Origin of the sequence: Streptomyces sp. cmx-18-6 (genome assembly GCF_046548915.1) — a bacterium.
Taxonomy (GTDB): Bacteria; Actinomycetota; Actinomycetes; order Streptomycetales; family Streptomycetaceae; genus Streptomyces.
The window spans coordinates 112,146-166,962 of sequence record NZ_JAEBEP010000014.1 but is presented as its reverse complement, the minus strand read 5'-3'; the positions used below and the strand labels follow the sequence as shown (position 1 = coordinate 166,962).

Below are 54,817 nucleotides of genomic sequence, written 5' to 3'. Positions count from 1 at the left end.
GTACGGCACGGCTCGGGCGATCGGGTCCTCCGCGACCAGCGCGGTCTGCATGGCGTCCACCAGAGCGCCGTCGAACGTGGTCTCCAGCGCCTTGTCCGCGTGCACGTCCTCGCGCCTCACGTTGGGGCCCAGGATCCGGTCCAGGTCCGCGAGGAACTCCTCCTCGTACCCCGGCAGGTAGCGGCCGTCGACGTGGGCGGTCGCCTGGCCGGGGATGACGTTGACCTTGTAGCCGGCGCCGAGCTGCGTGGGGTTGGCGGTGTTCTGGAGGGATGCGCCGATGAGCTTGGCGATGCCGCCGAGCTTGGCGAGCGTCGCGTCCATGTTCTCCGGGTCCAGCTCGGTGCCCAGCGCGTCGGAGAGCTCGTCCAGGAAGTGCCGCAGCGTCTTGGTGACCCGTACCGGGAACTTGTGCCGGCCCAGCCGCCCGACCGCCTCGGACAGCTCGGTGATGGCGTTGTCCTTGTGGATCATCGAACCGTGCCCGGCGGTGCCGTCCACGGTGAGCTTCATCCAGTGCATGCCCTTCTGGGCCGTCTCCACCAGATACAGCCGCAGGTTCTCGTTCACGGTGAAGGAGAAGCCGCCGACCTCGCTGATCGCCTCGGTGACGCCCTCGAAGAGCCCCGGGTGGTTGTCGACGAGGTAGCGCGCCCCGTACGTCCCGCCCGCCTCCTCGTCCGCGAGGAAGGCCAGCACGATGTCGCGCGGGGGCTTGCGGCCCGAACGCATCCGCTCCCGTACGACCGCGAGGGTCATCGCGTCCATGTCCTTCATGTCGACCGCGCCCCGGCCCCAGACGCAGCCGTCCGCGATCTCCCCGGAGAAGGGGTCGTGCGTCCAGTCCGCCGCGTTGGCCGGGACCACGTCGGTGTGCCCGTGGATGAGCAGGGCCGGCCGCGAGGGGTCCTCGCCCTCGATCCGGGCGACGGTGGAGGCGCGGCCCTTGTGCGACTCGAAGATCTGCGGCTCCAGACCGACCTCCGCGAGCTTCTCCGCCACGTACTCGGCCGCGAGCCGCTCACCGGGTCCCGAGTGGTCGCCGTAGTTGCTGGTGTCGATGCGGATCAGGTCGCGACAGAGGTCCACGACCTCCCTCTCGGCGTTGCCGCCGCCGACGCCCTTGCCCGTGCTGCTCTCGCTCACGCTGCTTCCTTCCACTGTCGCTGTGGTGCTCCCCTTCATCCTCCCGCGCCCACGGCGTACGCCCAAGGCCGTGCACCCCCCGTCACGCACCGTTCACAGCCATCGGGGCGTGATCGAGCACCCTCGAATGTTTGCTATGGTTTTCCACGTCGGAACGGGCACGGGTCCGTGAGACAGACACCTTGTCCGGGTGGCGGAATGGCAGACGCGCTAGCTTGAGGTGCTAGTGCCCTTTATCGGGCGTGGGGGTTCAAGTCCCCCCTCGGACACCAGCGGGAGCCCCACTTCGGTGGGGCTCTTTTGCGTCACCGGGTATGGCTGAGAGGGGCGAGGATGAGGGGTCGCAGGAAGGCGTCCGCCGCGCCCCTTCCCCAGCGGGACGGCGTCGACGCCGTGCGGGTGCGGTTGCCGGAGGATCCGGACGGGGTCTGGGCGAGCGTCGGGGAGCATCTGGTCGCGCGGTTCGGCGGGGCGATCGGGGCGGCGCGGGTCGTCGCCATGCTGGACGCGGGGCGGTTCGTGGGGGCTGACGGGGGCGTCGTGCGGGGCGATGAGCCGTACGCCGCCGGGCGTCGCCTCTGGTTCCACCGGGACTTCGCGCCCGAGGAGCCGGTGCCCTTCCCGGTCCGGGTCGTGTACCGGGACGCGCACCTCGTGGTCGCGGACAAGCCGCACTTCCTCGCCACCACGCCCCGGGGGCGGCACATCACCGAGACCGCGGTGGCCCGGCTGCGGCGGGAGCTGGGGGCGCCCGCGCTCCAGCCCGCGCACCGGCTGGACCGGCTGACGGCGGGGCTCGTGCTCTTCGTGGTGCGGGCCGAGGAGCGGGGCGCTTACCAGACGCTGTTCCGGGACCGGCTGGTGCGCAAGGAGTACGAGGCGGTGGCCCCGTACGACCCGGAGCTGGTCCTCCCCACGACCGTACGCAGCCGGATCGTGAAGGAGCGCGGGGTGCTCGCCGCCCGGGAGGAGGCGGGTGAGGCGAACAGTGAGAGCCGGGTGGAGCTGGTGGAGCGGCGGGGCGGGCTGGGCCTCTACCGGCTGGTGCCCGTGACCGGGCGTACGCATCAGCTGCGGGTGCATATGAACGCGCTGGGGGCGCCGATCGTGCACGATCCGCTGTATCCGGTGGTGGAGCCGGAGGGGGCGGTGGAGGACTGGGCGAGGCCGTTGCAACTGCTGGCGCGGCGGCTGGAGTTCACCGATCCGGTCAGCGGGGAGCCGCGCCGCTTCGTCAGCGGGCTGCGGCTCTCCGCCTGGCCGGAGGGGTGACGCGGGCGGTCCTCAGTGGCCGCGCTTGATCCAGTCGTCGAGCTGCGGGGCTTCCGCGCCGATCGTGGTGGGGTCGCCGTGGCCCGTGCGGACGGTGGTGTCGCCCGGCAGGGTGAGCAGCCGGTCCCGGATCGAGTCGATGATCGTCGGGAAGTGGGAGAAGGACCGGCCGGTGGCGCCGGGGCCGCCCTGGAAGAGCGTGTCCCCGGTGAAGACCGTGGCCAGCTCGGGGGCGTAGAGGCAGATGCCGCCGGGGGCGTGGCCCGGGGTGTGGAGGACCTTGAGGGTGATGCCGGCGATCTCCAGTTCCTGGCCGTCGGCTAGGGGGCCGTCGGGGGTCCGTTCCGGGTGCGTCCAGAGCCACAGCGGGAGGTCGTGCGGGTGCAGCAGGATCGGCGCGCCGGTGGCCTCCGCGAGGGCGGGGGCGGCGTCGATGTGGTCGTTGTGCGCGTGGGTGCAGACGATGGCGCGCAGCGTACGGCCGCCGAGGGCGGCCTCGATGGCGGCGGCGTCGTGGGCGGCGTCGATGACGATCGCCTCGGTGTCGTCGCCGACGATCCAGACGTTGTTGTCGACGTCCCACTCGCCGCCGTCGAGGGCGAAGGTGCCGGAGGTGACCAGGTGGTCGATGCGAGCGGTCATCAGAAGACCACCACCGAGCGGAGGACGTCGCCGTCGTGCATGCGGGCGAACGCCTGCTCGACGTCGCCCAGGCCGATGGTCTCGGTGACGAAGGCGGCGAGGTCCAGGCGGCCCTGCTGGTGGAGGTCGACGAGCATCGGGAAGTCGCGGGAGGGCAGGCAGTCGCCGTACCAGGAGGACTTGAGCGAGCCGCCGCGGCCGAACACGTCCAGGAGCGGCAGTTCGAGCTTCATGTCCGGGGTGGGGACGCCGACCAGGACGACCGTTCCGGCCAGGTCGCGGGCGTAGAACGCCTGTTGGTACGTCTCCGGGCGGCCGACCGCCTCGATGACGACGTCGGCCCCGTTGCCTCCGGTGAGGGCGCGGATCGCCTCGACCGGGTCGGTGGAGCGGGAGTTGACGGTGTGGGTGGCGCCCATCGTCTTCGCCGTCTCCAGCTTGCGGTCGTCGATGTCGACCGCGATGATCTTCGCCGCTCCGGCCAGCCGGGCCCCGGCGATCGCCGCGTCCCCGACGCCGCCGCAGCCGATGACGGCGACCGAGTCGCCCCGGCCCACCTGGCCGGTGTTGATGGCCGCGCCGATGCCCGCCATGACCCCGCAGCCCAGCAGTCCGGCGACGGCCGGGGAGACCTCGGGGTCGACCTTGGTGCACTGGCCGGAGGCGACGAGGGTCTTCTCCGCGAACGCGCCGATGCCGAGGGCGGGCGACAGCTCCGTGCCGTCGAGCAGCGTCATCTTCTGCTCGGCGTTGTGGGTGTCGAAGCAGTACCAGGGGCGGCCGCGCAGACAGGCGCGACACTGGCCGCACACCGCACGCCAGTTGAGGATGACGAAGTCGCCGGGGGCCACGTCCGTGACGCCCTCGCCCACCGACTCCACGACGCCCGCCGCCTCGTGGCCGAGGAGGAAGGGGAACTCGTCGTTGATTCCGCCCTGTTTGTAGTGCAGGTCGGTGTGGCAGACGCCGCACGCCTGGATCTTCACGACGGCCTCTCCGGGGCCCGGGTCCGGGATCACGATGGTCTCGACCCGCACCGGTTCGTTCTTCCCCGGGGCGATCACCCCTTGCACCTGCTGCGTCATACCGTGCTCTCCCTGCTCCTGGGCTCTGCCGAAGATCGATCGCGAACAACCGTACGCCGCGTGGGCGGGTCCTGGCGCTGCGCCGCGAGGAGGAGACGTAACCCCTACGGGGCGAGCACGTCCAGCTCGTGCAGGGCGCCCACCGCGATCTCCTTGGTGAGGCGCTCGGCGGCCTGCGGGTCGCCCTCGCGGACCGCCTCCGCGAGCCGTACGTGCAGGGTGACGGCGGCCGGGTCGGGGTCCTCGAACATCACCTGGTGGTGGGTGCGGCCCGCGAGCACCTCGGCGACGACGTCCCCGAGGCGGGCGAACATCTCGTTGCCGGAGGCGTTGAGGACGATCCGGTGGAAGGCGATGTCGTGTTCGAGGTAGCCCTCCAGCTGCTGGCCGCGCGAGGTGGCGACCATGCCGAGGGCGCGTTCGGTGAGTTCGGCGCACTGCTCGGCGGTGGCGTGCCGGGCGGCGAGGGAGGCGGCGACCGGTTCGATCGCGGAGCGCAGCACGGTGAGGGAGCGCAGCTGGCGCGGGCGGTCGGCGCCGGCGAGGCGCCAGCGGATGACCTGGGGGTCGTAGACGTTCCAGGTCTCGGTGGGGCGGACGGTCACCCCGACCCGGCGGCGGGACTCGACCAGGTGCATCGATTCCAGGACCCGGACCACTTCGCGGACGACCGTGCGGGAGACGTCGAAGCGCTGGGCGAGCTCGTCGGTGCGTAGGACGCTGCCGGGCGGGCACTGGCCGGAGGAGATCTCCAGACCCAGGGTGTCCAGCACATGTGTATGCAGCCCCTGGCTCTGTGTGGTCATGGGGCCAGCCTACGGGGAGCAGGCCCACGGGCCGGGTCTCGGGATTAAAAAGTACGACGTTTGCGTCACAGACTCTTGAATAAGTCGTACCTAATGGGTTTCAGTAGCGCGACGGACCGATGTCGAAGAAGACAGCGAGGCACTCCATGAGCACCCCCCACGTCGTCGTGGTGATGGGCGTAGCGGGAACCGGCAAGACCACGATCGGTCCCCTGCTCGCCGCCGAACTCGGCGTTCCGTACGCCGAGGGCGACGACTTCCATCCGCCGGCGAACGTCGAGAAGATGTCGGCCGGCACCCCCCTGGACGACGACGACCGGTGGCCGTGGCTGGACGCCATCGGCGCGTGGGCGCGCGGGCGGGCGGGGCTCGGCGGAGTCGTCTCCAGCTCGGCCCTCAAGCGCTCCTACCGCGACCGGCTGCGGTCCGGCGCTCCCGACGCCGTCTTTCTGCATCTGACCGGCGACCGGGAGCTGATCGAGGAGCGGATGGCGGAGCGCAAGGGCCACTTCATGCCCCCCGCGCTGCTCGACTCCCAGTTCGCCACGTTGCAGCCGCTCCAGGCCGACGAGGCCGGGGTGAGCGTCGACGTGTCCGGCGCCCCCGAGGAAATCACCCAGCGAGCCGTCGCCGCGCTGCGCCGGCTCGACAGCTGAAGGATCATCACCGTGACCGGTCTCAACGTCGAGATGCTGGCAGCGGACGCCGCCGAACCGATCACTTCGGCGGGCAACGCGCAGTTGGGCATCGCCGTCCTGGCGGGCATCGCCGTCATCGTCCTCCTCATCACCCAGCTCAAGATGCACGCGTTCCTGGCGCTGACCATCGGTTCGCTGGCGCTCGGCTCCTTCGCGGGCGCGGCCCCGGCCGACACGATCGCCAGCTTCACCGCGGGCCTCGGCTCCACCGTCGCGAGCGTGGGCGTGCTCATCGCGCTCGGCGCGATCCTGGGCAAGCTGCTCGCCGACTCGGGCGGGGCCGACCAGATCGTCGACACCATCCTGGCGAGGGCGAGCGGGCGGGCCATGCCGTGGGCGATGGTCCTGATCGCCTCGATCATCGGCCTGCCGCTGTTCTTCGAGGTCGGGATCGTGCTGATGATCCCGGTGGTGCTGCTCGTCGCCAAGCGCGGCAACTACTCCCTGATGCGGATCGGCATCCCCGCGCTGGCCGGGCTCTCCGTGATGCACGGGCTCATCCCGCCGCACCCCGGCCCGCTCGTCGCGATCGACGCCCTGGACGCCAACCTCGGCGTGACGCTGGCCCTCGGTGTGCTGGTCGCCATCCCGACCGTGATCATCGCCGGCCCGGTCTTCGCCCGCTACGCCGCGCGCTGGGTGGACATCGAGCCGCCGGAGAAGATGATCCCGCAGCGCCCGTCCGAGGACCTGGAGCGCCGCCCCAGCTTCGCCGCCACCCTGGTGACGATCCTGCTGCCGGTCGTGCTGATGCTGGTCAAGGCGCTCGTCGAGATCGTCGTCGACGACCCCGAGAACGGCGTCCAGCGGGTGACGGACGTGATCGGCTCGCCGCTGATCGCCCTGCTCGCGGCCGTCCTGCTCGGCATGTTCACCCTCGGCAAGGCCGCCGGGTTCACCAGGGGCCGGCTCGCCACGACTGTGGAGAAGTCCCTCGTGCCGATCGCCGGAATCCTGCTGATCGTCGGCGCGGGCGGCGGCTTCAAGCAGACGCTGATCGACGCCGGGGTCGGCCAGATGATCCTGGACTTCTCCGAGAACTGGTCGATCCCCGCCCTGCTGCTCGGCTGGCTCATCGCCGTCGCGATCCGCCTCGCCACCGGCTCGGCCACGGTCGCCACCATCTCCGCCGCCGGTCTGGTCGCCCCGCTCGCCGCCGACATGTCGACCGCGCACGCCGCGCTGCTGGTCCTCGCGGTCGGCGCCGGTTCGCTCTTCTTCAGCCATGTGAACGACGCCGGGTTCTGGCTGGTGAAGGAGTACTTCGGGATGGACGTCGGCCAGACGGTGAAGACCTGGTCGGTGATGGAGACGATCATCTCGGTGGTGGCGATGGCCTTCATCATGCTGCTGTCGCTGTTGCTGTAGACGGGCGTCTCCCCACCTCATCCCGTACGGCTGCGGATGAGCGCGCCCGCCCCCGTTGCGCGAAGGCACGAAACCCGGGCGGGCGCACCCTGCCGACCGGGCCGCTCCGGTGTCTCGCGCGGCCGACGCCGGCACGCAGCTGCCCCGAGCGTGCTCGAAACGTGGGCGCGGTGCTCCGGAACGGGACGTTCTTCGTTCCGGAGCTACGGTGGTTCCAGCCGTGCGACCCCACCCGTTTCGAGGGCCGCCCCCAGCCGGGTCTGCCCGTGGCCACGCAGGTCGACGGCGATCGGACGACCAGAAGCCGGCACGCGACCGCCGTCTCCCCGCGGGAGGTCGGCGCGTGCTCAGCGGCGGGCCGACGCGCTCTGTGACGCCTTCTCCAGCTGGAACGCCTCGTTTCCGAGGCCGATCCGGGCGTGCACCTCGGGCTTGGCCTTGCGCAGCACCGCTCCGTACACCAGACCGCCGACGAGGGTGAGGACGATCACGCCGGGCAGCAGCCAGTTGAGGACCGAGCCGGGGCCTGAGCCCACCAGGACGGCGAAGTCGCGGACGGTGAAGACGGCGATCGACAGGAGCGCGATCCCCGCGAGGCCCGAGGCGGCCAGCCGCCAGACCTGGGCACGGCCCGCGCCGCGCTTGACGAAGAACGCGATGACGGCGAAGGAGGCGGCGGCCATCAGCAGGATGACGCCCAGCGCGCCGACGTTGCCCATCCAGGTGAACAGGCGCAGGACGGGGACGGTGGGGTCGCCGATGTGGTTGCCGTCGGTGAGGGCGAAGGCCAGCACGATCACGACGGAGACCACGGACTGGAGGAGCGAGCCGGTGCCGGGGGCCCCGCTGGCCCGGTTGGTGCGGCCGAAGCGGGCGGGCAGCAGCCCCTCGCGGCCCATCGCGAACGCGTAGCGGGCGACCACGTTGTGGAAGCTGAGCAGCGCCGCGAACATGCCGGTGACGAACAGGATGTGCAGGACGTCGGTGAAGGTGGAGCCGAGCCGCTCCTCGGTGAGGCCGAACAGCATGCCGGGGCCCTCCTTGAGGGAGGTGTCGGCGATGAAGCCGGGTCCGGCGGCCACCGTCAGGGCCCAGGAGCTGATGGCGAGGAACAGCGCCGCGTAGCCCACGGCCAGGAACATCACCCGGGAGACCACGATCTGCGGGCGGCTGGTCTCCTCGGCGTACACGGGGGCCTGCTCGAAGCCGACGAACGCGGCGATGCAGAAGCAGAGCGCGGTGGAGAGCCCGGCCCCGGTCAGCGTCTCCGGGTTGAAGGCGTGCAGCGAGAGCCCCTCGGGGCCGGGCTTGCTGACGGCGGCGATGTCGAAGATCACGACGAGGACGCACTCGATGACCAGCAGGACGCCGAGCACCTTGGCGTTCAGGTCGATCTTCAGCCAGCCGAGGACGCCGACGACGACCACCGAGATCAGCGCCGGTATCCACCACTGCACGTCGATGCCGAGGTACGTGGAGAAGATGACGGAGACCTCGAAGCCGAGGATCCCGTAGATGCCGACCTGCATCGCGCTGTACGCCACCAGCGCCACGAGCGAGGCGCCCGCGCCGGCGGTCGGGCCGAGGCCCCGGGCGATGTACGCGTAGAAGGCGCCGGCGTTGTGGACGTGCCGGCTCATCTCCGCGTAACCGACGCTGAACAGCATCAGGACCGCGCCGAGGATGACGTACAGCAGCGGCTGGCCGACGATGCCCATCACGCCGAAGACCGTGGGCATCACCCCGGCGACCACCATCAGGGGGGCGCTGGCGGCGAGCACGGAGAGCAGCAGGCCGGGGGTGCCGAGGCGGTTCGCCCGCAGGGCGTTCTCCTCGCCCTTGTACGTGTTGATCCCGCCGGCGTCGCCGGTCAGCCTGGTGGTACCGGTCTGCCGGGTCCTGCCTGAAAATGAACTGCCCGTCGACATGGCGGGGGTGGTCCCTTCTTCGGTCTTCGGCTTCGGTCTTCTTGTTGTCTGTTGTCTGTTGTCTGTTTTCTGGTGGAAGCCTGGTCACGGGGCGCCGAGTGCGTGGTGGCGGGCGGCCGTGAACGCGGCGTACGGGTCGCGGCCGGAGTACGACCAGGGGGCGGCCGTGGCGTGCGGGCCGATGCGGTGGAAGAGGGCGGCGGCCTCGGCGGTCCGGCCCTCGCAGACCTTGGCGTGGGCCAGGAAGTTGAGGTCGACGCGGTGGCGCGGGTGGTCCTCGTGCTCCCATTCCAGCCACCAGTCGAACGCGGCCTTCATGACCTGCCGGGCCCGCCGTCCCGACCAGTGCCCGGACGCCACCGGGTCGCCCGGCTCGCTGCCCGCGGTGACGAGTACGCGGTAGCGCTCGGCGTGGGCGATGACCGGGAGCACCGCGAGCGGGGAGTCGGCGGGGGCCTGTTCGGCGGCCCAGGCGGCGAAGTCGTACACCTCGTGGAGCGGGTCCTGGCCGCTGGCGGGGCGGCTCTCGGCCAGTTGCGCGGTCATCACGTGGTGGGCGTGGTGGTGCTCGGGGTGGCGGGAGCGGACTTCCTCGAAGAGCCTGCCGGTCTCGTCGCCGCCGTCGTCCCGGCCCCGGTCCAGGAGGAGCAGCGCGAGCCAGGGGGTGGGGTCGTCGGGGGTGAGCCGGGCGGCGGCGAGGCAGGCGTGCCGGGCGCGGGCCGCTTCGTCGGGACCCGCCTTGGGGCGCAGCGCGCGGATCACGCCGGCGCAGGCCAGGAGGGCGGCGGCGTCCGCGCTCTCGGGTTCGGCGAGCAGCCAGTCGCGGGCCCAGTCGGCGGCGGACGGCACCTCGGCGAGGGCCAGGAGGCGGTGTCCCCGGCGGTCCCAGTCCCGCCCGGTGGCCACCAGCAGCGTACGGGCTCCGCCCCACCTTCCCTGGGTGAACTGACCTCGCGCGTCGATGAGTTCGCCGTCGTCCAGGGCCGGGTCGAAGGTGTGCTCCGAGCGACCGCCCCGGCGGCGGGAGCGGCCCAGGGGCGGCGGTGGCGGGGACATGCCGCGGGCTTCCTTCGATGCGGTGTGCGAGCGGATGATCGCGCACAGCAAAGCGGTAGGCCACACTCCGCGTCAAGGGTGGTCTACTCCAACTGCTCTCCCTTTCCGGATAGTTGGCCGGAATCCATCGCCCTGATCAGGGCGTTTCCGCAGCGTGCGGGTGGGGCGGGCGGGTGCGGAGTGACGCCTGACACACTGACGCCATGGAGCCTCGCGAACCCCTGAAACCCTTCCTTCTCGCCTTCCCCGGCCCGTTGCGCGACCGGCTGGTGGCGGCGGTCCTGTCCGGCGAGAAGGTGTCCACTTCCGGACTGCTGGCCGAATACGAACTGGAGCAGGAGGAGCTGCCGCCGGTGGGCGAACGGTCCGCGCTCATCGACTCGCAGGGGCGGGAGGTGGCGGTGGTCGAGGTGACCGGCGTACGGGTGCTGCCGCTGGGAGAGGTGGATCTGCGGCACGCCCTGGACGAGGGCGAGGGGTATCGGTCGGTGGCCGAATGGCGTGCGGGGCACGAGCGGTTCTGGCACGGGGCGGAGATGCGGGAGGCGTTGGGGGATCCGTCGTTCACGGTGGATGACGGGACGCTGATCGTGGCCGAGCGGTTTCGGGTGGTGGAGCGGAGGGATCCGGGCGGGGTCTTCGGGTGAGGTCCGGGGCGGGCGGGCCTTCGGCCGGGTGAGCCCCGGGGCGCTGCCCCGGACCCCGCTCCTCAATCGCCGGAGGGGCTTGATCTGTGCCCCGGTCCGCGATGTGCCGGAGGAGCTTGGAGTTCGTGCCCCGGTCCGCGATGTGCGGGAGGGGCTTGGAGTTCGTGCCCAGGTCCGCTGCGTACGGGAGGGGCCTATGAGGACACTGCCCGCGCCGCCGCCCGGCCCGCCGCTCGGCCCGAGAAGATGCAGCCGCCCAGGAACGTGCCCTCCAGGGAGCGGTAGCCGTGGACTCCGCCGCCGCCGAAGCCCGCCGCCTCGCCCGCCGCGTACAGGCCGGGGAGCGGGGCGCCGTCCGAGGTGAGGACCTGGGAGGAGAGGTCCGTCTCCAGGCCGCCCAGGGACTTGCGGGTCAGGATGTTCAGGCGTACGGCGATGAGCGGGCCCGCCGCCGGGTCCAGGACGCGGTGCGGTTTCACGGTGCGGATGAGGCGGTCGCCCAGGTAGGCGCGGGCCCCGTGGATCGCGGTGACCTGGAGGTCCTTGGTGAAGGGGTTGGCGATCTCGCGGTCGCGGGCGGTGATCTCGCGGCGCAGGTCCTCCGCGTCGATCAGGCCGTCGCCGCTGACCGCGTTCATCCCCCGGACCAGGGCGTCGAGGTCCTTCTCCACCACGAAGTCCACGCCGTGGTCCATGAACGCCTTCACCGGAACGGGCACGTCCACGCGGGCCCGGCCGATCACGTCGCGGACCGACTTGCCGGTCAGGTCCGGATTCTGCTCGGAGCCGGAGAGGGCGAACTCCTTGCCGATGATCCGCTGGTTGAGCACGAACCAGGTGTAGCCGTGGCCCGACTTCATGATGTGTTCGAGGGTGCCGAGCGTGTCGAAGCCGGGGAACAGCGGGACCGGCAGCCGCTTGCCCCGGGCGTCGAGCCAGAGGGAGGAGGGGCCGGGGAGGATGCGGATGCCGTGCTTCGACCAGATCGGGTTCCAGTTCTCGATGCCCTCGGTGTAGTGCCACATCCGGTCGCGGTTGATGTGGTGGCCCCCCGCCTCCTCCGCGATGCCCAGCATCAGGCCGTCCACGTGGGCGGGGACCCCGGAGAGCATCTTGTCGGGCGGGGTGCCGAGCCGCTCGGGCCACTGGGAGCGGACCAGGTCGTGGTTGCCGCCGATGCCTCCGGAGGTGACGATGACCGCCTGGGCCCGCAGCTCGAAGGCTCCCGTCGCCTCCCGGCTGCTGGCGGTGCCGCGCTCGGCCCCGCTCGGCTCCAGGATCTCGCCGGTGACCGTGTCGAGCGCCCCGGCCGTGCGGGCGAGACCGGTGACGCGGTGGCGGAACCTCAGCTGGACGAGCCCCTTGGCGACGCCCGCGCGCACCCGGCGCTCGAAGGGGGCGACGACGCCGGGGCCGGTGCCCCAGGTGATGTGGAAGCGGGGTACGGAGTTGCCGTGGCCCCTCGCGTCGTAGCCGCCGCGCTCCGCCCAGCCGACGACGGGGAAGATCCGCAGCCCCTGCTGGTGCAGCCAGGAGCGCTTCTCCCCGGCCGCGAAGTCGACGTACGCCTCGGCCCACTTCTTCGGCCAGTGGTCCTCCTTGCGGTCGAACCCGGCGGTGCCGCACCAGTCCTGGAGCGCCAGTTCCCGGCTGTCCTTGATCCGCAGCCGGCGCTGCTCGGGCGAGTCGACGAGGAAGAGGCCGCCGAAGGACCAGTGCGCCTGCCCGCCGATGGACTGCTCGGGCTCCTGGTCGAGGACGATCACGGAACGGCCGGCGTCGACCAGCTCGGCGGTGGCCACGAGTCCGGCGAGGCCCGCCCCGATCACGATGACATCAGCGTCGTACGCCATGGGTTCCGTCCTGTCGGGGAGCCTCTGCCGGGTGACAAGTTACCCGTGCGTCAGATCTTGGGTACCGGTCGCGCTGACGTCAACCGTCCGGGTGCTGTTGGATGAAACGCATGACGCCCTCTGACGAGATCCTGGACATCGTCGACGAGCGGGACGAGGTCATCGGGCAGGCCCCGCGCGGCGAGGCGACCGCCCGGGGCCTGCGCCACCGCTGCGTCTTCATCGAGGCGCGCGACGCCCGGGGGCGGGTCTTCGTGCACCGCCGTACGCCGACCAAGCTGGTCTTCCCCTCGCACTACGACATGTTCGTCGGCGGCGTCGTGGGCGCGGGCGAGACCTACGACGAGGCGGCGCTGCGGGAGGCGGAGGAGGAGCTGGGGGTGTCGGGGCTGCCGCAGCCCGAGCCGCTGTTCCGGTTCCTCTACGCGAGCGCCGAGCACACCTGGTGGTCCGCCGTCTACCGGGTGCGGTGCGAGCTGCCGGTGGACCCGCAGGCCGAGGAGGTCGCTTGGCACGCCTTCCTGGACGACGCGGAGCTGGCGCGACGTCTCGACGCGTGGCCCTGGGTGCCGGACGGGCTGGAGGCGTACCGGCGGCTGCGGGGGCTCCGGTCCGCCTGATCCCCCGCGGCACCCCCTAAGGTGCCCGTGTGAACAAGATCGCGCAGAGCGTACGGCTGTGGTTCGCGCCGCAGCGGATCCGGGAGGAGGGGGCCACCCCGGACTACCGGTTCTCGCTGGCCAACGAGCGTACGTTCCTCGCCTGGATCCGCACGGCGCTGGCCCTCATCGGCGGGGGCTTCGCCGTGGACCAGTTCCTGCCGGAGCTGGCCTGGGGCGTCCGGGCGGGGCTCGCTCTCGGGCTGCTCGCGGCCGGGGTGCTGTGCGCGCTGCGGGCGGTCAACCACTGGGTGCGGTGCGAGCGGGCGATGCGGCGCGGGGAGGATCTGCCGGTCTCCCGGTTCCCGACGCTGCTGGGGATCGTGGTCGCCGTCGTGGCCGTCGCGATGGTGGTGGTGGTCCTCTTCGGCTGGGAGGGCCGGTGACGGCGGCGGTACGGGACCGCGACCCGGGTCTGCAGCCCGAGCGGACCCGGCTCGCGTGGCGGCGTACCACCCTCACCGCCACGGTGGTGGCGCTGCTCGCCGGGCGGCAGGCGCTGCACAGCGGCCCGAGTCCGGCCGCGCTGGTCGCGGTGGCGCTCAGCGGGCTGGCCTGGCTGGGGTTCCTGGCGGTGGCCCACCTCAGGGTGCGGCGCATGGGGGTGGCGCGGCCGGAGCCGCTCGCGGCGCGCGGGGCGCTGGCGGCGGCGCTGTGCACGGTGGCGTTGGCGGTGTTCGCGGCGGCCATGCTGTTCTGAGCCGCGCGGTGTCGGACGGCTGCGGTCGCCGAGTTGTTCCGGCTTCGCGGTGTCCGCGGCGGCCGTGCCGTTCCGGCGGCGCCCCTGGGCTTCCTCAGCCGTCCCAGTCCACCGTGACCACGATCTTGCCCCGGGTGCGTCCCTCCTGGTTGAGCCGGTACGCCTCGGCCGCCTGCTCCAGCGGGAAGACCCGGTCCACGTGGACGGTGACGATGCCCTGCTCGGCCAGTTCCGCGAGGTGGCCCAGGTCGGTCGCGTCGGGCCGGACGAAGGCGTAGTGGCCGCCGTAGGAGACGACCTCGTTGTCCGCGATCGAGGCGAGCCGGCCGCCCTCGGCGAGGGTCTCCGCCGAGACCCGCAGGGCCTCGCCGCCCACCGTGTCGAAGGCGGCGTCGATGCCCTCGGGGGCCAGCTCCCGCAGCCGGTCGGCGAGCCCGTCGCCGTACTCCACGGGCTCGGCCCCGAGGCTGCGCAGGTGGTCGTGGTTGCGGGCGCTCGCGGTGCCGATGACGCGGCAGCCGGTGTGCCGGGCGAGCTGCACGGCGAGCGAGCCGACTCCGCCCGCCGCCGCGTGGACCAGGACGGTGTCGCCGCTGCGGATCTTCAGGAGGCGGTGCAGCACCTGGTACGCGGTGAGCCCGGCCAGCGGCAGGCCCGCGGCCTCCTCGAAGCTCAGGCTGAGGGGCTTGCGGGCGAGGGTGCGCACGGGGGCGGCGACGTACTCCGCGAACGTGCCCCGGGAGAGGAAGTCCTCGCGTGCGTAGCCGATCACCTCGTCCCCCACCGCGAACTCGTCGACGGCGGCCCCCGGTTGCACGACCACGCCGGAGACGTCCCAGCCGGGGATCACCGGGAAGACGGCGTCGAGGGCCCCTTGGAGGTAGCCCTCGCGGGCCTTCCAGTCGACCGGGTTGACGGCCGCCGCCCGCACCTTCACCAGGACCGAGTCGGGGCCGACCTTGGGGTCGGGCCGCTCGCCGTATTCCAGGACGTCGGCCGAACCGTACGCGCTGTAGCTGATCGCCTTCATTCCTCGACCTTCGGCGCAGGTCAGGGTGTGCGCAACTCAGGGCGGACGGCGGTGAACGGCGGCAGCGGGGCGCGGGGGTCGTCCCCGCACAGCGGCACGTACGCGCTCGCGGAGCCGGGGCGGACCCTGCTGGAGCCGATCGAGGCGCTGGGCGCTGGTCGGCGGAGTACGGGGGCGCCTTCGCCGCCGCGCAGGGGTGGGACGACCCGGCGTAACCAGGTGCTTCGCGTACTCGATCACGGACGTTCACTGGACGACATACCGACTGGTCGGCATCATAGTCAGCGGTCGTGGTCGGCTGACGCGGTCGGCGGTCGTGGTCGGCGGTTGCCGTCGATGACCGTTCCGCCCGCGTTTCGTCCGCTTTCCGACCATGTTGTTCCGCTTTCGTTCTGTTGTTCCGTCGCTCCGGAGGTACGCCCCATGAGTCCCGTCCCCCCACCAGGTCTCGACCCCGAGCTGCTGCGCGGCCACCTGGAGCGTGAGCGTCCCGGACTGGTGCGCGGGCCCCTGGAGGCGCGGCTGATCGAGGGCGGCCGCTCGAACCTGACGTACACGGTGACGGACGGGACCGGGCGGTGGGTGGTGCGCAGGCCGCCGCTGGGCCATGTGCTGGCCACCGCGCACGACATGAAGCGCGAGCACCGGGTGATCAGCGCCCTGCACCCCACGGCCGTGCCGGTGCCGGAGCCGCTGCTGTTCTGCGAGGACGAGACGGTGCTCGGTGCGCCGTTCTACGTCATGGAGCACGTCGAGGGCACCCCGTACCGCACCGCCGACCAGCTCGTCCCGCTGGGCCCCGAGCGCACCCGGGCCGCCGTCCTCGCCCTCGTCGACACGCTGGTCGACCTGCACGCGGTGGACCCGGCGGCCGTGGGGCTCGGGGACTTCGGGCGGCCGGAGGGGTTCCTGGACCGGCAGTTGCGGCGCTGGGGCAAGCAGCTGGACGCCTCCCGCAACCGCGACCTGGCCGGCATCGACGAGCTGCACGCCGCCCTCGGCCGCGAGCTGCCCTCCTCCCCCGCGCCCACCGTCGTCCACGGCGACTACCGCCTGGACAACGTGCTGCTCGGGCCGGACGACCGGATCAACGCCGTCCTGGACTGGGAGATGTCCACCCTGGGCGACCCGCTGACCGACCTCGGGCTCCTCGTGATGTACAGCTCCGACCTCGATCTGCCGCACTCCCCCGTCTCCACGACCAGCGGAGCCCCCGGGCACCCCTCCCCCGCCGAGCTGATCGAGCGGTACGCCGCCGGGTCGGGCCGGGACACCTCCGCGATCTCCTGGTACACCGCGTTCGCCTGGTTCAAGCTCGCCGTGATCCTGGAGGGCATCCACTACCGCTACACCCTCGGCCAGACCGTCGGCGCGGGCTTCGACCGGATCGGCGATCTGGTGCCGGTCTTCATCGAGCACGGCCTCACCACTCTCCAGGAAGGCTGACCACCCATGGACTTCGCATTCGACGCCCGTACCGAGGAGCTGCGGAACAGGCTGCTCGCCTTCATGGACGAGCACGTGTACCCGGCCGAGCAGGTCGCGGACGAGCAGCGGGCTCAGCTCGCCTCGCCGTGGGACACGCCCGCGATCGTCGGGGAACTGAAGGCCGAGGCGCGGCGGCAGGGGCTGTGGAACCTCTTCCTGCCCGACGCGGAGTACGGGGCCGGGCTGACGAACCTCCAGTACGCGCCGCTCGCGGAGATCACCGGCCGCTCCCCGCACCTCGCGCCGACCGCGCTGAACTGCGCGGCCCCGGACACCGGGAACATGGAGGTGCTGTTCCAGTTCGGCTCGGACGAGCAGAAGAAGCAGTGGCTGGAGCCGTTGCTGGCCGGGGAGATCCGCTCGGCGTTCGCGATGACGGAGCCGGACGTGGCGTCGTCGGACGCGACGAACATCGAGACCCGGATCGTCCGGGACGGCGACTCGTACGTCGTCAACGGCCGGAAGTGGTACATCTCCGGGGCGATGAACCCGGACTGCGCCGTCTTCATCGTGATGGGCAAGACCGACCCGGACGGCGACGACATCCGCCGCCAGCAGTCGATGATCCTGGTGCCGCGCGACACCCCGGGGCTCGAAGTGCGGCGCGCCATGCGGGTGTACGGGTACGAGGACCACTCGCACGGCGGCCACGCCGAGGTGGTCTTCCACGACGTGCGGGTGCCCTCGGCGAACCTGGTCGGCGAGGAGGGCGGCGGTTTCGCCATCGCGCAGGCGCGGTTGGGGCCGGGACGGATCCACCACTGCATGCGGCTCATCGGGATGGCGGAGCGGGCCATCGAGCTGATGTGCCGCCGGGCGGTGGAACGTACGGCGTTCGGCAGGCCGCTCGCCCGGCAGGGCGTCGTGCAGAACTGGATCGCGGACGCCCGGGTGACGGTGGAGCAGCTGCGGCTGCTGGTGCTGAAGACGGCCTGGCTGATGGACACGGTGGGCAACAAGGGCGCGCACACCGAGATCCAGGCCATCAAGATCGCCACCCCGCGCGCGGTGGTGGACATCCTGGACTCCGCCGTGCAGCTGCACGGCGCGGGCGGGGTCAGCCAGGACTTCCCGCTGGCGGAGCTGTGGGCTTCGGCGCGGACGCTGCGGCTGGCGGACGGGCCGGACGAGGTGCACCAGCGGTCGCTGGCCCGGCGGGAGATCAAGCGGTATCTGTGAGAGCCGGGTGAGGCCCCCTCCCCCGGAGGGAGGGGGCCTCACCGGAACGGCTGGAGGTCAGAAGGTGAGCTTCCAGCTGTCGATGTAGCCGGTGTCCTGCCGGGCCACGTCCTGGACCCGGAGTTTCCAGACGCCGTTGGCGACCTTGGCGGAGGCGTTGACGGTGTACGTCGTGATGACGTTGTCCGCGGAGTCGCCGCTGCTGGAGTTCTTCAGCCGGAAGGCGGCGCCGTCCGGCGCCAGCAGGTCGACGACGAGGTCGCCGCGGTAGGTGTGCTTGATGTCCACGCCCACCTGGAGTGCCGCCGGGGCGTTGCCCGTCCGGCCGGAGACCGTGATCGAGGAGGTCACGGCCGCCCCGGCGTCCGGGATGGCGACGTCGGCGTCGTTGGAGAAGACGGTGCCCGTGGGCGGCTCGCCCGTGGAGCCGGCCGAGAGGGTCCAGATCGCGTGGGCGGCGGCGTCGCTGTTGCGGTCAAGGGCGGTGTCGTTGATGTTCGCCGTGGTGTCGCACGAGGTGTGGTAGCAGCGGTCGAAAGCCTGGCCCTGCGTTCCGCCCCACTTCTGCACCTGGGCCGCGGTCTTGGTGCGGCTGGCCCCGGTGAAGAGGCCGCCGACCGGGACGCCCGCCGCCTTGAACGGGGCGTGGTCGGAGCGGCCGTCGCCCTCGGTCTCGATCTCGGTGGGCACGCCGAGGCCCGCGAAGTAGTCCTTGAAGGTCTTCTCGATGACCGGGTCGTCGTCGTAGACGAAGTAGCCGGGGTTCGGCGAGCCGATCATGTCGAAGTTCAGATAGCCGGTGATCTTCGAACGCTCGGCGGCCGGCAGGTTGTTGACGTAGTACTTGGAGCCGATCAGCCCGAGCTCCTCCGCTCCCCACCAGGCGAACCGCAGGTGCTTGTCCGGCTTGTAGCCGGCGCGGGAGACGGCGAGGGCGGTCTCCAGGACGGCGGCCGAGCCGGAGGCATTGTCGTTGATCCCGGCTCCGGAGGAGACGGAGTCCAGGTGGGCCCCGGCGAACACGACCTTGTTCGGGTCGCCGCCGGGCCAGTCGGCTATGAGGTTGTAGCCGGTGGCGCCGCTGGTGGTGAACTGCTGGAGGGACGTGGTGTATCCGGCCGCGTCCAGCTTGGCCTTGACGTAGTCGACGGACGCCTTGTAGCCGGGGCGGCCGTGGGCGCGGTTGCCGCCGTTGTTCGCGGCGATCGTCGAGAACTGGGTGAGGTGGGCCTTGACGTTGGCCAGGGGTATGTCCGGCGCTGCGGCGGCGGCTGTCGCCGTGGTCGCCGGGGCGGACGCCTGCGCGGTGGGCGCGGCGGTCGCGAGGAGGCCCGCGAGGGCGACGGCGGCGACGGCCGCCGGGGATCTGCGCAGGGTGAAGCGGTTCGGTCTCATGGTGGGGCTCCGGATTCCGTTCGGGGACTGACGGAACGTGCGGGGGGCACCCGGCCGCGTGGAACGTGCGGCCGGGTCCTGGAGCTGGTGGTGCGCGTCGCGGGGCCGACGCTCGTCGGTGGTCCGTGCGATGCGTGACCGATGGTCAACGAGGTGACAGTGTTCCGTCAAGAGCGGAAAACGGACATGATGGTTCTATTAACGAACACCGAACCGTGTTTGAAAGCGCTCAACCGGCCCTGAGCAGTGCCGCGTTCAGCGTGGCGTTACGGGCGCAGGGCCCGAAGCAGCAGGTCCGCGAGGTGGTCGGCGACCTGCTCGCGGCTGAGCGGGCCGTTGGGGCGGTACCACGTGGAGAGGTGGTGGACCGAGCCGAAGTGGTAGTCGACGACCAGGTCGGCGGGTGTGGCGGTGGAGAACACGCCGCTGCGCTGCCCCTCCTCGACCAGCGCCCGGAACCGCTCGTGGTAGCGGCGGCGCTCCACCCGTACCTGCTTGTTCTTCTCCGGGCTCAGGTGGTGCATGGAGCGGAAGAAGATCGCGGCGTCGTCCAGGTTGTCGATGGTGGTGACGACCACGTCCGCCGCCGCGTCGCGCAGCCGCTGCTCGATGGGCGCGTCGGCGTCCGCGAAGGCGTCCAGACGCTCCTGCTGGAGCCGCAGCACCCGGGCGTAGACCTCCTGGAGCAGGTCCTCCTTGGAGCCGAAGTAGTGGTAGAGCGCCCCCTTGGTGACGCCCGCCGCCTCGACGATCTCCTGGACCGAGGTGCGGTCGTACCCGCGCTCGGCGAAGAGCCGGGTGGCGGCGGCCAGCAGCCTCTGGGGGACGGGCGTGCCATTCTGCTCCGTCGCCTTGGCCATGAGCCGCCACCTGCCTTTCGTACCGTGCGTTCGCTGTTTCGACGAGGTTCTGACGGGGGGAACGCAGTTCCCGCCTGAGGATCTTCCCACTCGCCGTCTTCGGCGGCTCGGCCAGGATCTCCGCCGCGCGCGGACGCCTGTACGCGGCGAGGCTTTCCTTGCGGTACGCCCCCGAGTGCGCGGGGCGGTGGGCGGCCAGGGCTTCCGGGGCGACGCCCGCCTCAAAGGGGGGGCCCGCCGGGCGTCGCCGAGCAGGGCGCGCCACGGCTCGGCCGGGTAGCGGGAGCCGCCGGAACCGGCGGCGATCATGCGCCGCCCGCCGCCTCCCACTTCTGCTGGAGGCGGTTCATGTTGCCCATCCAGCGGTCGGGGTCCGCGGCGCGCGCCTGGTAGTACCCGGCGACCTCGGGGTGCGGCAGGACCAGGAAGCGGTCGGCCTCCATCGCGTCGAACAGCGCGTCCGCGACGGCCTCCGGCTCGATGGCCCCGGGCGCGAGGACGAGCTCGCCGGCCGACCCGGCGGCGGTGAGCATGTCGGTGCGCACGCCCTGCGGACAGATCGCGTGGACCTTGACGCCCCGGTGGCGGTAGGTGAGCGAGAGCCACTCGGCGAAGGCGACCGCCCCGTGCTTGGTCACGCTGTAGGGGGCCGCCCCGATCATCGTCAGCAGCCCGGCGGCGGACGCGGTGGTGACGAAGCGCCCGCTGCCGCGCTCCAGCCACTGCGGCAGCAGGGCCCGGGCCGCACGGACGTGGGCCATCACGTTGACGTCCCAGGCGGCGGCCCAGACCTCCTCCTCGGCGAACGCGTCGCCGGGCGAGGCGAGCCCGGCGTTGGCGCAGTAGACGTCCACCGTGCCGCCCAGCGCGTCGCGGGCCGCCGCCACGATGCCGGAGGCGTCCCCGGCGACGGCGATCCCGCCGATCTCCTGCGCGAGGGGCTCGATGCGCGCGGGGTCGAGGTCGTTGACGACGACCCGCGCGCCCCCGGCGGCGAACCTGCGGGCCAGAGCGGCGCCGATGCCGCCTCCGGCCCCTGTGACCACTACGCCGGCGCCTCGCACCGTATCCGCCGCAACCATCGTCGTCCTGCCTTCCGTACGCCTGTGCTCCGGTCCGCCCGCACCGGCAGACTAACCGGTCGGTATGTGACGGGGGAAGAGTCGGGAACCGCCTCGGGGCAGGTCGGCGGGGCGGCGGACCGGCTCGCGGAATCGGCGTGGCCCGGGTCGTTCCATGCGGCCCGCGGCCGTCCTAGCATGCGTGGCCATGACACTCGGCGCGATGACGGAGGTAGCGGTATGAGCCTGTCCCGACGTGGTGTGCTGGCCGCGGGGAGCGCCGTGGGCGCGCTCGTGGCGACGGCGGCCGGCACCGGTGGAGCCGCCGCTGCCGCACCCGGCCCCGGACGTGCCCGGGTCCGTACCGGCTTCGACCGGCTGGCGGGGGACGGCTACCGGCTGCTGCGGGGCCAGAAGGTCGGCGTCGTCACCAACCCGACCGGCGTCACCGCCGACGTACGGCACATCGTCGACGTGATGCACCCCGACTCCCGGGTGAACCTGACCGCCGTCTTCGGCCCCGAGCACGGCTTCCGGGGCACCGCGCAGGCGGGCGGCTCGGAGGGGCGCTACGACGACCCGGCGACCGGGCTGCCGGTCTACGACACGTACCTCAAGAGCGGGCAGCCGCTGGCGGACGTCTTCACCGCGTCGGGCGTGGACACGGTGCTCTTCGACATCCAGGACGCGGGCGCGCGCTTCTACACGTACATCTGGACGCTGTACGACTGCATGGAGGCGGCCGCGCTGGCGGGCAAGCGCCTGGTGGTGCTGGACCGGCCGAACCCGGTGACCGGGCGGGCCGCGCTGGGGCCGGTGCTGGACCCGGCCTTCGCCACGTTCGTCGGCCGCCGCGAGATCGCCCAGGCGCACGGGATGACGGTGGCGGAGCTGGCGCTGCTCTTCAACGCGGAATTCCTGCACGAGAATCCGGTGCGGCTGGACGTGGTGACGATGTCGGGGTGGCGGCGGTCGGACTTCTTCGACGAGACGGGGCTGCCGTGGGTGCCGCCGAGCCCGAACATGCCGACGCCAGAGACGGCCCTCGTCTACTCCGGCACCTGCCTCTTCGAGGGCACCAACCTCTCCGAGGGCCGGGGCACCACGCGCCCCTTCGAACTGCTGGGCGCGGAGGGAGTCGACCGCCACTGGGCCGCCGCCGCCAACGCGTTGCGGCTGCCGGGGGTCGCCTTCCGGGAGGCGTACTTCGCGCCGACGTTCTCCAAGTTCCAGGGGAAGACGGTGGGCGGGGTGCAGGTGCACGTCCAGGACCGGGAGTCCTTCGACCCGGTCCGCACCGGGATCGCCCTGCTGGTGACGGCGAAGGAGACGTGGAGCGGGTTCGCCTGGCGCCCCGACAACTGGATCGACAAGCTCACCGGGAACGCCAGGGTCCGCACCATGATCGACGCGGGGGCGGACACGGACGCGGTGGTGAACGCGTGGCGGGCGGACCTGACGGCGTTCCGGGCCACGCGGCGGAAGTACCTGCGGTACGGGGGGTAGTGCGGGGTCCGTCACCGGTCGGGGCGGCGCGCCCGCTCCTACCGCCGCCCGTCTCAGCCGGTGAGGTCCAGATCGCCGAGGTACTCGCCGTCGTCGGTCAGGCCCCGCTTGTGGTAGCCGAGCTTGAGGTAGAACTCCTCCGGGCCGCCCTCGCCGGGGTGCCAGGTCACCGTCGAGACCGTCCCGCCGCGCCGGCGGATCTCCTCGTTCACCGCGCCCACCGCGAACCGCCCGTACCCCCGGCCCTGCTCACCGGCGGCGACGGCCAGCCGCCAGAGGCCGGAGCGCAGCGGGGCGTCCGGCACATCGGCGTCATAGTCGAGCGTGACGTCGAAGAAGGCCATCACGAAGCCCACGATGCGGTCGCCGTCACAGATCAGCCGGGGCCAGGCGACGTCGGGATGCACATACGCCTCGGCCAAGGACTGCGCGACCGGCGAGACGAACTTCCGCTGCTCGGGAGCGACTTCCAGCCGACAGGCGTCGAGCACCGTGTCGGGGGTGACCTTTTCCAGGCGCGGGGAGGCTGTTGTCATACGGGCATCCAATCGCACTCATAGGGAGCGTGGCCACTGGATTCCCCTGGTCAGCGGGCGGGTGCGGCGGGCCACCGGGGGCGGCCGCGCGCCGCGACCCCTGAGGGGCGCACGCCCTCTCACCACCCGTCCGCGCGCCGTTCCGCTTCCGCCCGTGGCCGCCGCCCCACGTGGGGAGTCTCAGCCAATGGACGGTTTCCATCTTTCGATGGAGCCGAAACGGGCAGGCGTACGTCCACTCCTTGACGCCGAAGGACGAACGACGGAGGTGGCAGTCTCATGGCCGGTTTCCGGAGTCTTGCGAGACAGGTCCGCGATCCGCTGGGCGATCTGGCCCTGCGGCGGTACTCGCTGCGCAAGTGCCTGGAAAGGTTCGCCCCGTACGGTCACCGGGCGACCTGGGACCATCTGTGCGCCCGGCACGGGATCGACCCCGAGGACCGGGACCCCGATCCGGCGCGCCTGCTGAGCGCGCTGGAGGAGCTGGAGGAGGCGCGGGGCATCTGGCTCGCGTACGAGGCGGGGTTCGCCGAGCGGCGGAGGCGCGAGAAGCACGAGGGCCTGCGGCGGCCCGGCGCGTTCGACGACTGGCACCGCCGGACGTGGGGCGGCCACGGGGTGGCCCGCTGCGCGGACCCGGAGGTCCACCCCACCGAGCCGCTCGCCGAGGTGCTGCGCCGGCTGATCGCGGCGCTCGGCTCCGGCCCCGGCTCCGCCTGCCCGGTCTGCGCGGACACCGGGATCGAGTGGCGGCAGGAGCGGGAGCGGGGGCACGAGCCGTGGTCGGGTCCGGTGTGCACGGGGTGCGGGATCACGGTGCCGCAGCCGGTGCTGACGGACCGCACGCTGGCCCGGGCCCGGCTGGTGCGGCACCGGAGGCTCGCTGCGGCGGCAGCGGCGTAGGACGTTCCGGGGCACGTCGCGGTGAAGCGGCGTAGGAGGTTCCGGGGCACGTCGCGGCGGCGGCCGCGTTAGGACGCTCCGGGGCGCGTCGCGATGAAGCGGCGTAGGACGTTCCGGGGCACGTCACGGCGGCGGCCGCGCAGGACGTTCCGGTGGCGCGTCGCCGGGGGGTGCCGCGGGGGCCTCGCAGGGCGTTCCCGAGCCTGTTGTCAGTGGTGGATGTCACCATCGGGGACATGATCCAGGTCTGCCTGAACGGCCGGCGCGGCGCGGACGCCTCAACAGCCGTGCCCCTGTCCCCCGAAGCGCCGGCCCGGTCGGCGGCCGAGGCCGTCGCCGCCGGCGCCACCGACGTCCATGTGCACCCCCGGACCCCGTGCGGGCAGGACACGCTCTCGCCCCGGGCGCTCGCCGCGACGCTGACGGCGATACGGGCCGCCGTGCGCGTCCCGGTCGGAGTGACGACGGGGGCCTGGGCCGAGCCCGATCCGCGGCGCCGGGTGGAGCGGGTGCGGGAGTGGACGGTGCTGCCCGACCACGCCTCGGTCAACTGGCACGAGCCGGGCGCCGAGGAGCTGGCCGCCGCGCTGCTGGAGCGGGGCGTGGGCGTGGAGGCCGGGCTCTGGTCGGGCACGGAGGGCCACCGCCTCTTCCGCCGCTCCCCTCTGGCGCCCCGGGTCCTGCGGGTGCTGGCCGAGGTCACCGACTCCGACCCGGCGACGGCGACCGGCTCGGCCCGGCTGCTGCTGGCCGAGGTGGGCTCCGCGCACGGCCGCCCGGTGCTGCTGCACGGGGAGGACGGCGGTGCGTGGCCGGTGGCGGCGCTGGCCTTCCGGCTCGGCCTGGCGGCGCGGATCGGCGCGGAGGACGTGACGGTGCTCCCGGACGGGCGGCCCGCCGCCTCGAACGCCGAACTGGTCGCTGCGGCGGTGCGGTTGCGGCGGGCGTCCGGGAGCGTGCGTTCACCGGCAGGTCAGCAGCATTCCTGATCGGCCTCCGGTTCCTTCTTGCGCTCGGGCATCAGGCGCGAGCCGGTGATCCGCTCGCCGGAGACGTCGTCGGGGTTGGACAGCACACAGGTCTCCAGCGACAGGCACCCGCAGCCGATGCAGTCGGCGAGGTGGTCGCGGAGCCGGTGCAACTGCTTGATCCGCTCTTCCAGTTCCTGACGCCAGCCCTCGGAGAGGTGGGCCCAGTCCTCCCGGGTCGGGGTGCGCTCCTCGGGCAGTGCGGCGAGAGCGTCCCGGATCGTGGCCAGCGGGATGCCGACGCGCTGGGCCGCCCGCACGAAGGCGACGCGGCGCAGGGCGTCACGCGAGTAGCGGCGCTGGTTGCCGCTGGTGCGGCGGCTGGTGATCAGGCCCTTGGACTCGTAGAAGTGCAGAGCGGAGACCGCGGCGCCGCTGCGCGCCGAGAGCTGGCCGACCGAAAGTTCCTGGAGTGTCTGTGGGATCTGTGGCACTCCTCAGACCCTACTGCTCCCCGGCGGCCCGGTTTCCGTCGTTGACAGGAACGCACCGCACCACGATGCTGAGCAAGCGCTTAGACATCGCGTCGGAAGGCGCGGAGAGCCGGAAGGCAGGGACCGGGAACATGGCAGAGCCGAAGATCTTCACGTCCGCGCAGGAACTGCGCGACGGAGTGGGCGAGCAACTGGGACACAGCGACTGGCTGGAGATCGACCAGAAGCGGATCGACCTGTTCGCCGACGCGACCGGTGACCATCAGTGGATCCATGTGGACCCGGAGCGCGCGGCGGCCGGGCCGTTCGGCGCGACCATCGCGCACGGCTATCTGACGCTCTCGCTGCTGCCCGCGCTGGTGCCGCAGGTGATGCGGGTCGAGGGCATGAAGATGGGCATCAACTACGGCGCCAACAAGGTCCGCTTCCCCTCCACCGTCCCGGTCGGCTCACGGCTGAGGGCCACCGCCGTACTGAGGAGCGTGGAGGAGGCCGGGGGCGGTGTGCAGGTCACCGCGGTCGTCACGGTCGAGCGCGAGGGCAGCGAGAAGCCGGCGTGCGTGGCGGAGTCGGTGTCGCGCTACTACTTCTGAGCAATGCCTGCTTCTGAGCAGTGCCTACTTCTGAGCAGGATCAGCTTCTGAGCAGGATCAGCTTCTGAACGGCTTCTGCCTCTGAGCAGCGCCGTGGCGGAACCCGGGGGCCGCTCACACGCTCAGCGCCTCCCGGACCGTCTGCTCCGCGCCCGTTCCGCCCTCCCCGCGCGACGTGACCCGGCCCGCCTCCAGGACGTAGTAGCGCTGCGCCGCCCGCATGGCGAAGCCGACGTGCTGTTCGACGAGGAGGACGCAGAGGCCGCCGCGTGCGGCCAGGGAGAGGATCGTGGCCTCGATCTCGGCGACGACCGAGGGCTGGATGCCTTCGGTCGGCTCGTCGAGGAGAAGGAGCCGGGGGCGGGTGACGAGGGCGCGGGCGATGGCGAGTTGCTGGCGTTGGCCGCCGGAGAGGAGGCCGGCGCGGCGGTGGGCGAGTTCCCGGAGTACGGGGAAGAGGTCGAGGGCCTCGGCGATCGCTTCGCGGCCGCCCCCGCGCGGGGAGCCGTCCGCGACGAGCCGGAGGTTCTCGGCGGTGGTCAGGTGCGGGAAGGACTGCTGGCCCTGGGGGACGTACGCCATGCCACGGGCGACGCGCCGGTGCGGGGCGAGGTGGGTGATGTCCTCGCCGTCGAGGAGAACGGTCCCGCGGGAGGGCCTGATGAGGCCCATGGCGGTGCGCAGGAGGGTGCTCTTGCCCGCGCCGTTGTGGCCGAGGACGGCGGCGACTCCGTCCTTCGGGACGGCCACGGTCACCTCGTGCAGGACGGTGGTGCGGTCGTAGCCGGCGCGGACGTCGTTGATCTCCAGCACGGTGGTCACACCTCTTCGCGTACGGGGGCGGGGGCGTCTTCACGTACGGGAGCGGGTACGTCTTCGCGTACGGCGGTGGGAACGGCGGCCGGCGGCTCGGGTTCCGGGGCGCGGCCGAGGTAGACCTCCTGGACCCGGGCGTCGGCCTGGACCTGGGCGACCGTCCCCTCGCTGAGCACCTTGCCGGCGTGCAGGACGCTGACGCTGCGGGCGAAGGAGCGCATGAAGTCCATGTCGTGCTCGATGACGACGACGGTGCGGTCCTCGCTGATCCGCCGGAGCAGCGCGCCGGTGGACTCGCGCTCGTCGTGGCTCATTCCGGCCACGGGCTCGTCGAGCAGCAGGAGCCTCACGTCCTGGACGAGCAGCATGCCGATCTCCAGGCTCTGCTTCTGGCCGTGGGCCAGCACCCCGGCCGGGCGGTGGCGGAGCGCGGTCAGGCCGGTGGTGTCGAGGGCCTCCTCCACCGACTCGGGGACGTGCCTGCGCCGCCGGAGCAGGGTCAGCGCGCCGCGTCCGGCCCCGGCGGCGATGTCGAGGTTCTGCTCGACGGTCAACTGCTCGAAGACCGTCGCCGTCTGGAACGTGCGGCCGATGCCCCGGCGGGCTACGCGGTGCACGGGCTCGCCGATGATCTCCGCACCGCCGAAGCGGATCGATCCGCTCGCCCGCACCAGGCCGGTGACGGCGTCGACCAGGGTCGTCTTGCCGGCCCCGTTGGGCCCGATCAGGAAGCGCAGGTCGCCCGGGCGGATGTCCAGGTCGACGCCGTCGACGGCGGTGACGCCCCCGTCGAACGTCACCCGCAGATCGCGGACGGTCAGTCCCTCGCCGCTCATGTGGTCACTTCCTTCGTCGTCCTGACTCGGTCGGAGGTCCGCCGCCCGCGCAGCACCGTCCTCAGCGAGGCCAGCCCGCCGGGGAGGAAGCCGACCGCGACGACGAACAGCAGGCCCTGGAGGTATGTCCACCCGGCCGGCCAGGCGTCCGAGAGCGTGCTCTGCGCCCAGGCCACCGCGATCGCCCCGAGCACCGCTCCCACGAGCGACGCCCGCCCGCCGACCGCCGCGCCGATGACGAAGCCGATGGACGGCACGATCCCGATCAGCGCCGGGGAGATGATCCCCACCGCCGGCACGAACAGCGCGCCGGCCAGCCCCGCCATGCCGGCCGCGACCACGTACGCCACCAGCTTGACGTTCGCCGGGTTGTAGCCGAGGAAGCGCACCCGCTCCTCGGAGTCCCGTACGGCGATGAGGAGTTCTCCGTACCGGCTGACGAACAGCTGCCGGGCGCCGGCCATCAGGAGCAGCAGGGCGATCGCGATGACGACGTACACCATCCGCTGGTTGACCGGGTCGTTCAGGTCGTAGCCGAAGAAGCCCTGGAAGTCGGTCAGTCCGTTGGTGCCGCCCGTGGTGGCCTGCTGGCCGACCAGCCAGATCGCCAGCGCGGCCGCCAGCGCCTGGCTGAGGATCGCGAAGTACGCGCCCTTCACCCGGCGGCGGAAGACCAGCACGCCGAGCAGCGCGGCGACGGCCATCGGCAGCAGCACCGTCATGGCGAGCGCGAACGCCGGGTTCTCGAACGGCCGCCACCACCAGGGCAGCCCGCCCTCGGCCCCGTACAGCTGCATGAAGTCGGGCAGCGGCTGTCCCGTCGCCGCCGCGTCGGCGAGCTTGAGGTGCATGGCCATGGCGTAGCCGCCGAGGCCGAAGAAGACGCCCTGCCCGAGCACCAGCAGTCCGCCCCGGCCCCAGGCCAGGCTCACGCCGACCGCGACGATCCCGTAGCAGAGGTACTTGGCCAGCAGCCCGAGCCGGAAGTCCGACAGGACCAGCGGGGCGACGCCCACCAGCAGCACCGCGCCGAGCAGGAACGCGGCGGGGGTCCGGAAGCGGGCCGGGAGATGGGGCAGGAAACGGGCCGGGGGCGGTCCGTCCGGCGGGCCGGCCGGGGGTTCGGCGGCCGGGGCGGTCGTCGGGGGTGTGTTCGTCGTCGTCATACCAGGCTCCTGGTGCGCACGGTGTACAGGCCCTGCGGTCGCCACTGGAGGAAGGCGACGATCCCCACGAGGACCACCACCTTCGCCACGCTCACGGTCGTCGAGTACTCCAGGACGGACTGGAGCAGGCCGAGCGCGAACGCGGTGATGACCGCGCCCCTGAGCCGTCCGATGCCGCCGACGACCACGACCAGGAAGGCGTCCACGATGTAGTTGGTCCCCGTCGTCGGTCCGATCGGGCCGATCAGCGTCAGCGCGACGCCCGCCGTCCCGGCCAGGCCCGAGCCGATGAAGAACGTCGTCCGGTCCACCCGCCCCGTCGCGATCCCGGACACCTCCGCGAGGTCCCGGTTCTGCACCACCGCCCGGATCCGGCGGCCCAGCGGTGTGGTCCGCAGGGTCGCCGCCAGGCCGAACACGCACAGCAGCGCGAACCCGAGGATGAACAGCCGGCTGCTCGCCAGGGTCACCCCCGCCACCGACACGCTCCCCGTCAGCAGGTCCGGCGCGGTCGTCTGCACGTTCGGCGCGCCGAAGACGTCCCGCGCCAGCTGCTGGAGCATCAACGAGACGCCCCAGGTCACCAGCAGGGTGTCCAGCGGACGTGTGTACAGCCGCCGGATGAGCAGCCATTCGAGGAGCGCGCCCATCGACCCGGCCACGAGGAACGCGACCGGCAGGGCGAGGAGGAGCGAGATGCCGGCGTCGTTGACCGGCTTCTGCAGCACGTACGTCGTGTAGGCCCCGGCCATGATGAACTCGCCGTGCGCCATGTTGATGACGCCCATCTGGCCGAAGGTGAGGGTCAGCCCGAGGGCGATGAGGAGGAGGACGGCGCCGATGCTGACGCCGGTGAAGGACTGGTTGAGGATGACCGTCATGGAGCGGCTCCGGGTCGCAGGGACAGGTTTCGCGCCGGCCTCAGGACAGGTCCGCCGCCCAGTCGTAGCCCTTCAGATACGGGTCCGGCTTGATCGGCCCGCCCGAGTTCCAGACCTCCTCGATGAGCCCGTTCGCGGTGATCCTGCCGATGCGGGCGGTCTTGTGGACGTGCTGCGTCGCACCGTCGACCGTGACCTTGCCCTCGGGCGCGTCGAACGCGATCCCGTCCGACGCCGCCTTCACCTTCTCGACGTCGAAGGACCCCGCCTTCTCGACCATCGCCTTCCACAGGTGGACGGAGATGTACGCCGCCTCCATCGGATCGCTGGTGGGCTTGTCCTCGCCGTACGCCGCCCGATACGCGGCGACGAACTTCTCGTTCGCCGCACCGGGCGTGGTCTGGTAGTAGTTCCAGGCCGTCAACTGCCCTTCCAGGTACTGCGTTCCGATGCTCTTGACCTCCTCCTCCGCGATGGAGACGGAGAGCACCGGCAGCTTCTTCGCGGTGAGCCCCGCGGACTTGTACTCCTTGAAGAAGGCCACGTTGCTGTCGCCGTTCAGGGTGTTGAAGACCGCGTCGGCCCCCGCGCCCTTGACCTTGTTGACGATGGTCGCGAACTCCGTGGAGCCCAGCGGCGCGTAGTCCTCGCCGAGCACCTCCATGCCGTTCGCCTTCGCGTACGTCTTGATGATCTTGTTGGCGGTGCGCGGGAAGACGTAGTCGCTGCCGACGAGGTAGAGCCGGGTCAGGCCCTGCTTCTTGAGGTAGTCCAGCGCGGGCACGATCTGCTGGTTGGTGGTGGCGCCCGAGTAGAAGATGTACGGGGACTGCTCCAGGCCCTCGTACTGCACGGGGTAGAACAGCAGCGACTTGTTGCGCTCGAAGACCGGCTTCACCGCCTTGCGGCTGGCGGACGTCCAGCAGCCGAAGGTGGCGACGACCTTGGAGTCCGTGATGAGCGCCTGCGCCTTCTCGGCGAAGGTCGGCCAGTCGGACGCCCCGTCCTGGCTCACCGGCTCGAGCTTCTTGCCGAGGACTCCGCCGGCGGCGTTGATCTCCTTGACCGCGAGCAGCAGCGCGTTGTGGACGGTGACCTCGCTGATCGCCATCGTGCCGGAGAGCGAGTTCAGCAGGCCGACCCTGACGGTGTCGCCGGAGGTGTCGGCCTTGGCGCCGGCGGCCTTGGACGTGTCGCCGCCGGTCTTCGCGCCGCAGGCGCTGAGTGCGGCGCCGGCTCCGAGAGCGGAGATGCCGGTCAGGAGACCGCGCCTGGTGATGAGCCCGGACATGTCACATACCTCCTTGCCCCGAGGGGCGGTGCGAGCGGATTCCTCTGGGCGAGGAAGGGAGGAAAGGGGCAGGAAAAGCGGGGAGGGAAAGGGGAGGGAATGGGGAGGGAAAGAGGGGGGATCGGAGGAAGGGCGGGGAACGGGTCGGCGCGCCCGGTCTGCTTCGGTGCGGCCGATTCGACCGCACCGGGTCCCAGCCGTTCCGGGGTGGCCTCCGGGCTGGTCGCTGAAGTGGTCCACAGCCTGGGGCGAAACTGTTTCCTGTGCGTTGCGGCGCAGTTGTGGAACAGTTTCCGCCGAAAGCAATCGTGTTCCGAGCACAGGTGAGCCGACGTCAACCGGTCGCGGGATGAACGACTTTCCGATGCGTGTATTCATTACTTCCACCGGAAAGGATCAGAATCGGCGAATGCCCTGCCGGGAGTGCGGTGATCGGCTGTAGGCTCCATCGCGCCCCCGTCGCGGGGGTCATGCGGACGCGAGCCCGAGGAGTGCGATGGCGAGGCAGCCCCAGGACCTGCTCCATCTGCTGACCCGGGCGGAGCGCCTCGCGGCGCGGCGCGTCCAGTCCGTGCTTGACGCGTTCGACTGCTCCGTCGACGCGTGGCGGGTCCTCGACCTGCTCTCCGGCGACGAGGGCCGGAACATGACGGCCCTCGCCGAGGACGCCGCCCTGCCCGCGCCGACCCTCACCAAGATCGTCGACCAACTCGTCGACCAGAACCTGGTGTTCCGCCGCGTCGACCCCACCGACCGCCGCCGGGTCCTCGTCCAGCTCACCCCCCGGGGCCTGCGGCGACGCCGACAGCTCTCCCGCGCGGTGCGGGCGGACTGGGGGCCGCCGTCCCCGGGGTTCACGGAGGGCGAGGAGGATCAACTGATGCCGCTGCTCGGCCGGTTGTCCGGCGCGCTGGCGAGCGACGACGACCGTGACGGCGGCGGCGGTGGCGGCAGTGGTGGCGAAGACAGCAGCGAGGGTGTCACAACGACTGGTGCGGAGAGTCCAGTTGGGCGAGGACGGTGAAGTCGAGACCGTCCGCCTCCGCCAGATAGACGCGCTGGCGCACATGCCGCCCGTCCAGGCCCAGCAGTCCGCGCGGGCCCTCGTACCGGACGTGGTCGGCGGCCGCGCCGATGGCGGACACGTCCAGGGTGCGGGCGCGCTCGATGAGCGCCGCGAGCAGCAGCACGCCCTCGTAGCAGGACTCGCCGAGGCTGCCGGCGACCGGTGCGTCGACGCCGAAGCGGGCGGCGTAACGGCCGTGGAAGTCCATGCTGTAGCCGTCCGCGAGCGAGGCGAAGAATCCGGCCGTGCTGTAGAGGTCGACGGTCGCCCCGGGGCCGCTGCCGAGGAGCATGCTCTCGTCCATCAGCGTGCTCAGCCGCAGGCAGCGGGCGTCCAGCCCCATCGCGGCGAACGCCCGGTTGAACCGGACCGCGTCGCTGCCCACGAGAAGCATCAGCACGGCGTCGGCGTCCGCCCGCTCGACACGGCGCAGGACGTCGGCGAAGTCGTCGGTCCCCAGCGGCAGATACGCCTCCCCGCACACCCGTCCCCGGGACTCCCGCGCGTACCGGCGGGCCGCCCGGGCGGTGTGCCGCGGCCAGACGTAGTCGTTCCCGACGACGAACCAGCGACGCACGTTGCGCGTCCGGGCGAGCATCCGCATCGCCGGGAGCAGTTGCGATGCCGGCGTCTCGCTCGTCATGAAGACGCCCTCGGTCCGCTCACCGCCCTCGTACAGCGCGGTGTAGACGTACGGCACCCGATGCGCCACCCTCGGAGCCACCGCCTGCCGCACCGAGCTGATGTGCCAGCCGGTGACTCCCTGCACCGCGCCCGCCGCCACCAGCGCCTCGACCTCCGCGGCGACCCTCGACGGCTCCGCCCCGCCGTCCACCTCAAGGAGCCGCAGCTCCCGCCCCAGCACCCCGCCCGCCGCGTTGACCTCCTCCACGGCCAGCCGCGCACACGCCTCGCACCCCGGCCCGAAGATCCCCGCCGGTCCCCGCATCGGATACACCAGCGCCACCGTCAGCACCGAGGCGTCCACCGTGAACCACTCGGGGGTACGGGGACGGGCCGGAGGCAGTGACATGCGCCCATCATTGCCCCAGCGCCCGCCGGGGCCAAGACACCCCCGCGCCGGGCCCCGAACACCCCCTACGGCCGGGGCGGGGCTCCGACCATCCGCAGGACCAGATCGGCGTAGAGCGCGCCGACCTCGTCGGGCGTGCGGCTGCCCTGGGCGTTGAACCAGCGGGCCACGTCGATGCAGAGGGACAGCACGGCGAGCGTGGTGCCGGGGACGTCGGGGACGTCGAACTCCCCCGCCCGCACGCCCTCGCTGATGATGCGGCGCACCACCGCGTCGCTCCTGCGGCGCAGTTCCACGATCTCGGTGCGGTGTTCGGGGCCGAGGGCGTCCAGCTCGTACTGGACGACGCGCGCGGTGGTGTGGCGCTCGGCGTGCCAGCGGACGAAGGACCGTACGGCTGCGGCGAGCCGCTCGGCCGCCGTGCCGTCGCGGTCGGCTTCGGCCTCCAGGACGTACAGCGCCCGGTCGTGGCCGATCTTGCTGATGCGGTGGAGCAGCTCTTCCTTCGTCTTGTAGTGGATGTAGAGCGCGGCCGGGCTCATCCCGGCCCGGCCGGCGATGTCGCGGGTGGTGGTGGCGTGGTACCCGCGCTCGGCGAAGGCGTCGACCGCGGCGACGAGGAGCCGCCTGGCCGCCTCGGGCGTGACCTCGCCCCAGGGAGCGTCGTCGCCGCTCGTCTCCTCCGCCGTACTCATCGCCCAGGGCCCCTCTCCGTCAACAGGACGAACACCATACCCCGAACCTGAGCGAGCGCTTAGGGCCGTCTCAGGGGGTGGGGGCGCGGCGGGGATTCAGAGCTTCTGGAAGGGGTCGTGCTCGGCGAGGATCTTCTCCAGCCGGGCCTGGTCGACCCGGCTGACGATCTGCCCGGCCTCCTGGCGGTCCCGGATCACCTTCGCCAGGGTGAAGCAGGACGTGACGAGGTAGAGCACCCCGATGGCGAGGAAGGCGCGCACCCAGGCGTCGGCGTCGAGGAAGAAGACGCCGAGGGCCACCGCGCCCATCGCCACCAGGAAGGAGGCGACGGCCTGGCCGTAGAAGGCGGCGGTGCTCTGCTGCTTGACCGATGTCGTGTCACTCATGGGTTCAGCGTCCGCCTCAGTGGCGCCCGCCACATCCGAGCCCGTACTCAGGCGCGTACTCAGACACCCGTACGAGCCGGGTGGCGGCAGTCGCCATCGGGGCTCAGAACGCGGAGACGCCCGTCAGCGCGCGACCGATGATGAGCTTCTGGATCTGGCTGGTGCCCTCGTAGAGCGTCATCACGCGGGCGTCGCGGAGCAGCTTGCCGACCGGGTACTCGTCGATGTAGCCGTAGCCGCCGAAGACCTGGATGGCGTTGTTGGCGCAGCGGACGGCGGCCTCGGAGGCGTACAGCTTGGCCTGGGAGGCGGCGGTGGCGAAGTCCTGGCCCCGGTCGACGAGGTCGGCGACCCGCCAGGTGAGCAGCCGGGCCGCCTCGACGTCCACGGAGATGTCGCTGAGCAGTTCCTGCACGAGCTGGTGGCCCGCGATGGACTTGCCGAACTGCTCGCGCTCCCCGGCGTACCGCACGGCCGCGTCCAGCGCCGCCTGTGCGATGCCCACGCAGCCCGCCGCGACCGACATCCGCCCCTTGGCGAGGGCCGACATGGCGATGGAGAAGCCCTTGCCCTCGGGGCCGAGAAGGGTGGTGGCCGGTACGCGGACGTCCTCCAGGACCAGTTCGGCGGTGGCCTGGCCGCGCAGGCCGAGCTTGCCGTGGACGGTGCGGCGGGTGAGGCCGGGGGTGTCGGCGGGGACGAGGAAGGCGGAGACGCCGCGGTGGCCGGGGGCGTCGTTCGTACGGGCGAAGAGGAGCACCACATCGGCCCAGGTGCCGTTGGTGATGAACATCTTGGCGCCGCTGATGACGTAGTCCCCGCCGTCGCGTACGGCCTTGGTGGCGAGGTTTCCGGCGTCCGAGCCGGTGCCGGGTTCGGTGAGGCCGAAGCAGCCGATCGCCTCGCCGGAGGTGAGCCGGGGCAGCCACTGCCGCTTCTGCTCCTCGCTGCCCCAGGACGCGATCGTCTTGGCGACCAGGCCGAGCGATACGGAGACGATGCCGCGCACGGAGGAGTCGCCGCGTCCGAGCTCCTCGGTGACCAGGCAGTACGCGAGGTGGTCGCCGCCGGAGCCGCCGTACTCCTCGGGGACGGTGAGGCCGAGGAAGCCGATTGCGCCGAGCTTCTTCACGATCGACTTGTCGACACTCTCGGCCCGGTCCCAGGCGACGACGTGCGGCGTGACCTCACGGGCCACGAACTCCTCGGCCAGTCGCCGCACGGCCGCCTGCTCCTCGGTGAGCTCCAGGTTCATCGCGCGCCGCCCCATCTCTCGCACAGCATCTCTCGTACAGCACTTAATTAGCACTGCTAGTTTCTGGTTCGCAGCGCCTACTATGAGCCGCATGGCCCGACCGCGCAAGCCCCTCCTCAGCAGAGACCGCATCGTCGAGGCGGCGGGCGCGCTCGTGGACTCCGAAGGGCTCGACGCCGTCTCCACGCGTCGGCTGGCGGCCGTCCTGGGGGTGAGCGGGCCCTCGCTCTACAACCACTTCCGCAACAAGGACGAGATCCTCGACGCGGTCGCCGACGCCGTCTCCGTACAGGTCGATCTGTCGATGTTCGAGGAGTCCGACCCCCGGGGCTGGCGGGAGGCCCTGCACGACTGGGCGCTGTCCTACCGGGCCGCCCTCGCCGCGCACCCGCACATCGTCCCGGTCCTCGCCCGGGGCCCGGGACGCCGTCCGGCGGGGCTGCGGGTGGCCGACGCGGTGTTCGGGGCGATGGTGGGCGCGGGGTGGCCGCCCGCGCAGGCCACCCGGATCGGGGCGCTGATGCGCTACTTCATCACCGGCTCGGCGCTGGGCTCCTTCGCCGGGGGCTTCGTCGACGACGAGAGCGCGTACGACCCGGCCGACTACCCGCACCTGGGCCAGGCGCACCTGCTGGCCGAACACCGCCGCCAGGTCGACGAGGGGGCCTTCGAGACGGGGCTGCGGGCGCTGCTGGACGGGCTGGCGCTCCAGTACGAGGAGTACGGGCGGGCCACGGAAACGGTTCGGCGGGCGCCGAACCGTTCGTGACGCCTGGGACCGTCCGTCCGGCGTCGAGGACGGAACCCCGGCGGTGGCACCGGGCGACTCCTCCGTGTCCGGGGAAGCGTGGGCGCCGCCCCACCGGAGCACCGGTTCCGTCCTCAAACGCCGGACGGGGTGGGGGTGCGCGGACGGGCTGGAGGTGCGCGGGCGGCTGGGGGGTGCCCGGGCGGGCTGAACGTGGCGTCGATTGACGGTTTCCGGCAATTCGGTGGGGGTCGGAACATCGCGCCCCTACGGTCGTGGCCATGACGACGACCCCCGCGGCCTCCGCACCGGCCCGTTCCTGGCCCGCCACCGCCGCGGCCTGCACCACCGTGGTCCTGTGGGCCTCCTCCTTCGTCGCCATCCGGAGCGCGGGCGAGACGTACTCCCCCGGAGCCCTGGCCCTCGGGCGGCTGCTGTCGGGAGTGCTGGTGCTCGGGCTGATCCTGCTCGTACGCCGGGAAGGGCTGCCGGGGCGGGGCGCGTGGCCGGGGATCATCAAGTCCGGGGTGCTGTGGTTCGGGCTCTACATGGTGGTGCTCAACTGGGGCGAGCGGGAGGTCGACGCGGGCACCGCGGCGATGCTGGTGAACATCGGGCCGATCCTGATGGCGCTGCTGGGCGCCCGGATGCTCGGCGAGAGGCTGTCGCGCCGGCTGCTGACGGGAATGGCGATCTCGTTCTCGGGGGCGGTCGTGGTGGGCCTCGCGATGTCCGGCCACGGCGGCTCGTCCGTGCTGGGCGTGGCGCTGTGCCTGCTGGCCGCGGTGGTGTACGCGCTGGGCGTGGTGAGCCAGAAACCGGCGCTCGCGCACGGTTCGTCGCTCCAGATCACCACCTTCGGCTGCCTGATCGGCGCGGTCGCCTGCCTGCCGTTCAGCGGGGTGCTGATCTCCGAGGTGGGCGACGCCCCGATGTCCGACACCCTGACGATGATCTACCTGGGCGTCTTCCCGACCGCGCTCGCCTTCACCACCTGGGGCTATGCGCTGGCCCGGACCACGGCGGGCCGGATGGGCGCCACCACGTACGCGTCCCCGGCGCTCGTGGTGCTCATGGCGTGGGTGCTGCTGGACGAGGTGCCCACCCTGCTCGCCGTCCTGGGCGGGCTGCTGTGCCTGGCCGGGGTGGCGATCTCCCGGGGGCGTCAGCAGACTGGGCCCACACGGCCCACACGCGCGAATCCGGCCCGGCCGGTGGAGGGATCCCGTCATGACGCGCAGCACGCGACGCACCGGACAGAGCGGCGACCGTAACGGGGCGACGAAGAACGGGGCGGAGAAGAACCGGGCGGAGAAGAAGGCCGCCCGCGAGGAGGCCGCGCGGGCGGCCCGCCACGGCGGGCCGTATCTGGACGGCTTCCGCGTGGCCGAGAGCGGCGACGACGATCCGGTCCTGGTGGAGCCGGACGGCCATGCCCGGGACGCGTGGCGGGAGGACTACCCGTACGCCCACAAGCTCCGGCGGCGCGACTACGAGAAGAGCAAGCGGGCCCTCCAGATCGAGCTGCTGAAGCTCCAGCACTGGGTGAAGGAGCGCGACGAGCGGCTGGTGATCCTCTTCGAGGGGCGGGACGCGGCGGGCAAGGGCGGCACGATCAAGCGGTTCACCGAGCATCTGAATCCCCGTGGCGCGCGCATAGCGGCGCTGGAGAAGCCGAGCGAGCGCGAACGCACCCAGTGGTACTTCCAGCGGTACGTGGCCCATCTGCCGAGCGCCGGGGAGATCGTGCTGTTCGACCGGTCCTGGTACAACCGGGCCGGGGTGGAGCGGGTCATGGGGTTCTGCACGACCCGGGAGTATCTGGAGTTCATGCACCAGGCCCCCGGCTTCGAGCGGATGCTCGCCCGGGACGGCATCCACCTGGTGAAGTTCTGGTTCTCCGTCTCCCGCAACGAGCAGCGCAACCGGTTCATGATCCGGCAGATCGATCCCGTACGACGGTGGAAGCTGAGCCCCGTCGACCTGGCCTCGCTGGACAAGTGGGACGAGTACACGGAGGCCAAGGAGCTGATGCTCTTCCACACCGACACGGCCGACGCGCCCTGGACGGTGGTGAAGAGCAACGACAAGAAGCGGGCCCGGCTGGAGGCGATGCGGCACGTCCTGGACCGCTTCGACTACCCGGGCAAGGACCCGGAGGCGGTCGGGGCGCCGGACCCGCTGATCGTGGGCCCGGCCTCCCGGCTGTTCGAGGAGGGCGAGATGGACGCCCGGCTGCTGGGACCGGTGACGTCGACGTCCCGGACGACCGACTTCTAGGCGCTGGAACACCACCGGGGCCGGCCTCTAGAAGACGACGAGCGCGCGGCCCCCCTTGCCCGCGATCATGTTGTCGAAGGCGGCGGGGATGCCGTCCAGGCCGATGCGCTCGGTGACCATCATCGACAGGTCGAAGCGGCCCGCGCGGATGTGGTCGGCGAGGGCGGGCAGGTCGCGGGCCGGGTCGCTGTTGCCGTAGACGCAGCCCGTCAGGGACCGGCCCCAGTGGAAGATCTCCAGGGCGTTGAAGGTGACCTCCTGGTCCTTGCCGCCGATCCCGACGACCGTCGTACGCCCGCCGCGCCGGGTGGATTCCCAGGCGGCCCGGATGGTCGCGGGCCGGCCGACGCACTCCACGGCGACGTCCGCGCCCTGGCCGCCGGTGAGCTGACGGATCTCGCGCGGGGTGGTGGCGGAGGCGATGACGTAGTCGGTCGCCCCGGCCCGCCGGGCCAGCTCCTCCTTGGCCGGGGAGACGTCGACCGCGATGATCCGGGACGCGCCCGCGATCCGGGCGGCCTGGAGCACGGCGAGGCCGACGCCGCCGATCCCGAAGACGACGACGCTCTCGCCCTCGCGGACCCGGGCGCTGTGGTGGATCGCCCCGTAGCCGGTCAGGACCGCGCAGCCGAGGAGGGCCGCGTCGGTGAGCGGGATGCCGTCGGGGGCCGGGAGCACGCAGTTCGCGGCGACGACGGTCTCCTCCGCGAAGGCCGCGACGTTCAGGCCGGGGTGGAGGTCGACGCCGTCCGCCGTACGGGCGTGGAGGTTGGCCGCCCCTTTCAGCGCGGCGGCGCAGAGCCAGACCTCGCCGATCCCGCAGTGGAAGCACACCCCGCAGGACGGGGCCCAGTTGAGGACCACGCCGTCGCCGGGCGCGACATGGGCGACGCCCTCGCCGACCGCCAGGACCGTGCCCGCGCCCTCGTGGCCGAGGACGGCGGGCACCGGCACCCGCATGGTGCCGTTGCTCAGGGACAGGTCGGAGTGGCAGACCCCCGCCGCGGCGAGCGCGACGCGCACCTGGCCGGGGCCGGGCTCCGGCAGGACGATGTCGGTGATCTCCAACGGAGCTCCGACTGCGGGCAGTACGGCGGCGCGGACCACGAACAGGCTCCTTGTACGGGTATGGGTACGGGACGGGGTGAGGGCGTTCAGAACTGGAGCGACTTGGTCTGGAGGTACTCCGCCAGACCGTGCGGCCCCAGCTCGCGTCCCACCCCGGACTGCTTGTAACCGCCGAACGGGGCAAGCGGGTTGAAGCGGCCGCCGTTGATGTCGACCTGTCCGGTGTCCATCCGGCGGGCGAAGGCCACCGCCTGCTCGTCGTCGGCCGCCCACACGGCTCCCGCGAGCCCGTACACCGTGTCGTTGGCGATACGGAGGGCGTCGTCCACATCCGCGTAACGGAGGATGGAGACCACCGGGCCGAAGATCTCCTCCCGGGCGATCGTCATGTCCGGGGTGACGTCGGCGAAGACGGTGGGGCTGACGTAGTAGCCGGTCTCCAGGGGCGCGTGGGGGCCTCCGGCGATGAGCCGGGCGCCCTCGTCCATGCCCTTCTGGATGTAACCGAGCACCCTGTCCTGCTGTTGGGCGTTGACGAGCGGGCCGACCCGCTCGCCGGGCGCGTACTTGAGGACGGCGTTCGCCGCGAGCTCCACGGCCTCGTCGTACCGCTCGTCGTCCACCAGCATCCGGGTCCAGGCGCTGCACGTCTGGCCGGAGTTGGTCATCACGTTGGCGATGCCCACGTTGACCGCCTTGGCGAGGTCGGCACCGGGCAGGATCACGTTGGCGGACTTGCCGCCGAGTTCGAGGGCGACGCGCTTGATCGCGCCGCCCGCGGTCGCGCCGATCAGCCTGCCCACGGCGGTCGATCCGGTGAACGAGACCAGGTCGACGCCCTCGTGCTCGGCGAGCGCCTGACCGGCGACCGGGCCGAGACCGGTGACCAGGTTGAAGACCCCGGCGGGCAGCCCGGCGGCCTCGGTGGCCTCGGCGAAGAGCTGGGCGGTGAGCGGGGTGTCCTCGGCCGGCTTGAGGACGACCGTGCAGCCGGCGGCGAGCGCGGGGGCGACCTTGGCGACGATCTGGTGGAGCGGGTAGTTCCAGGGGGTGATCGCGCCGACGACCCCGACCGGCTCCAGCAGGACGGTGGAGTTGCCGATCTTCTCCTCGAAGGCGTACGAGGCGGCCAGTTCGGCGTACGAGGCGGCGACCAGGACCGGGACGCCCGCGTGGACCATCTGCGAGAGCGGCAGCGGGGAGCCCAGCTCGGCGGTGATCGTCTCGGCCAGCTCGTCCTTGCGGGCGACCAGCGCGTCGCTCAGGGCGGAGAGCCGGGCGGCCCGCTCGGCGGGCGGGGTGGCGGCCCAGCCGGGGAAAGCGGCGCGGGCGGCCCGGACCGCCGCGTCGACGTCCTCGGCCGTTCCCGCCGGCACGTGGGCGATGACCCGCTCGTCGGCGGGGTTCACGACGGCGATCGTGTCCTGGCCGGCCGCCGGCCGCCACGCGCCGCCGATGTACATCTGGTCATGGGCCTTCATGGCTGTTTCCTCCCGGACGGGCTGTGCGGACGCCGACTTGCCGTCCCGACCGTCCAAACTAGCGCCGTTAGTTTTCTGGCGCCAGGGAGCTCCCGGAGACGCCCGTCACGCCGGAGCGCACGCCCCCGGGTCCGATCGGTGACGGGTTCCGTCCGCCGGTGAGGGGTTTCAGCCGTCGAGCCCGGGGACGTCCTGCGGCAGCGGGCAGATGCGGCGGCCGTAGTGGTCGAAGACGTACAGGTGGGCCAGGTCCACCAGCAGCGGGACCTGGCCGCCGGTCCGCAGCCGCATGTCGGGGCCGGTGCGCACCACCAGGTCGCCGGAGATCACGGAGGGCCGGTCCGGGGTGCGTACCGCCGCCGGGTCCGGGGCGGGGTCGTCGAGGGTGACGACCGGGCCGCTGATCCGCGCCCCGGCGCGCCCCTTGAGCCGGCCCAGGACACCGAGGCCGCCGAAGCCGTCCTGACCGCCCCGGCCGCCGCCCTGTCCGCCGGGCCCGCCGCCCGGACGGCCCGCGGCGGCCCTGCGGCGGCGGGGCATGGCCCGGGGCTGGGCCGATTCGAGGTCCGGGACGAGGGCGGGCCGCGAACCGGTGTTGAGGTGGACCAGCGCCTCGTGCCCCTGGTACTCCACGTGCTCGACAATCCCGCTGAGCGCCACCTCGCCGGGGCGGGCGTGGCTGGGCGGGGCGATCCGGACCGCCTCCGAGCGCAGCCCCACGATGATCCGGCGGCCCTGCTGGATGCGGAGCAACTGGTGGTCGGGGCTGAGGGGTTCGGGCAGGGCGAGCCGCTGGCGGCCGAGGTCGATCGACATCCGCCCCTCCAACGGGGCGTGGACGACGGCCTGGAGGAGGTTGATCCGAGGGGTGCCGATGAACGCGGCCACGAAGACGTTGTCGGGCAGGGCGTAGACCTCGCGGGGCGGGCTGACCTGTTGCAGGACGCCGCCGCGCATCACCGCCACCCGGTCGCCCAGCGACATCGCCTCTGCCTGATCATGCGTCACATAGACGGTGGTGACGCCGAGTTCCCTGGTGAGGAGGGCGATCTCGGCGCGCAGATGGTTGCGGAGCTTGGCGTCCAGATTGGAGAGCGGCTCGTCCATCAGGAAGACGGAGGGCCTGCGGGAGATCGCCCGGCCCATCGCCACGCGCTGGCGCTCGCCGCCGGAGAGCTGCGCCGGATAGCGGTCGAGTATGTGCTCGATGCCGAGCATCCGGGCGGTCGCCTCGATCCGGGCGGTGTTGTCCTCGCCCGGGTTCTCCAGCCTCAGCGGGAAGCCGATGTTGGCCCGGTTCGTCATGCTCGGGTACAGCGCGAAGTTCTGGAACACCATGGCCATGTGGCGTTCGCGCGGCGGGATGTGGTTGGCGAACTCGCCGTCGAGCAGCAGCTCGCCCTCACTGATCTCCTCCAACCCCGCGATCATGCGCAGCACGGTCGACTTGCCGCAGCCGGAGGGGCCGAGCAGCACGACGAACTCGCCGGGGTCGATGGAGAGCGTGAACCGGTCGACGGCTCGCCGGTCCCGGCCGTAGCTCTTGCTGACGTGGTGCAGGGAGATGGCGCGCGTCATGAGGGTCCGCCCGGGGTGAAGGTGTGGCGTCGCGGTGGGGAGCGGCTGTGAAGGGAAGTTAGCCCACCGGGCGGGGTGTGGGAATGACTCGCGCGAAGGTTGGGACGTGTGGGATGTCTGGGGCGTACGGGGTTGGGCGGGGCGGGTGCGTCAGGCTCGGTCCCGGTCGGCCGGGGACGCGTTGCCGAACCGTTCGCGTTCCGGTTCCTGTTCCCGTGCGCGTTCCCGTGCGCGTTTCGGTTCCTGTTCGCGTGCGCGTTCCTGTTCCCGTGCGCGTTTCGGTTCCGGTTCCCGTTCCCGTTCGCGTACGGGCGTGGGATCCGGCGGTACGGAGGAGGGCCGGGCCGCTCGTCCGCCGCGCAGGCCCAGGCCCGCCGCCGCCAGCAGCAGGGCCCCGAGCAGGGCGAACGGGGCCGCCGCCCCCGCCGTGCCCGCGATCAGGCCCGCGGCGGCGGGGGCGGCGGCCTGGCCCAGCCGGTTGCCGGTCAGCCGCAGGGCCAGTGCGGTGGAGCGGGCCTCGGCGGGGGCGGCCTGGACCACCGTGGTCATGGACAGCGGCTGGCCGAAGCCGAGGCAGAACCCGAGGGCGGCCAGCATGACGGCGAGCACCGGGACGGGCACCGGGAGGACCATCCCCGCGCAGAGCAGGCCGGCCAGCAGGCAGCTGGTGCTCAGCAGGGCCGTCCGGCCGAGGAGCCGCAGCATCGGCGTCATCGCGAGGCGGCAGGCGATGGTGGCGGCGGCCCGCAGGCTCAGCAGCAGCCCGACCGTGGCGGGCGCGATCCCCCGGTGCTCGCCGACGACCGGGAGGTAGGCGGTGAGGATGTCGGTCGAGGACAGGACCGCCATGCTGACGAAGATCCCGGCCGGGACGCCGCGCGCGCCGAGGATCTTCGTGACCGGGACCTTGGCCGCCCCCGGTTTCGGGCCGGGACCGGAGCCGGGCGTACGCCGGTGCTCGATGCGCCACAACGACGTGAGCGCGACCGCGCAGACGCCCGCCGAGACGAGGAGCGCGAGTGCGCTCGTACGCCCCAGGGCACCGCCGTCGCCGGAGATCAGCGCACCCGCCGCGATCGGGCCGCCGAGTTGGCCGAGCGAGGCGCCGATGGTGAAGTGGCCGAAGTTGCGGTCCTGTTCGGCCGGGGCGGACTGCCGCGCCACGATCGACTGCGCGCCGATCACGAAGCAGAGGTGGCCGAGCCCCATCACCCCGCTCCAGGCGGCCATCGCGGGCAGGGAGGAGACCACCGAGCTGAGCGCGCAGCCGCCGGAGATCAGCGCCACGCCGAGCGGCAGCAGGGGCGCGCACCGGCCGTGGTCGGTGCGCCGGCCGAGCGGGACGGCGGCGAACAGCGGCAGCAGCGCGTACGCCCCGGCGATGACGCCGATGGTCCCCTCGTCCGCGCCCAGCCCGAGGGCCCGGTAGGAGACGGCGGGCCGCGCCATCGACACCGCCCCCTGCGCGAAGGCGAAGGCGATGACGAGGCGCAGCAGCCAGCCCCTGCCGGGCCCGGGTCGCGGTGCGGATGACATCAGAGCGTGCCCATCAGAAGAAGCCCATCGCTCAGAAGAAGCCCATCGCCGCACGGGCTCCTCCCCGGTGCCAGGGCTCCCATCGATGCGGGTGACATCAGATCGTGCCGAAGAGGATGCCCGCCGCGAGCACCACCAGGGAGGTGAGCACCGCCCACTTGACCGTGAACCGGGTGTGGTCGCCGAACTCCACCTTGGCCATGCCGACGAGCACATAGACGGCGGGGACCAGCGGCGAGGACATGTGCAGGGCCTGACCCGCCAGGGAGGCGCGGGCGATCTCCAGCGGGGAGACGCCGTGGGCCGCGCCGGCTTCCGCGAGGACGGGGACGACGCCGAAGTAGAAGCCGTCGTTGGACATGAAGTAGGTGAGCGGCAGGCTGAGCAGCCCGGTGACGATGGCCATGTGCGGGCCCATCGCGTCGGGGACCGCGCCGACGACCCAGTCGGCCATGTTCTCGACCATTCCGGTGCCGGTCAGGACGCCGGTGAAGACGGCGGCGGCGAAGACCATGCCGGAGACGTTGAGGACGTTGTCGGCGTGGGCGGCGATCCGGGCCCGCTGGTCGGGCATGTGGGGGAAGTTGACGGTGAGGGCGAGGGCCGCGCCGAGGAGGAAGAGCACCGGGATCGGCATCAGTTCCATGATCATCGCTGTCAGCAGGGCGATGGTCAGGCCCGCGTTGAACCAGTAGAGCTTGGGCCGCAGGGTGGAGCGGTCGGGGTCGAGGCCCTTGAACTCCTCGTCGTCATCGTCCTCCTCGTCGTCACCGTCCTGCGTGAGGTCCGCCGAACCCGAGGCGGCAGAGCCCTTGCGGAGGCGGTCGCCGTCGCCCGCGCCCGTGCCGGCCCCCGCGAGAACGGTCTCCTCCTCGGCCTCCCGCACCAGCGCCTCGTCGAGCGTGAGCATGCCCAGCCGCGTGCGCTCGCGGCGGCCCAGCACGTACGCCAGCAGGAACACGGCGAGCAGTCCGACCGCGAGCGCCGGGATCATGGGGACGAAGATCTCGGAGGCGTCCAGCTTCAGGGCGGTCGCCGCGCGGGCGGTGGGGCCGCCCCAGGGGAGGGTGTTCATGACCCCGTTCGCCGTGGCCGCCACGCCGGTCATGACGACCAGGCTCATCTTGAGGCGTTTGTACAGCGGATACATCGCCGAGACGGTGATCATGAAGGTGGTGGAGCCGTCGCCGTCCAGCGAGACGATCGCGGCGAGCACCGCCGTACCGACGACGATCCGCATCGGGTCCGCCCTGCAGAACCGCAGGATGCCCCGGACGATCGGATCGAAGAGGCCGACGTCGATCATCACGCCGAAGTAGACGATGGCGAACATCAGCATGGCGGCGGTCGGCGCCAGGTTGCCGACGCCTTCGATGACGTAGTCGCCGAGCTTCGCTCCCTGTCCCACGGCGACGCAGAACAGTGCGGGGATCAGTACCAGCGCCGCGATCGGCGACATCTTCTTCGTCATGATCAGGACCAGGAAGGTCGCGATCATGGCGAAGCCGAGGATTGTCAGCATGGGGGATACCTAACGTTCATCCTTGAACTCCCACCGGTCTCGGCGGTCCGGACGACGTTAGGGGCCCCCTCGCGGCGTTAACAAGATGTCGACGCGTGAGCAATACGAGCAAAACCCCAGGTCAACGCGATGGTGTTAGAGGGAGGGGGTCACCGTCACCGGGATCGCGTTGAGCACGGCGGTGCCGGACAGCGGGTCCAGGAGGGTGCCGTCGAGGAGCTGGTTCACGTTCGCTCCGGGGCGGGCTGCGGCGACGGACATCCGGGTGCCGGGGCGGCTGTGGCCCCAGCCGTGCGGGAGGCTCACCACTCCGCTGCGTACGGTGTCCGTGATCTCGGCGGGGGCCTCGATCCCGCCGCCCGCCGACTCGATCCGTACGGTGGCCCCGTCGACGAGTCCGAGCCGGGCCGCGTCGTCGGGGTGGATCTGGAGGGTGCAGACGTTGGACCCGCCGCTGAGCGAGCCGACGTTGTGCATCCAGCTGTTGTTGGAGCGCAGGTGGCGGCGGCCGACCAGGACGAGCGGGGCGGGCCGGTCGCCCAACGCCCGGCGCAGGCGCGGCAGATCGGCGGCGATGGGGGCGGGGAGCAGTTCGACGCGGCCGGAGCGGGTGCGCAGGATCTCTGGGACGCGGGACTTCAGCGGGCCGAGGTCGATGCCGTGCGGGTGGGCGAGGAGCCGCTCCAGCGTGAGCCCGTACGGGCCGAGCCGCAGCATGAGGTCGAGCCGGCGTTCGGGGCCGCTGCCGCCGGTGAGTTCGCCGGCCAGCTCCTTCGGGGCTCCCGCCCTGCTGATCGCGGTGGAGATGGCCAGGTCGTCGACGGCAGAGGGCGGGGCGCCGTGCATCCCGCCCACCGCGAGGATCAGCCGGGCGTGGATCTCGCTCTCGTCCATCCGCCCCTCCTCCAGGGGGACGGGGGCGGGGGTGTAGCGGACCTGGTTGCGCACGGCGAAGGAGTTGAACGCGAAGTCGAAGTGGGCGGCCTGCGAGGGCGGCGGCGGGGGCAGGACGACATCGGCGTGGCGGGAGGTCTCGTTGAGATACGGGTCGACGCTGACCATGAAGTCGAGGCGGCCGGCCAGCGCCGCGTCGAGCCGGTCGCCGTCCGGCGCGGAGAGGACGGGGTTGGCGGCGAGGACGAGCAGGGCGCGGATCCGGCCCTCGCCCGGGGTCTCGATCTCCTCGGCCAGGGCGGCGATGGGGAGTTCGCCCTTGGCCTCGGGATGGCCGGAGACCCGGCTCGCCCAGCGGCCCAGGGCGAAGCCCTTGCCGGGAGCGGCGGGGCGGGGTGCGCGCGCCGTCGCGGAGAGCGGGAAGAGGGCGCCGCCGGGGCGGTCGAGGTTGCCGGTGAGGATGTTGAGGACGTCCACCAGCCAGCTGGCGAGGGTGCCGTGCTCGACGGTGCAGCTGCCGATCCGCCCGTAGACGGCGGCGGTGGGTGCGGCGGCCAGTTCCCGGGCGAGGGCCGCGATGGTGGCCGCGTCCACGTCGCAGGCGGCGGCGACCGCGTCCGGGGTGAAGTCGGCCAGGGCGGCGGCGAGTTCGTCCACCCCCTCCAGGTGCTCGGCGAGCGGGCCGGGGTCGGCGAGCTTTTCCTGGAGGAGTACGTGGGCCATCGCGGCGAGCAGCAGGGCGTCGGCTCCCGGCCGGATCGCGACGTGCCGGTCCGCGAGGCGGGCGGTACGGGTGCGGCGCGGGTCGATGACGGTGAGGGTGCCGCCGCGCCGGCGCAGCGCCTTGAGCCGGCCGGGGAAGTCGGGGGCCGTGCACAGGCTGCCGTTGGACTCCAGCGGGTTGGCGCCGATGAGGAGGAGGTGGTCGGTGCGGTCGAGATCCGGTACGGGGATGGCGTGCGCGTCTCCGAAGAGCAGTCCGCTGGAGACGTGCTTGGGCATCTGGTCGAGGGTGCTCGCCGTGAACACGTTGCGGGTGCGCAGCGCGGCGAGCAGCAGGGGCGGGTAGAGGGCCCCGGCCATGGTGTGCACGTTGGGGTTGCCGAGCACCACGCCGACCGCCTGCGGGCCGTGGGCCTCGACCAGGGCCGGTATGCGCTCCGCGATCCGGTCGAACGCCTCGCTCCAGGCCGCCTCCCGCAGCTCCCCGTCCTCCCCCCGTACGAGCGGGGCGGCCAGCCGGTCGGGGTCGGCGTCGAGGCCCCCGAAGGCCGCGCCCTTGGGGCAGACGAAGCCCCGGCTGAAGATGTCGTCGCGATCGCCGCGCGCACCGGTGACGGTGGTTCCCTCGATGGTGAGGGTGAGGCCGCAGGTGGCTTCGCAGAGGGGGCAGATACGCGGTGCGGTACGGGAGTTGCGGGACACGGGCCCTCCCCGGGGCGACGGCGGTGACGGCGGGCGGATGCGGGTGAACGCGGGCGGATGTGGCAGGCCCGGGTGGAGCCAGGGGGCCCGGTCCGACCGAGCATACCGACCGGTACGCATGACGGGGAGGCTTCGAGCGACGAACCCCCAGGCCCCGGCCGCACACCCTCCCCGGGAAACGGGCCCGGCTCAGTCCAGGATCTGCGCGAGGTAGGCCCGTACCAGCGTCCGCGTCTCCGCCACGATCGCCGGATCGCCCGACGGGTCGATGCGGAAGGCGAGTTGGAGCAGGGCGTCCGCCGCCTGGACGCTGACCAGGACGGCCCGCAGCAGGTCGGGGCCGGCCGGGCGGCCGAGGTGCCCGGCGAGCAGATCGGCGAGCCGGCCCGCGAGACGCCGGTTGGCGTCGTCCGCCGGCCCCTCGATCAGGGACGGCGGGCCGAAGTCGACCAGGGCGAAGCCCGGAACCGTCCGCTTCATGGCCAGGTACTCGTCGAGCACCGCGTCGATGGCGGCGCGCCAGTCGTCGGCGGGGATGACGGCGAGCCGTGCGGTGATGCGTTCGGCGTAGCTGTCCAGGTTGCGCAGCGCGAGGGCGTCGACGAGGGCGCGCTTGTTGGAGAAGAACCGGTAGACGGAGCCGATGGGCACTTCGGCGCGCAGGGCGACGTCACGGGTGGAGAGCTGCTCGTAACCGGTCTCGTCGAGGAGGCCGGCGCAGGCGTCGAGTATCCGGGCGAGTCGTTCGGCGCTGCGCTGCTGCACGGGAGCGCGTCGGAGGTTCGGGTTCGCGTGGGGCACGGGTTCCATGATGCCGTGCACCTCCCTGGGGACACCCTGTGCGCGAGCGTAGGGCAGTGCGCCCGCCCTTCGACACCCTTCGGGTCGCCCGCGCGCCCCGCACACGCCCCGAATGGCGTGATCTATGCCGTTGACGCGCCCGCCTCCTATTCCTACGGTGGTCCATAGGATTCGTTGTCCAGCGGATTCGAGGGCTTCATGAGCGCCAGGAGTGCGGAATGAGCGGCATCGAGCAGGCGAGAAAGACGGCCGAGGGGCTGACGTACTCCTCCGGTTTCGGGAACGAGCACAGCTCGGAGGCGGTTCCCGGTGCGCTGCCGCACGGCCGCAACTCACCCCAGCGCGCCCCCCTCGGGCTGTACGCGGAGCAGCTGAGCGGGTCCGCCTTCACCGAGCCCCGCGCGGACAACCGCCGCTCCTGGCTCTACCGGATCCGCCCCTCGGCCGCGCACCCGGCCTTCGTGCGGACCGACAACGGCAACCTGCGCACCGCGCCCTTCACCGAGACCGTGCCGGACCCGAACCGGCTCCGCTGGAACCCGCTCCCCGCCCCCGCGCCCGGCACGGACTTCCTCGGCGGGCTGTGGACCCTGGGCGGCAACGGTGACGCCGCCCAGCGCACCGGCATGGCGGTGCACCTCTACCACGCCGACTCCTCCATGACCGACCGGGTGTTCAGCGACTCGGACGGCGAGCTCCTGATCGTCCCCGAGCACGGCGGTCTGCTGCTCCGCACCGAACTGGGCCTGCTGCGCGCCGAACCGGGCCATATCGCGCTCATCCCGCGCGGAGTCCGCTTCCGGGTGGAGCTGCTGGACGAGACGGCACGCGGGTACGTCTGCGAGAACTACGGCCGCCCGTTCGCGCTCCCGGACCTCGGGCCGATCGGCGCCAACGGGCTGGCGAACGCCCGTGACTTCCTGGCCCCCGTCGCCGCGTACGAGGACGACGAGAGGCCGGTGGAGGTGGTCAACAAGTTCTGCGGGAACCTCTGGTCGGCCACGTACGACCACTCCCCGCTCGACGTCGTCGCCTGGCACGGCAACCACACCCCGTACGTCTACGACCTGCACCGGTTCAACGTCATCGGCACGATCAGCTACGACCACCCCGACCCCTCCATCTTCACGGTGCTGACCTCCCCGACCGACACCCCCGGTCTGGCCAACGTCGACTTCGTCGTCTTCGCCCCGCGCTGGCTGGTCGGTGAGGACACCTTCCGGCCGCCGTACTTCCACCGGAACGTGATGAGCGAGTACATGGGCCTGATCGACGGGGCGTACGACGCGAAGGCGGACGGCTTCGTCCCCGGCGGCGGCTCGCTGCACAACATGATGTCGGCCCACGGCCCGGACCGTGAGACCTTCGACCGGGCGAGCGCGGCGGAGCTGAAGCCGCAGAAGATCGACGACGGCCTGGCCTTCATGTTCGAGACCCGCTGGCCCGTCACGGCGACCGCGCAGGCGGCCGGAGCCGACCACCTTCAGCGGGGCTACGACGACGTGTGGCAGGGTCTGACCCGCAACTTCCGGCCGTAGCCGGGCAGGCGGCGCGGGCCGGTGGGGCCCGGAGGAGACGGGACGGGGACAGGTCGGTGGGGCCCGGAAGAGACGGGACGGGGACAGGTCGGGGGCAGGACGGACGGGACGGGGACGACGTGACAGAGAGCCATGACACGACCGGGGCGGGGGCACGGAAGGAACCGGGGGCCGGGGCCGACCGGGCGCCGCAGCCCCACCTCCACCCGCCCGCCTTCGCCCCCGACTCCCTCGTCCTCAACCGGAAACTGCCGCTCTGGTACCAGGTCTCCCAGTCCTTGCGGGCCTCCATACTCGGCCGCCCGCAGGACGCGTCCCTCCGGCTGCCCACCGAGGAACAGCTCGCCGCCCACTACGGGGTCAGCGTGCTCACGATGCGCCAGGCGCTCAAGGAGCTGGAGACGGAAGGGCTGATCAGCAGGCACCGGCGGCGCGGCACGTTCATCGAACCGCGCGCCCGGCGGGGCGCCCCGGTCCGGCTGCTGGGCTCGGTCGACGCGATCGTGGCCCAGCAGTCCGGCGAGGCGACGACGATTCTCGGCCACGGGGCGGGGCCGGTGCCGGGTGATCTCGCGGAGTTCTTCCCGGACTGCGCCGAGGTGGTCAGCTACCGGCGGCTGCGCCGCGACGGCGAGAGCGGCGAGCCGACCAACTGGGCGGAGAACGCGGTGCGCCCCGACGTCGCCGCCCGCATCGATGTGGCCGACCTCGAACGCTGGCCGATGACGAAGGTGCTGCGCGACGCCGTCGGGGTCAGGATCTCCCGGATCACCGACACGGTGGAGGCCCGGCTCGCCGACCCGGTCACCGCCGAACTCCTCCACGTCCCGCTGCTCAGCCCGATCCTGCACTACACGGGCGTGACGTACGACGAGGAGGGGCGCGTCGTGGACGTGGCCCGGATCCGCTACCGGGGCGACCGGTTCTCGTTCTCCGTGACGGTGGAGGCTCACTGACCCCGCCGCCGGCCGCCCGCCCCCGCCGTTACGATGCGAACGGGTCGCGGCGGACGGGGCCGGCGGAGAGCGGACAGGGGAGGACGGCTCGGTGGCAGCGCGCAGGACGGCGGCAGCGGCCGGATCGGGCGAGGACACGGGGTCCGTGCCGCTGGATGACCTGATGCCGTGGTCGGTGCGCCCGCTGAGAACCGGCCGCTCCTGGGTGAGCGGCCCCGACCCCGCCGCACTCCGGACGCGTTGGGAGCACCTGGCCGCCGCCGAGGGCCCCGAGCAGGACCGGCTGTTCCGGCCGACCCGGTCCCGTACGCCCCACACCCCGGTCGCGGCGCTGCCCGGGCGGGCCGGCGGGACGAGCCGCTTCGCCCGTGAGCCGGGGGCCTGCCCCGATCCCGTACGGATTCTGCACGGTCCCTACGACGAGCAGTGGCTGCTTCCCGACCACCGGCTGATCGACGCGGCCCGCCCGGAGCTGTGGCGGGTCGGGGACGAGCATCAGCTCTTCGCGGTCGAACACGGTCATGTGCCCCAGGCCCCGGGGCCCGCCCTGTCGGTGAGCTGCCTGCTGCCGGACGGCTACTCCCCCGCCGGACGGCCGGGCCGGATCCGGCCGTTGTACCGGCGGCCGGGCGCCACCGACCCCAATCTGGCGCCGGGCCTGCTGGACGTGCTGCGCACACGGCTGGGCCCGGAGCGGACCGATCCCGACTCCGTGCTGGCCTGGATCCTGGCCGCCGCCCTGCCGTCCCCGTCCGGCTGCCGGGTCCCGCTGCCCGCCGACGCCGAGGTGTGGGCGGCCGGGGTGTCGCTCGGCCGGGAGCTGATCCGGATCCAGCTGCGCGGGGCGCGGGGCGGGGAGCGCCCCCGGCTGCCGGGCGGGCGCAGGCCCTATGTGCGGGCGGCGCTCCCGACGCGGCCCACCGGGATCGGGTACGACGCGGAGGCCGAGGCCCTGGTCATCGGTGATGGCCGGATCTCGCCGGTGCCCGCGGGGGCGTGGGAGTTCACGGTGAGCGGTGTACGGGTGCTGGAGCTCTGGTTCGAACGCCGGGCGGCGGCAGCGGCGGGCGCGGGCCCCGAAGGCGCGGACGGCCTGGAGGCGGTCGGTGCGCGCGGGTGGACCCGGGAGTGGACCTCGGAGCTGCTGGAGCTCATCTCCGTACTGGCGCTCCTGGACGGGCTGCGGCCCCGGCAGGAGGCGTTGCGGGCCCGGCTGGAGCGGGGGGCGCGCCTGATCCCGCCGGAGGAGCTGCGGGCGGCCGGGGTGCTGCCGGTCCCGGCCTCCGCGCGGCGGCCCGCGTCGGTCCTCGGTCACCAGGAGGAGGGGCCGGAGGGACAGTTCGCCCTGCTGTGAGGGCGTGCGGTCAGCCTTCCCGCCCAGCCCGGAGGTGGCGAAAAGGGCCGGTCACAGGGTAAGCACGGGTCCATGAACACATCGCCACTCCCCCTCGACGGCATCACCGTGGTCGCCGTCGAACAAGCCGTCGCCGCCCCCTTCGCCACCCGGCAGCTCGCCGATCTCGGGGCCCGGGTCATCAAGGTGGAGCGCCCGGACGGCGGCGACTTCGCGCGCGGGTACGACACGTCGGCGCGGGGTCTCGCCTCGCACTTCGTGTGGTGCAACCGGGGCAAGGAGTCCCTGGCGATCGATCTGAAGGACCCGCGCGGGCTGGCGGTGGTGCGTGAACTCGTCGCCGGTGCCGATGTGTTCGTACAGAATCTGGCGCAGGGCGCGGCGGCCCGGCTCGGGCTGGACGCCGCGACGCTCTGTGCGGCGCACCCGCGGCTGGTGGCGGTGGACGTCTCCGGTTACGGGGAGGGCGGACCGTACGCGCACAAGCGGGCCTACGACATGCTCGTGCAGTGCGAGGCGGGCCTGGTCTCCGTCACCGGGACCGCCGAGCAGCCGGTGAAGGCGGGCGTTCCGGCGGCGGACATCGCGGCGGCCATGTACGCGTTCTCGGGGGTGCTGGCGGCTCTGCTGCGGCGGGGCACGACCGGGCGGGGCGGGCCGGTGGAGGTGTCGATGCTGGACGCGCTGGCCGAGTGGATGGGGCATCCGCTGCACCAGGGGATGCACGGGTCCCCTCCCCCGCCGCGCACGGGACTCGCGCACTCGGTGATCGCGCCGTACGACGCCTACGCGACGGCGGACGGGGAGCGGGTGCTGCTCTCCGTGCAGAACGACCGGGAGTGGCGGCGGCTCGCCGAACAGGTGCTCGTACGTCCCGAGTTGGCCGGCGACCCGGACTTCGCGACGAACACCGCGCGCACCGCGAACCGGAAGCGGACCGACGAGGCGGTGGGGCGGGCGCTGGCGCGGCTGACGGGTCAGGAGGCGCTGGACGCCCTGGAGGCGGCGGGCATCGCGTGCGCCCGGCTGAACACGGTGGCCGACGTGGCGGCGCATCCGCAGCTCGCGGCGCGGGACCGGTGGCGGGAGGTGGATTCGCCGGTCGGGCCGTTGCGGGCGCTGCTGCCGCCGATCACGCTGCCGGGAGGGGCGGAGCCGCGGATGGGAGCCGTACCGGCGCTGGGTGAGCACACCGATGCGCTGCTGCGCGCCCTGGGGATGACGGACGAGCAGACGGCGGTGCTGCGCCGGGACGGAGTGGTCGCCTGAGCCGATTCCGGGACGGCCCGGGCGGGAGCAGGCCGGACAGTGGGCCGCCCCGAGCGGTGGGCCGGCCCCTTGGTCGACATGCGGTCGGTCAGCGGCGGCTGCCGAAGAGCGAACGCCGCAGTCGCCGCAGCGGGGCGAAGAGCGACACACGGGCGCTCCTGCTCCGGCCGGTGTGCGCGGCATCGCGCGAGGTCAGCTCGCGCATCAGCAGCGTCGCCTCCGCCGACTCGCGCTGCGGGACGACAGGGCCGCCGAGCACCGCGAGGTGGCGGTCGAGGCGCGTACTGGTCGCACCGCTCCCGCATGTGATGGCAGGCACACGCGGCCTGCTCCGCACCGTTATCTGTTCCATGTCACTCCCCACCCGTACGAGGGCACCCGGTCCGGGCAGGTTAACCCTATCGCCCCACGGTGACACACGGGTATCCCGCCCGCAGGATCGAGCACACACATACGGAGGTTGACGACCAGTTACCGAATCCGCCCGATTCCGGGGCGACTTCGGACAGTTCGGATGGGCTGTACGGCAGAACGGGAGACCCCGAGAAGACGGAGCCTCCCGCACAGGAGGGCGATGCCGGAGCAACTAGCCTGTCAGGCGGCGGACTTGAAGACCGGCAGATAGCCGCCCGACTGTCCGGCGGCGGTGGGGTGATAGGACTCACCGATGTTGAGCCAGTTCACGCTGTGCAACCAGGAGCTGCCCGAGCAGATCTCGTGCCCGGTGAAGGTCGTCCTGACGTCACCGAACGTGAAGCCGTGGTCGGCGGCGCGCTTGGCGGTGGCGGCGTTCAGGTAGTCGGACGCCCCGTTGATGGCGGAGCGCTCCTTCTCGCTGAGGCCGGCCACGCAGTTGCCGCTGAGCTGGTAGAAGCGGGGGTATCCGAGGACGACGACCCGGGCGGAGGGGGCCTTGGCCTTGATCGCCGCGTACACGGAGTCGAGTTTGCCGGGCAGGGTCGAGTCGACGTAGGCGCGGGCGGTGGCGATGCGGCTGAGGCAGGTGGCCTCGGACTGGAGGACACAGGTCGTCATGACGTCGGCGAAGCCCGCGTCATTGCCGCCGAC

Annotated in this window: 52 protein-coding genes and 1 tRNA gene (2 of these 53 only partly in view); 22 read left to right on the top strand and 31 right to left on the bottom strand. The window is 72.3% G+C overall.

Annotation, left to right across the window (positions count from 1 at the left end):
• Window positions 1–1,146: the 5' portion of a M20/M25/M40 family metallo-hydrolase gene (locus tag ACLJPL_RS28330; protein WP_411083774.1), read on the bottom strand. 189 nt of this gene lie to the left of the window's left edge; 1,146 of the gene's 1,335 nt are visible here — the first part of the coding sequence; its start codon is at window positions 1,144–1,146; its stop codon lies off the left edge, out of view.
• A 184-nt stretch (window positions 1,147–1,330) separates the two neighbouring features.
• Between ACLJPL_RS28330 and ACLJPL_RS28325 the strand changes: the two genes are divergently transcribed.
• A tRNA-Leu gene (locus tag ACLJPL_RS28325) sits at window positions 1,331–1,418 on the top strand.
• A gap of 61 nt (window positions 1,419–1,479) precedes the next feature.
• The gene (locus ACLJPL_RS28320) at window positions 1,480–2,418 is read left to right on the top strand and encodes an RluA family pseudouridine synthase (RefSeq protein WP_411083773.1); all 939 of its coding nucleotides are present in this window, start codon (window positions 1,480–1,482) and stop codon (window positions 2,416–2,418) included.
• 12 nt (window positions 2,419–2,430) lie between these two features.
• Here the strand turns inward: ACLJPL_RS28320 and ACLJPL_RS28315 are convergent, their stop codons facing one another.
• From ACLJPL_RS28315 to ACLJPL_RS28305, 3 genes are all read right to left on the bottom strand, one after another.
• Window positions 2,431–3,060: an MBL fold metallo-hydrolase gene (locus tag ACLJPL_RS28315; protein WP_411083772.1), complete on the bottom strand. Its 630-nt coding sequence runs from the start codon at window positions 3,058–3,060 to the stop codon at window positions 2,431–2,433.
• Window positions 3,060–4,145, bottom strand: a complete 1,086-nt coding sequence (locus tag ACLJPL_RS28310; RefSeq protein WP_411083771.1) for an S-(hydroxymethyl)mycothiol dehydrogenase — start codon at window positions 4,143–4,145, stop codon at window positions 3,060–3,062. The genes ACLJPL_RS28315 and ACLJPL_RS28310 overlap by 1 nt, the downstream gene beginning before the upstream one ends.
• 104 nt (window positions 4,146–4,249) lie before the next feature.
• Window positions 4,250–4,951, bottom strand: coding sequence for a FadR/GntR family transcriptional regulator (locus tag ACLJPL_RS28305; RefSeq protein ID WP_411083770.1), 702 nt, complete (start codon window positions 4,949–4,951; stop codon window positions 4,250–4,252).
• 146 nt (window positions 4,952–5,097) lie between these two features.
• Here ACLJPL_RS28305 and ACLJPL_RS28300 point away from each other — a divergent pair, with 146 nt between their 5' ends.
• Together ACLJPL_RS28300 and ACLJPL_RS28295 are read left to right on the top strand one after the other, a co-directional pair.
• Window positions 5,098–5,607: a gluconokinase gene (locus tag ACLJPL_RS28300; RefSeq protein ID WP_411083769.1), complete on the top strand. Its 510-nt coding sequence runs from the start codon at window positions 5,098–5,100 to the stop codon at window positions 5,605–5,607.
• Window positions 5,608–5,619: 12 nt separating this feature from the next.
• The gene (locus ACLJPL_RS28295) at window positions 5,620–7,017 is read left to right on the top strand and encodes a gluconate:H+ symporter (RefSeq protein WP_411083768.1); all 1,398 of its coding nucleotides are present in this window, start codon (window positions 5,620–5,622) and stop codon (window positions 7,015–7,017) included.
• A 347-nt stretch (window positions 7,018–7,364) separates the two neighbouring features.
• Here the strand turns inward: ACLJPL_RS28295 and ACLJPL_RS28290 are convergent, their stop codons facing one another.
• Together ACLJPL_RS28290 and ACLJPL_RS28285 are read right to left on the bottom strand one after the other, a co-directional pair.
• Window positions 7,365–8,945 carry an APC family permease gene (locus ACLJPL_RS28290; RefSeq protein WP_411083767.1) on the bottom strand — a complete coding sequence of 527 codons (1,581 nt, stop codon included), beginning with the start codon at window positions 8,943–8,945 and terminating at the stop codon, window positions 7,365–7,367.
• 84 nt (window positions 8,946–9,029) lie between these two features.
• Window positions 9,030–10,001, bottom strand: coding sequence for a hypothetical protein (locus tag ACLJPL_RS28285; RefSeq protein ID WP_411083766.1), 972 nt, complete (start codon window positions 9,999–10,001; stop codon window positions 9,030–9,032).
• A 203-nt stretch (window positions 10,002–10,204) separates the two neighbouring features.
• Here ACLJPL_RS28285 and ACLJPL_RS28280 point away from each other — a divergent pair, with 203 nt between their 5' ends.
• Complete coding sequence (locus ACLJPL_RS28280) at window positions 10,205–10,648, top strand: ASCH domain-containing protein (RefSeq protein ID WP_411083765.1); 444 nt, start codon at window positions 10,205–10,207, stop codon at window positions 10,646–10,648.
• Between the two features lie 194 nt (window positions 10,649–10,842).
• On the opposite strand, the gene ACLJPL_RS28275 is transcribed toward ACLJPL_RS28280, so the two are convergent.
• Window positions 10,843–12,501, bottom strand: a complete 1,659-nt coding sequence (locus tag ACLJPL_RS28275; protein ID WP_411083764.1) for an FAD-binding dehydrogenase — start codon at window positions 12,499–12,501, stop codon at window positions 10,843–10,845.
• Window positions 12,502–12,611: 110 nt separating this feature from the next.
• Here ACLJPL_RS28275 and ACLJPL_RS28270 point away from each other — a divergent pair, with 110 nt between their 5' ends.
• The 3 genes from ACLJPL_RS28270 to ACLJPL_RS28260 are packed head-to-tail and all read left to right on the top strand — an operon-like array spanning window position 12,612 to window position 13,860.
• A complete protein-coding gene (locus ACLJPL_RS28270) occupies window positions 12,612–13,121 on the top strand; it encodes an NUDIX domain-containing protein (protein ID WP_411083763.1) in 510 nt (169 codons plus the stop codon).
• Between the two features lie 29 nt (window positions 13,122–13,150).
• Complete coding sequence (locus ACLJPL_RS28265; protein ID WP_411083762.1) at window positions 13,151–13,546, top strand: YidH family protein; 396 nt, start codon at window positions 13,151–13,153, stop codon at window positions 13,544–13,546.
• Complete coding sequence (locus tag ACLJPL_RS28260) at window positions 13,543–13,860, top strand: DUF202 domain-containing protein (protein WP_411083761.1); 318 nt, start codon at window positions 13,543–13,545, stop codon at window positions 13,858–13,860. The genes ACLJPL_RS28265 and ACLJPL_RS28260 overlap by 4 nt, the downstream gene beginning before the upstream one ends.
• Before the next feature lie 94 nt (window positions 13,861–13,954).
• Here ACLJPL_RS28260 and ACLJPL_RS28255 read toward each other — a convergent pair whose 3' ends face one another.
• A complete protein-coding gene (locus tag ACLJPL_RS28255) occupies window positions 13,955–14,890 on the bottom strand; it encodes an NADP-dependent oxidoreductase (protein ID WP_411083760.1) in 936 nt (311 codons plus the stop codon).
• 423 nt (window positions 14,891–15,313) lie between these two features.
• Between ACLJPL_RS28255 and ACLJPL_RS28250 the strand changes: the two genes are divergently transcribed.
• Together ACLJPL_RS28250 and ACLJPL_RS28245 are read left to right on the top strand one after the other, a co-directional pair.
• Window positions 15,314–16,336, top strand: coding sequence for a phosphotransferase family protein (locus ACLJPL_RS28250; RefSeq protein ID WP_411083759.1), 1,023 nt, complete (start codon window positions 15,314–15,316; stop codon window positions 16,334–16,336).
• Between the two features lie 6 nt (window positions 16,337–16,342).
• A complete protein-coding gene (locus ACLJPL_RS28245; protein WP_411083758.1) occupies window positions 16,343–17,557 on the top strand; it encodes an acyl-CoA dehydrogenase family protein in 1,215 nt (404 codons plus the stop codon).
• 57 nt (window positions 17,558–17,614) lie between these two features.
• Here ACLJPL_RS28245 and ACLJPL_RS28240 read toward each other — a convergent pair whose 3' ends face one another.
• From ACLJPL_RS28240 to ACLJPL_RS28230, 3 genes are all read right to left on the bottom strand, one after another.
• A complete protein-coding gene (locus ACLJPL_RS28240; protein ID WP_411083757.1) occupies window positions 17,615–18,952 on the bottom strand; it encodes a M28 family metallopeptidase in 1,338 nt (445 codons plus the stop codon).
• A 266-nt stretch (window positions 18,953–19,218) separates the two neighbouring features.
• Window positions 19,219–19,812, bottom strand: coding sequence for a TetR/AcrR family transcriptional regulator (locus ACLJPL_RS28235; protein WP_411083756.1), 594 nt, complete (start codon window positions 19,810–19,812; stop codon window positions 19,219–19,221).
• A gap of 305 nt (window positions 19,813–20,117) precedes the next feature.
• The gene (locus ACLJPL_RS28230) at window positions 20,118–20,894 is read right to left on the bottom strand and encodes an SDR family oxidoreductase (RefSeq protein ID WP_411083755.1); all 777 of its coding nucleotides are present in this window, start codon (window positions 20,892–20,894) and stop codon (window positions 20,118–20,120) included.
• A gap of 219 nt (window positions 20,895–21,113) precedes the next feature.
• Here ACLJPL_RS28230 and ACLJPL_RS28225 point away from each other — a divergent pair, with 219 nt between their 5' ends.
• Complete coding sequence (locus ACLJPL_RS28225; RefSeq protein ID WP_411083754.1) at window positions 21,114–22,379, top strand: exo-beta-N-acetylmuramidase NamZ domain-containing protein; 1,266 nt, start codon at window positions 21,114–21,116, stop codon at window positions 22,377–22,379.
• Window positions 22,380–22,432: 53 nt separating this feature from the next.
• Here ACLJPL_RS28225 and ACLJPL_RS28220 read toward each other — a convergent pair whose 3' ends face one another.
• Window positions 22,433–22,915 carry a GNAT family N-acetyltransferase gene (locus ACLJPL_RS28220; protein ID WP_411083753.1) on the bottom strand — a complete coding sequence of 161 codons (483 nt, stop codon included), beginning with the start codon at window positions 22,913–22,915 and terminating at the stop codon, window positions 22,433–22,435.
• Between the two features lie 279 nt (window positions 22,916–23,194).
• Between ACLJPL_RS28220 and ACLJPL_RS28215 the strand changes: the two genes are divergently transcribed.
• Both ACLJPL_RS28215 and ACLJPL_RS28210 read left to right on the top strand, forming a co-directional pair.
• Entirely contained in the window at window positions 23,195–23,818 is a 624-nt protein-coding gene (locus ACLJPL_RS28215) for a hypothetical protein (protein ID WP_411083752.1), read from the top strand.
• Window positions 23,819–24,054: 236 nt separating this feature from the next.
• Complete coding sequence (locus ACLJPL_RS28210; RefSeq protein ID WP_411083804.1) at window positions 24,055–24,807, top strand: 3-keto-5-aminohexanoate cleavage protein; 753 nt, start codon at window positions 24,055–24,057, stop codon at window positions 24,805–24,807.
• On the opposite strand, the gene soxR is transcribed toward ACLJPL_RS28210, so the two are convergent.
• Window positions 24,792–25,280 carry a redox-sensitive transcriptional activator SoxR gene (gene soxR, locus ACLJPL_RS28205; RefSeq protein WP_411083751.1) on the bottom strand — a complete coding sequence of 163 codons (489 nt, stop codon included), beginning with the start codon at window positions 25,278–25,280 and terminating at the stop codon, window positions 24,792–24,794. The genes ACLJPL_RS28210 and soxR overlap by 16 nt on opposite strands.
• Window positions 25,281–25,411: 131 nt before the next feature.
• Between soxR and ACLJPL_RS28200 the strand changes: the two genes are divergently transcribed.
• Window positions 25,412–25,873 (top strand): MaoC family dehydratase, encoded by a 462-nt coding sequence (locus ACLJPL_RS28200; RefSeq protein WP_411083750.1) that lies wholly within the window; start codon window positions 25,412–25,414, stop codon window positions 25,871–25,873.
• A 114-nt stretch (window positions 25,874–25,987) separates the two neighbouring features.
• Here ACLJPL_RS28200 and urtE read toward each other — a convergent pair whose 3' ends face one another.
• The 5 genes from urtE to urtA are packed head-to-tail and all read right to left on the bottom strand — an operon-like array spanning window position 25,988 to window position 30,863.
• Window positions 25,988–26,686 (bottom strand): urea ABC transporter ATP-binding subunit UrtE, encoded by a 699-nt coding sequence (gene urtE, locus ACLJPL_RS28195; RefSeq protein ID WP_411083803.1) that lies wholly within the window; start codon window positions 26,684–26,686, stop codon window positions 25,988–25,990.
• Window positions 26,687–26,691: 5 nt separating this feature from the next.
• Window positions 26,692–27,525: an urea ABC transporter ATP-binding protein UrtD gene (gene urtD / locus ACLJPL_RS28190; protein WP_411083749.1), complete on the bottom strand. Its 834-nt coding sequence runs from the start codon at window positions 27,523–27,525 to the stop codon at window positions 26,692–26,694.
• The gene (gene urtC / locus ACLJPL_RS28185; RefSeq protein ID WP_411083748.1) at window positions 27,522–28,691 is read right to left on the bottom strand and encodes an urea ABC transporter permease subunit UrtC; all 1,170 of its coding nucleotides are present in this window, start codon (window positions 28,689–28,691) and stop codon (window positions 27,522–27,524) included. Before urtC ends, urtD begins: the two co-directional genes overlap by 4 nt.
• The gene (gene urtB, locus ACLJPL_RS28180) at window positions 28,688–29,572 is read right to left on the bottom strand and encodes an urea ABC transporter permease subunit UrtB (RefSeq protein ID WP_411083747.1); all 885 of its coding nucleotides are present in this window, start codon (window positions 29,570–29,572) and stop codon (window positions 28,688–28,690) included. The genes urtC and urtB overlap by 4 nt, the downstream gene beginning before the upstream one ends.
• Window positions 29,573–29,612: 40 nt before the next feature.
• On the bottom strand, window positions 29,613–30,863 hold the full coding sequence (gene urtA / locus ACLJPL_RS28175; RefSeq protein ID WP_411083746.1) for an urea ABC transporter substrate-binding protein: 1,251 nt from the start codon (window positions 30,861–30,863) through the stop codon (window positions 29,613–29,615).
• 496 nt (window positions 30,864–31,359) lie between these two features.
• On the opposite strand from urtA, the gene ACLJPL_RS28170 reads away from it, so the two are divergent.
• The gene (locus tag ACLJPL_RS28170; RefSeq protein ID WP_411083745.1) at window positions 31,360–31,887 is read left to right on the top strand and encodes a MarR family winged helix-turn-helix transcriptional regulator; all 528 of its coding nucleotides are present in this window, start codon (window positions 31,360–31,362) and stop codon (window positions 31,885–31,887) included.
• Here ACLJPL_RS28170 and ACLJPL_RS28165 read toward each other — a convergent pair.
• The 4 genes from ACLJPL_RS28165 to ACLJPL_RS28150 form a co-directional block, all read right to left on the bottom strand.
• Window positions 31,844–32,962, bottom strand: a complete 1,119-nt coding sequence (locus tag ACLJPL_RS28165; protein ID WP_411083744.1) for a substrate-binding domain-containing protein — start codon at window positions 32,960–32,962, stop codon at window positions 31,844–31,846. The two genes, ACLJPL_RS28170 and ACLJPL_RS28165, sit on opposite strands and share 44 nt — an antisense overlap.
• A 65-nt stretch (window positions 32,963–33,027) precedes the next feature.
• The gene (locus tag ACLJPL_RS28160; protein ID WP_411083743.1) at window positions 33,028–33,657 is read right to left on the bottom strand and encodes a TetR/AcrR family transcriptional regulator; all 630 of its coding nucleotides are present in this window, start codon (window positions 33,655–33,657) and stop codon (window positions 33,028–33,030) included.
• A gap of 96 nt (window positions 33,658–33,753) precedes the next feature.
• Window positions 33,754–34,044: a YiaA/YiaB family inner membrane protein gene (locus tag ACLJPL_RS28155; RefSeq protein WP_411083742.1), complete on the bottom strand. Its 291-nt coding sequence runs from the start codon at window positions 34,042–34,044 to the stop codon at window positions 33,754–33,756.
• A gap of 103 nt (window positions 34,045–34,147) precedes the next feature.
• A complete protein-coding gene (locus ACLJPL_RS28150; RefSeq protein WP_411083802.1) occupies window positions 34,148–35,299 on the bottom strand; it encodes an acyl-CoA dehydrogenase family protein in 1,152 nt (383 codons plus the stop codon).
• A 91-nt stretch (window positions 35,300–35,390) separates the two neighbouring features.
• On the opposite strand from ACLJPL_RS28150, the gene ACLJPL_RS28145 reads away from it, so the two are divergent.
• The 3 genes from ACLJPL_RS28145 (at window position 35,391) to ppk2 (ending at window position 38,327) form a co-directional block, all read left to right on the top strand.
• Window positions 35,391–36,068, top strand: coding sequence for a TetR/AcrR family transcriptional regulator (locus tag ACLJPL_RS28145; RefSeq protein ID WP_411083741.1), 678 nt, complete (start codon window positions 35,391–35,393; stop codon window positions 36,066–36,068).
• A 260-nt stretch (window positions 36,069–36,328) separates the two neighbouring features.
• A complete protein-coding gene (locus ACLJPL_RS28140) occupies window positions 36,329–37,321 on the top strand; it encodes a DMT family transporter (RefSeq protein ID WP_411083740.1) in 993 nt (330 codons plus the stop codon).
• A gap of 109 nt (window positions 37,322–37,430) precedes the next feature.
• Complete coding sequence (gene ppk2 / locus ACLJPL_RS28135; RefSeq protein WP_411083801.1) at window positions 37,431–38,327, top strand: polyphosphate kinase 2; 897 nt, start codon at window positions 37,431–37,433, stop codon at window positions 38,325–38,327.
• Window positions 38,328–38,354: 27 nt separating this feature from the next.
• On the opposite strand, the gene ACLJPL_RS28130 is transcribed toward ppk2, so the two are convergent.
• The 7 genes from ACLJPL_RS28130 to ACLJPL_RS28100 form a co-directional block, all read right to left on the bottom strand.
• On the bottom strand, window positions 38,355–39,434 hold the full coding sequence (locus tag ACLJPL_RS28130) for a Zn-dependent alcohol dehydrogenase (protein WP_411083739.1): 1,080 nt from the start codon (window positions 39,432–39,434) through the stop codon (window positions 38,355–38,357).
• Window positions 39,435–39,481: 47 nt separating this feature from the next.
• Window positions 39,482–40,876, bottom strand: coding sequence for an aldehyde dehydrogenase family protein (locus tag ACLJPL_RS28125; protein WP_411083738.1), 1,395 nt, complete (start codon window positions 40,874–40,876; stop codon window positions 39,482–39,484).
• Between the two features lie 168 nt (window positions 40,877–41,044).
• On the bottom strand, window positions 41,045–42,454 hold the full coding sequence (locus ACLJPL_RS28120; protein WP_411083737.1) for an ABC transporter ATP-binding protein: 1,410 nt from the start codon (window positions 42,452–42,454) through the stop codon (window positions 41,045–41,047).
• A gap of 150 nt (window positions 42,455–42,604) precedes the next feature.
• Entirely contained in the window at window positions 42,605–43,990 is a 1,386-nt protein-coding gene (locus ACLJPL_RS28115) for an MFS transporter (protein WP_411083736.1), read from the bottom strand.
• A 97-nt stretch (window positions 43,991–44,087) separates the two neighbouring features.
• Window positions 44,088–45,512 (bottom strand): CitMHS family transporter, encoded by a 1,425-nt coding sequence (locus ACLJPL_RS28110; protein WP_411083735.1) that lies wholly within the window; start codon window positions 45,510–45,512, stop codon window positions 44,088–44,090.
• A gap of 135 nt (window positions 45,513–45,647) precedes the next feature.
• On the bottom strand, window positions 45,648–47,831 hold the full coding sequence (locus tag ACLJPL_RS28105) for a molybdopterin-dependent oxidoreductase (protein WP_411083734.1): 2,184 nt from the start codon (window positions 47,829–47,831) through the stop codon (window positions 45,648–45,650).
• A gap of 189 nt (window positions 47,832–48,020) precedes the next feature.
• Window positions 48,021–48,641: a TetR family transcriptional regulator gene (locus ACLJPL_RS28100; RefSeq protein ID WP_411083733.1), complete on the bottom strand. Its 621-nt coding sequence runs from the start codon at window positions 48,639–48,641 to the stop codon at window positions 48,021–48,023.
• Between the two features lie 209 nt (window positions 48,642–48,850).
• Here ACLJPL_RS28100 and hmgA point away from each other — a divergent pair, with 209 nt between their 5' ends.
• The 4 genes from hmgA (at window position 48,851) to ACLJPL_RS28080 (ending at window position 53,749) form a co-directional block, all read left to right on the top strand.
• Window positions 48,851–50,170, top strand: a complete 1,320-nt coding sequence (gene hmgA / locus ACLJPL_RS28095; RefSeq protein ID WP_411083732.1) for a homogentisate 1,2-dioxygenase — start codon at window positions 48,851–48,853, stop codon at window positions 50,168–50,170.
• A gap of 119 nt (window positions 50,171–50,289) precedes the next feature.
• Window positions 50,290–51,126, top strand: a complete 837-nt coding sequence (locus ACLJPL_RS28090) for a GntR family transcriptional regulator (protein WP_411083731.1) — start codon at window positions 50,290–50,292, stop codon at window positions 51,124–51,126.
• A 91-nt stretch (window positions 51,127–51,217) separates the two neighbouring features.
• Window positions 51,218–52,480, top strand: a complete 1,263-nt coding sequence (locus tag ACLJPL_RS28085; protein WP_411083730.1) for a type ISP restriction/modification enzyme — start codon at window positions 51,218–51,220, stop codon at window positions 52,478–52,480.
• A gap of 72 nt (window positions 52,481–52,552) precedes the next feature.
• A complete protein-coding gene (locus tag ACLJPL_RS28080; protein WP_411083729.1) occupies window positions 52,553–53,749 on the top strand; it encodes a CaiB/BaiF CoA transferase family protein in 1,197 nt (398 codons plus the stop codon).
• A gap of 88 nt (window positions 53,750–53,837) precedes the next feature.
• Here the strand turns inward: ACLJPL_RS28080 and ACLJPL_RS28075 are convergent, their stop codons facing one another.
• Window positions 53,838–54,101, bottom strand: coding sequence for a hypothetical protein (locus tag ACLJPL_RS28075; protein ID WP_411083728.1), 264 nt, complete (start codon window positions 54,099–54,101; stop codon window positions 53,838–53,840).
• Between the two features lie 242 nt (window positions 54,102–54,343).
• On the bottom strand, window positions 54,344–54,817 hold the 3' portion of the coding sequence (locus ACLJPL_RS28070) for an SGNH/GDSL hydrolase family protein (RefSeq protein WP_411083727.1). The gene runs 336 nt beyond the window's last position; 474 of the gene's 810 nt are visible here — the last part of the coding sequence; its start codon lies off the right edge, out of view; the stop codon is at window positions 54,344–54,346.

Coding starts and splice junctions, on each gene's coding strand:
- ACLJPL_RS28320 (WP_411083773.1), top strand. CDS start 1,480: ATGAGGGGTCGCAGGAAGGCGTCCGCCGCGCCCCTTCCCCAGCGGGAC.
- ACLJPL_RS28315 (WP_411083772.1), bottom strand. CDS start 3,060: ATGACCGCTCGCATCGACCACCTGGTCACCTCCGGCACCTTCGCCCTC.
- ACLJPL_RS28310 (WP_411083771.1), bottom strand. CDS start 4,145: ATGACGCAGCAGGTGCAAGGGGTGATCGCCCCGGGGAAGAACGAACCG.
- ACLJPL_RS28305 (WP_411083770.1), bottom strand. CDS start 4,951: ATGACCACACAGAGCCAGGGGCTGCATACACATGTGCTGGACACCCTG.
- ACLJPL_RS28300 (WP_411083769.1), top strand. CDS start 5,098: ATGAGCACCCCCCACGTCGTCGTGGTGATGGGCGTAGCGGGAACCGGC.
- ACLJPL_RS28290 (WP_411083767.1), bottom strand. CDS start 8,945: ATGTCGACGGGCAGTTCATTTTCAGGCAGGACCCGGCAGACCGGTACC.
- ACLJPL_RS28285 (WP_411083766.1), bottom strand. CDS start 10,001: ATGTCCCCGCCACCGCCGCCCCTGGGCCGCTCCCGCCGCCGGGGCGGT.
- ACLJPL_RS28280 (WP_411083765.1), top strand. CDS start 10,205: ATGGAGCCTCGCGAACCCCTGAAACCCTTCCTTCTCGCCTTCCCCGGC.
- ACLJPL_RS28275 (WP_411083764.1), bottom strand. CDS start 12,501: ATGGCGTACGACGCTGATGTCATCGTGATCGGGGCGGGCCTCGCCGGA.
- ACLJPL_RS28270 (WP_411083763.1), top strand. CDS start 12,612: ATGACGCCCTCTGACGAGATCCTGGACATCGTCGACGAGCGGGACGAG.
- ACLJPL_RS28255 (WP_411083760.1), bottom strand. CDS start 14,890: ATGAAGGCGATCAGCTACAGCGCGTACGGTTCGGCCGACGTCCTGGAA.
- ACLJPL_RS28250 (WP_411083759.1), top strand. CDS start 15,314: ATGAGTCCCGTCCCCCCACCAGGTCTCGACCCCGAGCTGCTGCGCGGC.
- ACLJPL_RS28245 (WP_411083758.1), top strand. CDS start 16,343: ATGGACTTCGCATTCGACGCCCGTACCGAGGAGCTGCGGAACAGGCTG.
- ACLJPL_RS28240 (WP_411083757.1), bottom strand. CDS start 18,952: ATGAGACCGAACCGCTTCACCCTGCGCAGATCCCCGGCGGCCGTCGCC.
- ACLJPL_RS28235 (WP_411083756.1), bottom strand. CDS start 19,812: ATGGCCAAGGCGACGGAGCAGAATGGCACGCCCGTCCCCCAGAGGCTG.
- ACLJPL_RS28230 (WP_411083755.1), bottom strand. CDS start 20,894: ATGGTTGCGGCGGATACGGTGCGAGGCGCCGGCGTAGTGGTCACAGGG.
- ACLJPL_RS28225 (WP_411083754.1), top strand. CDS start 21,114: ATGAGCCTGTCCCGACGTGGTGTGCTGGCCGCGGGGAGCGCCGTGGGC.
- ACLJPL_RS28220 (WP_411083753.1), bottom strand. CDS start 22,915: ATGACAACAGCCTCCCCGCGCCTGGAAAAGGTCACCCCCGACACGGTG.
- ACLJPL_RS28215 (WP_411083752.1), top strand. CDS start 23,195: ATGGCCGGTTTCCGGAGTCTTGCGAGACAGGTCCGCGATCCGCTGGGC.
- ACLJPL_RS28210 (WP_411083804.1), top strand. CDS start 24,055: ATGATCCAGGTCTGCCTGAACGGCCGGCGCGGCGCGGACGCCTCAACA.
- ACLJPL_RS28200 (WP_411083750.1), top strand. CDS start 25,412: ATGGCAGAGCCGAAGATCTTCACGTCCGCGCAGGAACTGCGCGACGGA.
- urtD (WP_411083749.1), bottom strand. CDS start 27,525: ATGAGCGGCGAGGGACTGACCGTCCGCGATCTGCGGGTGACGTTCGAC.
- urtC (WP_411083748.1), bottom strand. CDS start 28,691: ATGACGACGACGAACACACCCCCGACGACCGCCCCGGCCGCCGAACCC.
- urtB (WP_411083747.1), bottom strand. CDS start 29,572: ATGACGGTCATCCTCAACCAGTCCTTCACCGGCGTCAGCATCGGCGCC.
- urtA (WP_411083746.1), bottom strand. CDS start 30,863: ATGTCCGGGCTCATCACCAGGCGCGGTCTCCTGACCGGCATCTCCGCT.
- ACLJPL_RS28170 (WP_411083745.1), top strand. CDS start 31,360: ATGGCGAGGCAGCCCCAGGACCTGCTCCATCTGCTGACCCGGGCGGAG.
- ACLJPL_RS28165 (WP_411083744.1), bottom strand. CDS start 32,962: ATGTCACTGCCTCCGGCCCGTCCCCGTACCCCCGAGTGGTTCACGGTG.
- ACLJPL_RS28160 (WP_411083743.1), bottom strand. CDS start 33,657: ATGAGTACGGCGGAGGAGACGAGCGGCGACGACGCTCCCTGGGGCGAG.
- ACLJPL_RS28155 (WP_411083742.1), bottom strand. CDS start 34,044: ATGAGTGACACGACATCGGTCAAGCAGCAGAGCACCGCCGCCTTCTAC.
- ACLJPL_RS28150 (WP_411083802.1), bottom strand. CDS start 35,299: ATGAACCTGGAGCTCACCGAGGAGCAGGCGGCCGTGCGGCGACTGGCC.
- ACLJPL_RS28145 (WP_411083741.1), top strand. CDS start 35,391: ATGGCCCGACCGCGCAAGCCCCTCCTCAGCAGAGACCGCATCGTCGAG.
- ACLJPL_RS28140 (WP_411083740.1), top strand. CDS start 36,329: ATGACGACGACCCCCGCGGCCTCCGCACCGGCCCGTTCCTGGCCCGCC.
- ACLJPL_RS28125 (WP_411083738.1), bottom strand. CDS start 40,876: ATGAAGGCCCATGACCAGATGTACATCGGCGGCGCGTGGCGGCCGGCG.
- ACLJPL_RS28120 (WP_411083737.1), bottom strand. CDS start 42,454: ATGACGCGCGCCATCTCCCTGCACCACGTCAGCAAGAGCTACGGCCGG.
- ACLJPL_RS28115 (WP_411083736.1), bottom strand. CDS start 43,990: ATGTCATCCGCACCGCGACCCGGGCCCGGCAGGGGCTGGCTGCTGCGC.
- ACLJPL_RS28110 (WP_411083735.1), bottom strand. CDS start 45,512: ATGCTGACAATCCTCGGCTTCGCCATGATCGCGACCTTCCTGGTCCTG.
- ACLJPL_RS28100 (WP_411083733.1), bottom strand. CDS start 48,641: ATGGAACCCGTGCCCCACGCGAACCCGAACCTCCGACGCGCTCCCGTG.
- hmgA (WP_411083732.1), top strand. CDS start 48,851: ATGAGCGGCATCGAGCAGGCGAGAAAGACGGCCGAGGGGCTGACGTAC.
- ACLJPL_RS28080 (WP_411083729.1), top strand. CDS start 52,553: ATGAACACATCGCCACTCCCCCTCGACGGCATCACCGTGGTCGCCGTC.
- ACLJPL_RS28075 (WP_411083728.1), bottom strand. CDS start 54,101: ATGGAACAGATAACGGTGCGGAGCAGGCCGCGTGTGCCTGCCATCACA.